Source organism: Streptomyces sp. NPDC058864, assembly GCF_042742985.1.
In the GTDB taxonomy this organism is placed as follows: Bacteria; Actinomycetota; Actinomycetes; order Streptomycetales; family Streptomycetaceae; genus Actinacidiphila.
Map to the genome: position 1 here is coordinate 1 of NZ_JBHYMQ010000065.1, position 50,453 is coordinate 50,453.

General features: G+C 69.5%; 51 protein-coding genes and 1 tRNA gene. 9 read left to right on the forward strand and 43 right to left on the reverse strand.

Annotated elements, in window-relative coordinates:
• Positions 1 to 41 precede the first annotated feature (41 nt).
• From ACFW3D_RS33345 to ACFW3D_RS33355, 3 genes are all read right to left on the reverse strand, one after another.
• Positions 42 to 2,636, reverse strand: coding sequence for an ATP-binding protein (locus tag ACFW3D_RS33345; protein ID WP_500510711.1), 2,595 nt, complete (start codon positions 2,634 to 2,636; stop codon positions 42 to 44).
• 242 nt (positions 2,637 to 2,878) lie between these two features.
• The gene (locus ACFW3D_RS33350; protein ID WP_018563514.1) at positions 2,879 to 3,202 is read right to left on the reverse strand and encodes an STAS domain-containing protein; all 324 of its coding nucleotides are present in this window, start codon (positions 3,200 to 3,202) and stop codon (positions 2,879 to 2,881) included.
• 190 nt (positions 3,203 to 3,392) lie between these two features.
• Positions 3,393 to 4,241, reverse strand: coding sequence for a 3-hydroxyacyl-CoA dehydrogenase family protein (locus ACFW3D_RS33355; protein ID WP_500510713.1), 849 nt, complete (start codon positions 4,239 to 4,241; stop codon positions 3,393 to 3,395).
• 241 nt (positions 4,242 to 4,482) lie between these two features.
• On the opposite strand from ACFW3D_RS33355, the gene ACFW3D_RS33360 reads away from it, so the two are divergent.
• Positions 4,483 to 5,055: a cob(I)yrinic acid a,c-diamide adenosyltransferase gene (locus ACFW3D_RS33360; RefSeq protein ID WP_500510715.1), complete on the forward strand. Its 573-nt coding sequence runs from the start codon at positions 4,483 to 4,485 to the stop codon at positions 5,053 to 5,055.
• Between the two features lie 10 nt (positions 5,056 to 5,065).
• Here ACFW3D_RS33360 and ACFW3D_RS33365 read toward each other — a convergent pair whose 3' ends face one another.
• Positions 5,066 to 5,617, reverse strand: a complete 552-nt coding sequence (locus ACFW3D_RS33365) for a hypothetical protein (RefSeq protein WP_500510718.1) — start codon at positions 5,615 to 5,617, stop codon at positions 5,066 to 5,068.
• Positions 5,618 to 5,752: 135 nt separating this feature from the next.
• Between ACFW3D_RS33365 and ACFW3D_RS33370 the strand changes: the two genes are divergently transcribed.
• Complete coding sequence (locus ACFW3D_RS33370) at positions 5,753 to 6,955, forward strand: sensor histidine kinase (protein ID WP_500510721.1); 1,203 nt, start codon at positions 5,753 to 5,755, stop codon at positions 6,953 to 6,955.
• A complete protein-coding gene (locus ACFW3D_RS33375; RefSeq protein ID WP_500510723.1) occupies positions 6,952 to 7,602 on the forward strand; it encodes a response regulator in 651 nt (216 codons plus the stop codon). The genes ACFW3D_RS33370 and ACFW3D_RS33375 overlap by 4 nt, the downstream gene beginning before the upstream one ends.
• Positions 7,603 to 7,713: 111 nt before the next feature.
• Here the strand turns inward: ACFW3D_RS33375 and ACFW3D_RS33380 are convergent, their stop codons facing one another.
• The 25 genes from ACFW3D_RS33380 to ACFW3D_RS33500 form a co-directional block, all read right to left on the reverse strand.
• The gene (locus ACFW3D_RS33380) at positions 7,714 to 8,160 is read right to left on the reverse strand and encodes a DUF2550 domain-containing protein (protein ID WP_500510726.1); all 447 of its coding nucleotides are present in this window, start codon (positions 8,158 to 8,160) and stop codon (positions 7,714 to 7,716) included.
• Positions 8,161 to 8,259: 99 nt separating this feature from the next.
• Positions 8,260 to 8,640, reverse strand: a complete 381-nt coding sequence (locus ACFW3D_RS33385; protein ID WP_354797621.1) for a F0F1 ATP synthase subunit epsilon — start codon at positions 8,638 to 8,640, stop codon at positions 8,260 to 8,262.
• Positions 8,641 to 8,763: 123 nt separating this feature from the next.
• Positions 8,764 to 10,206, reverse strand: a complete 1,443-nt coding sequence (gene atpD / locus ACFW3D_RS33390; protein WP_500510728.1) for a F0F1 ATP synthase subunit beta — start codon at positions 10,204 to 10,206, stop codon at positions 8,764 to 8,766.
• Positions 10,207 to 10,208: 2 nt separating this feature from the next.
• Positions 10,209 to 11,126 (reverse strand): F0F1 ATP synthase subunit gamma, encoded by a 918-nt coding sequence (locus ACFW3D_RS33395; RefSeq protein ID WP_500510730.1) that lies wholly within the window; start codon positions 11,124 to 11,126, stop codon positions 10,209 to 10,211.
• 2 nt (positions 11,127 to 11,128) lie between these two features.
• Positions 11,129 to 12,700 carry a F0F1 ATP synthase subunit alpha gene (atpA, locus tag ACFW3D_RS33400; protein WP_499602481.1) on the reverse strand — a complete coding sequence of 524 codons (1,572 nt, stop codon included), beginning with the start codon at positions 12,698 to 12,700 and terminating at the stop codon, positions 11,129 to 11,131.
• 89 nt (positions 12,701 to 12,789) lie between these two features.
• A complete protein-coding gene (locus tag ACFW3D_RS33405) occupies positions 12,790 to 13,605 on the reverse strand; it encodes a F0F1 ATP synthase subunit delta (protein WP_500510732.1) in 816 nt (271 codons plus the stop codon).
• Positions 13,602 to 14,147, reverse strand: a complete 546-nt coding sequence (locus tag ACFW3D_RS33410) for a F0F1 ATP synthase subunit B (RefSeq protein WP_499602484.1) — start codon at positions 14,145 to 14,147, stop codon at positions 13,602 to 13,604. The genes ACFW3D_RS33405 and ACFW3D_RS33410 overlap by 4 nt, the downstream gene beginning before the upstream one ends.
• A 44-nt stretch (positions 14,148 to 14,191) precedes the next feature.
• The gene (atpE, locus tag ACFW3D_RS33415) at positions 14,192 to 14,434 is read right to left on the reverse strand and encodes an ATP synthase F0 subunit C (RefSeq protein ID WP_018563527.1); all 243 of its coding nucleotides are present in this window, start codon (positions 14,432 to 14,434) and stop codon (positions 14,192 to 14,194) included.
• Positions 14,435 to 14,512: 78 nt separating this feature from the next.
• The gene (gene atpB / locus ACFW3D_RS33420) at positions 14,513 to 15,343 is read right to left on the reverse strand and encodes a F0F1 ATP synthase subunit A (protein WP_026251816.1); all 831 of its coding nucleotides are present in this window, start codon (positions 15,341 to 15,343) and stop codon (positions 14,513 to 14,515) included.
• Positions 15,344 to 15,553: 210 nt separating this feature from the next.
• Positions 15,554 to 15,967: a Cg1360 family ATP-synthase-associated protein gene (locus ACFW3D_RS33425; RefSeq protein WP_500510734.1), complete on the reverse strand. Its 414-nt coding sequence runs from the start codon at positions 15,965 to 15,967 to the stop codon at positions 15,554 to 15,556.
• Positions 15,968 to 16,222: 255 nt separating this feature from the next.
• On the reverse strand, positions 16,223 to 17,530 hold the full coding sequence (locus tag ACFW3D_RS33430; RefSeq protein ID WP_500510736.1) for an MraY family glycosyltransferase: 1,308 nt from the start codon (positions 17,528 to 17,530) through the stop codon (positions 16,223 to 16,225).
• 118 nt (positions 17,531 to 17,648) lie between these two features.
• A complete protein-coding gene (gene glyA, locus ACFW3D_RS33435) occupies positions 17,649 to 18,950 on the reverse strand; it encodes a serine hydroxymethyltransferase (RefSeq protein WP_500510738.1) in 1,302 nt (433 codons plus the stop codon).
• Between the two features lie 179 nt (positions 18,951 to 19,129).
• Complete coding sequence (locus ACFW3D_RS33440) at positions 19,130 to 19,762, reverse strand: arsenate reductase/protein-tyrosine-phosphatase family protein (protein WP_499602491.1); 633 nt, start codon at positions 19,760 to 19,762, stop codon at positions 19,130 to 19,132.
• Complete coding sequence (locus tag ACFW3D_RS33445; protein ID WP_500325356.1) at positions 19,759 to 20,406, reverse strand: L-threonylcarbamoyladenylate synthase; 648 nt, start codon at positions 20,404 to 20,406, stop codon at positions 19,759 to 19,761. Before ACFW3D_RS33445 ends, ACFW3D_RS33440 begins: the two co-directional genes overlap by 4 nt.
• A 31-nt stretch (positions 20,407 to 20,437) precedes the next feature.
• A complete protein-coding gene (gene prmC / locus ACFW3D_RS33450) occupies positions 20,438 to 21,283 on the reverse strand; it encodes a N5-glutamine methyltransferase family protein (protein WP_499514031.1) in 846 nt (281 codons plus the stop codon).
• Between the two features lie 16 nt (positions 21,284 to 21,299).
• Positions 21,300 to 22,388, reverse strand: a complete 1,089-nt coding sequence (prfA, locus tag ACFW3D_RS33455) for a peptide chain release factor 1 (protein ID WP_500510740.1) — start codon at positions 22,386 to 22,388, stop codon at positions 21,300 to 21,302.
• Between the two features lie 115 nt (positions 22,389 to 22,503).
• The gene (gene rpmE, locus ACFW3D_RS33460; RefSeq protein WP_431965655.1) at positions 22,504 to 22,728 is read right to left on the reverse strand and encodes a 50S ribosomal protein L31; all 225 of its coding nucleotides are present in this window, start codon (positions 22,726 to 22,728) and stop codon (positions 22,504 to 22,506) included.
• Between the two features lie 123 nt (positions 22,729 to 22,851).
• Positions 22,852 to 23,991: an LCP family protein gene (locus ACFW3D_RS33465; protein ID WP_500510742.1), complete on the reverse strand. Its 1,140-nt coding sequence runs from the start codon at positions 23,989 to 23,991 to the stop codon at positions 22,852 to 22,854.
• Positions 23,992 to 24,245: 254 nt separating this feature from the next.
• Positions 24,246 to 26,168 carry a transcription termination factor Rho gene (rho, locus tag ACFW3D_RS33470; protein ID WP_500510745.1) on the reverse strand — a complete coding sequence of 641 codons (1,923 nt, stop codon included), beginning with the start codon at positions 26,166 to 26,168 and terminating at the stop codon, positions 24,246 to 24,248.
• 398 nt (positions 26,169 to 26,566) lie between these two features.
• Entirely contained in the window at positions 26,567 to 27,490 is a 924-nt protein-coding gene (thrB, locus tag ACFW3D_RS33475; protein WP_500510747.1) for a homoserine kinase, read from the reverse strand.
• Positions 27,491 to 27,751: 261 nt separating this feature from the next.
• Complete coding sequence (thrC, locus tag ACFW3D_RS33480) at positions 27,752 to 28,840, reverse strand: threonine synthase (protein ID WP_500510749.1); 1,089 nt, start codon at positions 28,838 to 28,840, stop codon at positions 27,752 to 27,754.
• Between the two features lie 7 nt (positions 28,841 to 28,847).
• Entirely contained in the window at positions 28,848 to 30,194 is a 1,347-nt protein-coding gene (locus ACFW3D_RS33485) for a homoserine dehydrogenase (protein ID WP_500510785.1), read from the reverse strand.
• 129 nt (positions 30,195 to 30,323) lie between these two features.
• Entirely contained in the window at positions 30,324 to 31,715 is a 1,392-nt protein-coding gene (lysA, locus tag ACFW3D_RS33490; RefSeq protein WP_500510751.1) for a diaminopimelate decarboxylase, read from the reverse strand.
• Between the two features lie 19 nt (positions 31,716 to 31,734).
• A complete protein-coding gene (gene nrtL / locus ACFW3D_RS33495) occupies positions 31,735 to 32,712 on the reverse strand; it encodes an ArgS-related anticodon-binding protein NrtL (RefSeq protein ID WP_500510753.1) in 978 nt (325 codons plus the stop codon).
• 116 nt (positions 32,713 to 32,828) lie between these two features.
• Positions 32,829 to 33,254: a response regulator gene (locus tag ACFW3D_RS33500; protein WP_500510787.1), complete on the reverse strand. Its 426-nt coding sequence runs from the start codon at positions 33,252 to 33,254 to the stop codon at positions 32,829 to 32,831.
• A gap of 237 nt (positions 33,255 to 33,491) precedes the next feature.
• Between ACFW3D_RS33500 and ACFW3D_RS33505 the strand changes: the two genes are divergently transcribed.
• Both ACFW3D_RS33505 and ACFW3D_RS33510 read left to right on the forward strand, forming a co-directional pair.
• Positions 33,492 to 33,563: transfer RNA gene (locus tag ACFW3D_RS33505), tRNA-Arg, on the forward strand.
• Positions 33,564 to 33,840: 277 nt separating this feature from the next.
• Positions 33,841 to 34,485, forward strand: coding sequence for a hypothetical protein (locus tag ACFW3D_RS33510; RefSeq protein WP_500510756.1), 645 nt, complete (start codon positions 33,841 to 33,843; stop codon positions 34,483 to 34,485).
• 61 nt (positions 34,486 to 34,546) lie between these two features.
• On the opposite strand, the gene ACFW3D_RS33515 is transcribed toward ACFW3D_RS33510, so the two are convergent.
• The 14 genes from ACFW3D_RS33515 to ACFW3D_RS33580 form a co-directional block, all read right to left on the reverse strand.
• A complete protein-coding gene (locus ACFW3D_RS33515; protein WP_500510758.1) occupies positions 34,547 to 35,920 on the reverse strand; it encodes a tyrosine-type recombinase/integrase in 1,374 nt (457 codons plus the stop codon).
• Positions 35,917 to 36,090, reverse strand: a complete 174-nt coding sequence (locus ACFW3D_RS33520) for a helix-turn-helix transcriptional regulator (RefSeq protein WP_396346225.1) — start codon at positions 36,088 to 36,090, stop codon at positions 35,917 to 35,919. Before ACFW3D_RS33520 ends, ACFW3D_RS33515 begins: the two co-directional genes overlap by 4 nt.
• 20 nt (positions 36,091 to 36,110) lie before the next feature.
• Complete coding sequence (locus ACFW3D_RS33525) at positions 36,111 to 37,565, reverse strand: replication initiator (protein ID WP_500510761.1); 1,455 nt, start codon at positions 37,563 to 37,565, stop codon at positions 36,111 to 36,113.
• On the reverse strand, positions 37,562 to 37,843 hold the full coding sequence (locus tag ACFW3D_RS33530; protein ID WP_396346173.1) for a hypothetical protein: 282 nt from the start codon (positions 37,841 to 37,843) through the stop codon (positions 37,562 to 37,564). Before ACFW3D_RS33530 ends, ACFW3D_RS33525 begins: the two co-directional genes overlap by 4 nt.
• Positions 37,844 to 37,857: 14 nt before the next feature.
• Positions 37,858 to 38,052 (reverse strand): hypothetical protein, encoded by a 195-nt coding sequence (locus ACFW3D_RS33535; protein WP_018563555.1) that lies wholly within the window; start codon positions 38,050 to 38,052, stop codon positions 37,858 to 37,860.
• A 10-nt stretch (positions 38,053 to 38,062) separates the two neighbouring features.
• Positions 38,063 to 38,254, reverse strand: coding sequence for a mobile element transfer protein (locus ACFW3D_RS33540; RefSeq protein ID WP_396346172.1), 192 nt, complete (start codon positions 38,252 to 38,254; stop codon positions 38,063 to 38,065).
• Complete coding sequence (locus ACFW3D_RS33545) at positions 38,254 to 38,439, reverse strand: hypothetical protein (RefSeq protein WP_396346171.1); 186 nt, start codon at positions 38,437 to 38,439, stop codon at positions 38,254 to 38,256. The genes ACFW3D_RS33540 and ACFW3D_RS33545 overlap by 1 nt, the downstream gene beginning before the upstream one ends.
• Before the next feature lie 16 nt (positions 38,440 to 38,455).
• The gene (locus ACFW3D_RS33550) at positions 38,456 to 39,079 is read right to left on the reverse strand and encodes a DUF2637 domain-containing protein (RefSeq protein WP_500510764.1); all 624 of its coding nucleotides are present in this window, start codon (positions 39,077 to 39,079) and stop codon (positions 38,456 to 38,458) included.
• Positions 39,080 to 39,082: 3 nt separating this feature from the next.
• Positions 39,083 to 39,289 (reverse strand): hypothetical protein, encoded by a 207-nt coding sequence (locus ACFW3D_RS33555; RefSeq protein WP_396346169.1) that lies wholly within the window; start codon positions 39,287 to 39,289, stop codon positions 39,083 to 39,085.
• An 81-nt stretch (positions 39,290 to 39,370) separates the two neighbouring features.
• On the reverse strand, positions 39,371 to 40,747 hold the full coding sequence (locus tag ACFW3D_RS33560; RefSeq protein WP_500510767.1) for an FtsK/SpoIIIE domain-containing protein: 1,377 nt from the start codon (positions 40,745 to 40,747) through the stop codon (positions 39,371 to 39,373).
• A 5-nt stretch (positions 40,748 to 40,752) separates the two neighbouring features.
• Positions 40,753 to 41,106, reverse strand: a complete 354-nt coding sequence (locus tag ACFW3D_RS33565) for an SCO3933 family regulatory protein (RefSeq protein ID WP_396346167.1) — start codon at positions 41,104 to 41,106, stop codon at positions 40,753 to 40,755.
• A 137-nt stretch (positions 41,107 to 41,243) separates the two neighbouring features.
• Positions 41,244 to 41,972, reverse strand: a complete 729-nt coding sequence (locus ACFW3D_RS33570) for a GntR family transcriptional regulator (RefSeq protein ID WP_396346166.1) — start codon at positions 41,970 to 41,972, stop codon at positions 41,244 to 41,246.
• A 101-nt stretch (positions 41,973 to 42,073) separates the two neighbouring features.
• Positions 42,074 to 42,520 (reverse strand): ATP-binding protein, encoded by a 447-nt coding sequence (locus tag ACFW3D_RS33575; protein ID WP_500510771.1) that lies wholly within the window; start codon positions 42,518 to 42,520, stop codon positions 42,074 to 42,076.
• A 279-nt stretch (positions 42,521 to 42,799) separates the two neighbouring features.
• Complete coding sequence (locus ACFW3D_RS33580) at positions 42,800 to 43,540, reverse strand: GntR family transcriptional regulator (protein WP_396346164.1); 741 nt, start codon at positions 43,538 to 43,540, stop codon at positions 42,800 to 42,802.
• An 85-nt stretch (positions 43,541 to 43,625) separates the two neighbouring features.
• On the opposite strand from ACFW3D_RS33580, the gene ACFW3D_RS33585 reads away from it, so the two are divergent.
• From ACFW3D_RS33585 to ACFW3D_RS33600, 4 genes are all read left to right on the forward strand, one after another.
• A complete protein-coding gene (locus tag ACFW3D_RS33585; RefSeq protein ID WP_500510774.1) occupies positions 43,626 to 44,711 on the forward strand; it encodes a DUF1152 domain-containing protein in 1,086 nt (361 codons plus the stop codon).
• Positions 44,696 to 45,475, forward strand: coding sequence for a hypothetical protein (locus tag ACFW3D_RS33590; RefSeq protein ID WP_500510776.1), 780 nt, complete (start codon positions 44,696 to 44,698; stop codon positions 45,473 to 45,475). The genes ACFW3D_RS33585 and ACFW3D_RS33590 overlap by 16 nt, the downstream gene beginning before the upstream one ends.
• Positions 45,476 to 46,052: 577 nt before the next feature.
• Complete coding sequence (locus ACFW3D_RS33595) at positions 46,053 to 47,408, forward strand: AAA family ATPase (protein WP_500510778.1); 1,356 nt, start codon at positions 46,053 to 46,055, stop codon at positions 47,406 to 47,408.
• Positions 47,409 to 48,299: 891 nt separating this feature from the next.
• Positions 48,300 to 49,748 (forward strand): hypothetical protein, encoded by a 1,449-nt coding sequence (locus ACFW3D_RS33600; RefSeq protein ID WP_500510781.1) that lies wholly within the window; start codon positions 48,300 to 48,302, stop codon positions 49,746 to 49,748.
• Positions 49,749 to 50,453 lie beyond the last annotated feature (705 nt).

Below are 50,453 nucleotides of genomic sequence, written 5' to 3' on the forward strand. Positions count from 1 at the left end.
GCGGTGGCAGACCACCGCGGCCGCGCCGTGACGGGAGTCGCTCAGGCGATCGTGCCGGAGTCGCCGGGAGCGCCGGGAGCTCCGGGCAGATCGGTACCGGTGGCGGAAGTCTCGGGCGCGCTCGCGCTGGCCGAGGTGCCGCCGTCACCGGTGCTGCCGTCGGCGCCCGTGTCGGTCGGGGTGGGCGTGGGACTCCCCGTGCCGGTCGGCGTCGTCGACGGCGATCCGGACGGACTGCCGCCGGTCGGATCGCCCGTTCCTCCGGTCTGGCCGCCCGTCTGGCTGCCGGTCTGGCCGCCGGTCGTGGTGCCTCCCCCGTGCGTGCTGCCGCCGTGCGAACCACCGCCCGAACCACCGGCGCCGGCCGAGCCACCGCCCGTCGAGGAGCCGCCGCCGGCCCCGCCGCCGGTGCCGTCGGTACCGCCGGAGTCGCCTCCGGACACGGACCCGGTACCGCCACCGGTGCCGGCGGCCGGAGCGCCCGGCGTCGTCACGGCGTCGCTGCCGCTCGCGGAGGGTCTGGGCCGCTGGCTCGAGCCGGGGCTCGGGATGTCCTCGGCAGGGAGGCCGTCGTCCGCGTTGTCCTCCTGGGCCGACTCCACCGGCTTCACGTTCATGGGGGTGTTCTGGTCGCCGCCGGAGGCCGTCGTGCCGAGGGTGACGACGGTGCCGAGCACGGCCGCCAGCAGGGCGCCCGCGCCGGCGGCGACGAGGTTGCGGCGGGAGCCGGTGAGGGCGATCCGGCGCGGGGCGGTGGCCGCCGCGGCCAGGCGCCTGCCGATGATCGTCGTCGGCGCCTCGGACATGTCGGTGCCCGTCGCCGGGGTCTCGATGCCCACGAGGCCCGCGCCGGGCACAGGACCGCCCGCCCGGTCCACGACGAGCGCGAGGGTACGGCGCCCCACCGTGGTGCCCTGGCGGTCCGCGAGGGCGCCGCGCAGGGCTATCGAGGCCTCGAGCTCGCTGCGGGCCCGGTCCAGGTTGCCCAGGCACAGCGCCAGGACGCCGAGTTCGTGGAGGAAGTACGCCTCCTCGCCCACCTCCCCGCCGAGCCGGGCGGCCTCCTGGCCGACGCGCAGCGCGCGCTCCCACGCGCTCCAGTGCATGGCTGCGGCGAGGACGGGCGCCACCGTACGGGCCAGGAGCACCGCGGCGCTCGTGTGTCCGCCGTCGCGGGCCGCGCCCAGGGCGGCCAGGATGGCCTCCGCCTCGGCGGCGACGCGCCGCGGGGTGACCGAGGGGTGCCCGGCCCACCAGGCGTAGTGCTGGGCGGCGGCCAGCGACTGCGGGGAGCCCTCGGCTGCGGCCTCGGCGGCCAGTCCGTCCACGAGGGCCAGTTGCCGGCCCACGCCCGCCGCGAGGCGGTGGTGCGCGGCGACGGGCACGGCGAGACCGACGGCCACGATCTCGCCGAGCGCGGCGTCGCCGTGGGTGTCGCCGACGAGCGCCGGCAGGTGCGACTGGTGCGGGCACTCGCCGCCCAGGGCCACCGCGAAGCGCAGCGCCTCCTGGGCCGAGGTACCGAGGCGGGAGGCGAGCAGGGCGGCGGGCGCGGCGCTCTCGGCGAGCGAGGGCAGCGGCACGTGCGCGGCCGGCACGCCCGGTTCGGCGTCGAAGGGCGCGTCGACCGGGAGTCCGTCCGCGGCCGGCACATCGCCCCACACCGACTCGTCCGCCGCGAGGATCTCCGCCCCCACGGCGTCACGCTGCCGCAGCAGCGCACCGGCCTGGACGAAGCGCAGCGGCAGGCCCTCGGACTCGAACCACAGGTCGGCCGCCCAGGCGGTCTCCTCCTCCTCCAGCGGGCGGCCCGCGGAGAGCTCCAGCAGCTCCAGGCAGGCGACCCGGGTCAGTCCGGGGAGGAAGACCTCCTCGACCAGGGAGTCGGAGGCGGGGGCCGGCACGTCGGGCGTGGCCGACATCACGAAGGCGCACTCGGGCGCCGCCGCGAGCAGTTCCTCCAGGGAGGCGCCGCCGAACTCCAGGTCGTCCAGGACGACGACGGCGCCGACCTCGCGCAGCAGCTCCAGCAGCCGGCTGCGGTCGGGGCGGTAGTCCTCGGTGTCGTAGACGGTGCCGAACAGCTCCTGCAGCAGGTCGCTGGGGGTCCGCCGGTAGCCGGAGATGCGGATCACACCGTCGGGGGCGAGGTCCTCGCAGGCCTGCGCGACCGCTTCGAGCAGCACGCTGCGCCCGGCGCCGGAGGGCCCGGTCACGCGTACCGAGCGGCCCCGGGAGAGCAGCCGCACCAGGCGCTCGCGCTCCTCCTCCCGCTCCAGCAGCGGGAGCTCGGGTGCGCGGGGCCCCGGCGGCACCGACGGCCGGGCGGCGGCGGTGAGCGCCGCGCGCTCCTGTGCCGCGCGCCGTACGGGGCTGGGCAGGTCGCCGGGGGCGAGGGAGCTGACCTCGCTGCCGTCGACGGGGTTGAGGGTCAGCTTGCAGTCGCCCACGACGAGTTCGACGACGCGTGGCGCGTCGCCGTCCGCCGTGCCCGCCCCGACCTCGAGGGCGAGCGGGTCGCGTGGCGGCCGGCCGACGCGCGGGGTCGGCAGGGTGCCGTCCTCCGCGCCGACGGCCGGCTTCGCGTCGGCGAGGTTCGTGGAGTCCTGTTGTGCGCCGTACTCGTCACCGGTCATGTCGGGTCCGTGTGGGTCCATTAGTCTCCGCCCCCATGTGCGTCGCAGCGGGGCCCCACCGGGCCCGCGGTTCCGCCGTTGGACCGGTCCGGCTCCCCTCCTCGGCGTACGGGGTTGAGGCACGCCGGAACCGAACCCTAAACCTTCCCACAGTATGTGCGAAGCCCAGGGCGCCCATGCCGCCCTTGCGTCCGAATCTGTCCGGGGTTGCCGCTTCCGTGGCGGCGCGCCCGGTGGGTGCGCTAGGTCCGCGGCAGTGCTTCTGCCGCGATTCCCCCCTCGATGACCAGGATGCGGTGCAGCCTCGTGGCCACCAGCAGCCGCTGCATCTGCGCGGGCACGCCCCGCAGGACGAGCCGCCGGTCCGCCCGGCCGCAGCGGCGGTGCGCCCCCATGATGACCCCCAGGCCCGTCGCGTCCCACGAGTCGAGTTCGGTCAGGTCGAGCACGAGGTCGCCGTGGCCGCCGTCCACCGCGCTGTGCAGGACCTTGCGGGCGTCCGCCGCGGTGCGGACGTCGAGGCGGCCCCCGACGACCAGCTCGGCGTGATCGCCCCTGATGTGCATTACGCCTCCCCGTGGAGTGAATGGGTGGGAACTGCCGTGGTTCTACGTAACTGACGGTCCGTCGTACGAAGAGGTTGCCGTCTGTGAGCGAACCGATACCGAATTCACCCTTGCGAGTGACAGGAGGGGTCCGAGGGGCCCAGCCCGCCGGTCATCCGCACCGGACCGGGCCCTTTGGATTGACGCTCCGTCAGTACCGGTAGAAGCCCTCGCCGCTCTTGCGGCCGAGCGCGCCCGCGTCCACCATGCGCCGCATGAGCTCCGGCGGGGCGAACTTCTCGTCCTGGGATTCGGTGTAGATGTTGTCGGCGGCGTGCAGCAGGATGTCGACGCCGGTGAGGTCGGCGGTCGCCAGCGGGCCCATCGCGTGGCCGAAACCGAGCTTGCAGGCGACGTCGATGTCCTCGGCCGTGGCGACGCCCGACTCGTAGAGCTTGGTGGCCTCGACGACCAGCGCCGCGATCAGCCGGGTGGTGACGAAGCCGGCGACGTCCCGGTTGACGACGATCGTCGTCTTGCCGATCTCCTCCGCGAAGGCCTTGGCGCGCACCAGGGTCGCGTCGCCGGTCTTGTACCCGCGGACCAGCTCGCACAGCTGCATGAGCGGCACCGGCGAGAAGAAGTGGGTGCCGACCACGCTCTCCGGGCGCTCCGTCACCGCCGCGATCTTGGTGATCGGAATGGCCGAGGTGTTGGAGGCCAGTACCGCGTCCGCCTTGGCGATCTTGTCGAGGGCGCGGAAGATCTCCTGCTTGACCTCGATCTTCTCGAAGACGGCCTCGACGACGATGTCGGCGTCGGCGGCCGCGTCCAGGTCGGTGGTGGTGGTGATGCGCGCGAGCGCGGCGGCCGCGTCCTCGGCGGCGAGCCTGCCCTTGGCGACGAACTTCCCGTAGGACGCCTCGATCCCGCCCTTGCCCCGGGCCAGCGCCTCGTCCGTGATGTCACGCAGGACGACCTCGTAACCCGCCTGTGCGGACACCTGCGCGATGCCGGAGCCCATCAGGCCGGCTCCGATGACGGCGAGCTTCTTCGCCACGGCACACACCAATCTTCTCGATGCTGTTGCCGGGACCTTAACGTCGGTTCACAGCGGAGCGCAGCAGGAAGAGAGGCGGGTCACCCTGTGTCCTTCGTCGCACAGTTGAGGGCCCCGGCGCCCAGTTGCTGCCGCACCGCGTCCAGTTTGACCGGGACCGCCCCGCGAGTCTGCTTCCGTCGCCCCCGCCGCCGGCCCGCCACGGGGCGCGCCCCAGGCGCGGCCTGACTACGCTCGACACATGGTCAATCTGACGCGCATCTACACGCGGACCGGGGACGACGGCACCACCGCCCTCGGCGACATGAGCCGCACCGCCAAGACCGACAGCCGCATCTCGGCCTACGCGGACGCCAACGAGGCGAACGCGGCGATCGGTGTGGCGCTCGCGCTCGGCGCGCTCCCGCAGGACGTCGCGACCGTCCTCGTACGGGTCCAGAACGACCTCTTCGACGTCGGCGCCGACCTCGCGACACCCGTGGTCCAGGACCCCAAGTACCCGCCGCTGCGCGTCGAGCAGTCCTACGTGGACCGGCTGGAGGCGGACTGCGACCGCTTCCTGGAGGAGCTGGAGAAGCTGCGCAGCTTCATCCTGCCGGGCGGCACCCCGGGCGCCGCGCTGCTCCACCAGGCGTGCACGGTCGTCCGCCGCGCCGAGCGTTCCACCTGGACCGCGCTGGAGGAGCACGGCGAGACGATGAACCCGCTCACCGCCACCTACCTCAACCGGCTGTCCGACCTGCTGTTCATCCTGGCCCGTACCGCCAACAAGGAGGTCGGCGACGTGCTGTGGGTACCCGGCGAGAACCGCTGACCGCCCCCGCTCAGGCACGCGGCCGGGCGGCTGGTTCCCGCTTGGGCCACAGCGTGTAGCTCGCCGCGACGACGGCGTGGATCCCGGCCGCCGCCGCCATCCGCACCTGCCACTCCGCCAGGGCCGCCGTGCGTCCGGCGTCCGCGACGAGCAGGACGGCCGACTGCAGCAGGGCGGCGGTGACGGCCGCGGACACCGCGGTACGGCCCAGCAGCCGCCACTCGTGCACGGCCCGGGCCCTGCCGTACTTCGGCGCCGTCGGCGGCTTCGGGCCGCCCGCGAAGCGGTGCGCGAACCGGGCATCGGCCCAGCGGACGACGGAGTGGCCGTAGCCGGCCGAGAAGCCGACGTACGCGGCGGCCAGACCGTGCCGCGCGGCGGCGGTGCCGCCGTCGCGGAGGTCGGCCACGGCGGCGGCCAGCAGCACCAGGTCCACCAGGGGCACGCACACCAGCAGGGCCGCGCCCGCCCGGGGCCGGCGCAGCAGGTAGCGCACCGCGAGCCCGGCGCCGAGCAGCACCCAGAAGGCGATCTCGCACCCGATGATCAGGGTCACCAACATGCCGCAAGGCTCACCCACCGCCGCCGCGGGGCGCGTCGTCGGCGCTGATGAGACCCGGCTGCATCCTTCGGTGTACGTACCGGCTCCGACCCCCGGCCGAGGCGCCCCGTCCGTGCCGCGTGCTGGGATGGGCCCATGACGACCACCGCCGCCCGGCGCCCGCACCGCGACGACGTGCTGATCGCCGTGGCGGGGCTCGCGGGCGGGCTCACGATGTGGGCGTTCGGGCTGTACACCTACTCCGGGAACCATCCGGCGGGCGGCCGCCCCTGGCTGCCGCTGCTCCCGCTGGTGACCATGGCCGGATGCGAACTGCTGCGCAGGACCGCGCCCCGCCTCGCCGTCGTCGTCGGCGTGCTCACCTTCTGCGCGGACTTCGTGATCGGTTCGCTGCTGGTGACCGTGCTGATGTTCACCGACCTCGTGTACGCCGCCGTCCTGTACGGGCCGAAACGGCTGAGCCGGGTGGTTCCGGTCGCGAGCGTGCTCAGCACGGCCGCGCTCACGGCCACCGCCGTGGCGGTGCACCCGGTCGCCGAGTCCCTGCTGATCGGCGTGGTCGGCGCCCTGGTCTCGGTGGCCCCCGCCTCGACGGGGGTGATCGTACGGCGGCACCGCGACGAGGCCGCGCACGAACGGCTGCGCGCGGAGCAGACCGCGCTCCTCTCGGAGCTGGACCGCCGGGAGGCGGTGGGCCGTGAGCGGGCCCGGATGGCCCGCGAACTGCACGACATGGTGGCGGGCCACCTCTCCGCGATCGCCGTCCACTCCACCGCCGCGCTGTCGCTGGACCGCCACGAGGGCCCGGCCCGCGAGGCGCTGGCGGTGATCCGGCAGAACAGCGTGGAGGGCCTGTCCGAGATGCGCCGGCTGATCGGGCTGCTGCGCGACTCGGCGGGCGAGGACGGGGAGCCTGCCCCCGTCCCGCGGCTGGCAGGTCTGGACGCGCTCCTGGAGCAGATGCGCGCGGCGGCCCCGCACTCGGCCTTCGTGCTGCGCGACGAACGCCCCCAGGGCGGCGGTTCGCTGCCCGCACCGGTGGAACTGGCGGCGTACCGGATCGTGCAGGAGTCCTTGACCAACGTCCTCAAGCACGCGTCGCCGGGTGAGGTGCCCGTCATGCTGGAGCAGGACGGCAAGGCGCTGACCGTGACCGTGGCGAGCCCCTGCCGCAGCGGCGGCACGGGGCTCCGGCCCGGGCCCCGGGCCCCCGGCTCCGGCAGCGGCCTGATCGGGATGCGCGAACGCACCGAACTGCTGGGCGGCACCTTCGAGGCGGGCCGGGAGGGCACGACATGGCGGGTACGGGCGGTACTGCCCATGGAGGGGAACGCATGATCCGGGTGGTCGTCGCCGAGGACCAGTCCGCGGTACGGGCAGGGCTGGTGCTGATCCTGCGCTCGGTGCCCGACATCGAGGTGGTCGGCGAGGCCGCCGACGGGGAGGCCGCGGTCCGCGTCGCCCGCGAGCTGCGCCCGGACGTGATCCTCATGGACCTCCAGATGCCCCGGCTGGACGGGGTGTCCGCGACCCGGGAGATCGTCGCGGAGGGCCTGGCCGACGTGCTCGTCCTCACCACGTTCGACCTGGACGATTACGTCTTCGGGGCGCTGCGCGCGGGCGCCGCCGGATTCCTGCTCAAGGACACCGAGGCGGACCAGCTGATCGAGGGCGTACGGCTGGTGGCCCGCGGCGAGGGGATGATCGCGCCCGCGGTGACCCGCCGGCTGATCGGCGAGTTCGCCCGTCCGAGGCCGCGGCCGGCCGCCGACCGTGCCGTCCTCGGCCCGCTGACGCCGCGGGAGCGGGAGGTGCTGGTCTGCGTGGGCGAGGGCCTGTCCAACGCGGAGATCGCGGCGCGGCTGGAGATGGCGGAGGCCACGGCGAAGACGCACGTCAGCCGCATGCTGGCGAAGCTGGAGCTGCGCAGTCGCGTGCAGGCGGCAGTGCTCGCCCAGGAACTGGGACTGCCGGGGCGGCCATAGGAGCGGCCGGACCGGACAGGGCCGTCGGGCGGCAGCCGCCAAGCCACGTTGACCCTCCCCCAGACTTCGTCCGGGGGCACCCCCAGCCAGCGGGGAGCCCCGAACAGCCTGCTAAGCCACGTTGACCCTCTGGCCCGGAGGGGCGGCCTCGAGCCAGGCGAGGAAGCCGGTGAGGGCGTCGTCGCTCATGGCGAGTTCCAGACGGGTTCCGCGGTGCTCGCAGACCAGGATGACGGCGTCGGAGAGGAGCGCCAGCTCCTCCTGGCCCTCCGGGAGGCGGCGGTGCAGCACCTCGATGGCGGAGCGTTCCAGCACCCGGCGCGGCCGGGGGGCGTAGGAGAAGACCCGGAACCACTCGATCCGGTCACCGCTGTAGCGGGCCACGCCGTAGGCCCAGCCCTTGCCGGAGGGTTCGCCGGCACCGGTGGGCGGCATCCGCAGGCTGCAGTCGAACGTACCGCCGGGCCGCTGGATCAGCCGGCGCCGCAGCCCGAAGACGAACAGCCCCAGCAGCGCCACCGCCACCAGGGCCCCGCACACCTGAAAAGCGAGGATCACGCCCACCGACCTCCTCGCTCCGTGTCACGAATGGTGATACTGCAGCCGCGGGACACCCTCACGGGCCTCCCGCGGCTCATGGCCCGGTGGGCCGGGTGCTCAGCGCGACCCGCTGGTGGCGGCGATCAGCCGGACCTCGGCCCGGCGCTCACCGGCGGCGTCGGCGTCGGCCTTCGCACGCTCCAGGGCCCGCTCCGCACGCTGGACGTCGATCTCCTCGGCGAGCTCGGCGATCTCCGCCAGCACCGAGAGCTTGTTGTCCGCGAACGAGATGAAGCCGCCGTGCACCGCCGCGACGACGGTGCCGCCCTCGCCGGTGCGGATCGTCACCGGACCGGACTGGAGCACGCCCAGCAGCGGCTCGTGGTTCGGCATGACGCCGATGTCGCCGGACTCGGTGCGTGCGACGACAAGTGTGGCCGCGCCGGACCAGACTTTGCGGTCCGCTGCGACCAGCTCGACGTGCAGCTCAGCCAAGATGGCTCCTCGGGTCGGCACCCGCCGCCGTCCGGCGGGTGCATAAAACAAAGGATAACGGGGGTGCGGCAAGGGGGCGGACACAGGGTCCGCCCCCTGCCACGGTGAGCCGTCGGGCGACGGGCGTCAGCTGACGCCGAGCTCGCGGGCGTTGCGCTCGAGGTCCTCGATGCCACCGCACATGAAGAACGCCTGCTCAGGGAAGTGGTCGTACTTACCGTCGGCGATGGCGTTGAACGCGGAGATCGACTCGTCCAGCGGGACGTCGGAGCCGTCGATACCGGTGAACTGCTTCGCCGCGTGGGTGTTCTGCGACAGGAAGCGCTCGATGCGGCGGGCGCGGTGGACGGTGAGCTTGTCCTCCTCGCCCAGCTCGTCGATACCGAGGATCGCGATGATGTCCTGGAGGTCCTTGTACTTCTGCAGGATCCCCTTGACGCGCATGGCGCACTCGTAGTGGTCCGCCGCGATGTAGCGGGGGTCCAGGATGCGGGACGTCGAGTCCAGCGGGTCCACCGCCGGGTAGATGCCCTTCTCCGAGATCGGACGGGACAGAACGGTCGTCGCGTCCAGGTGGGCGAAGGTGGTCGCCGGCGCCGGGTCGGTCAGGTCGTCCGCGGGGACGTAGATCGCCTGCATCGAGGTGATCGAGTGACCACGGGTCGAGGTGATGCGCTCCTGGAGGAGGCCCATCTCGTCCGCGAGGTTCGGCTGGTAACCCACCGCGGAGGGCATGCGGCCGAGCAGCGTGGAGACCTCGGAGCCGGCCTGGGTGAAGCGGAAGATGTTGTCGATGAAGAACAGCACGTCCTGCTTCTGCACATCGCGGAAGTACTCCGCCATGGTCAGACCGGCCAGGGCCACGCGCAGACGGGTGCCCGGGGGCTCGTCCATCTGGCCGAAGACCAGCGCGGTCTTGTCGAGAACGCCGGACTCCTCCATCTCCTGGATGAGGTCGTTGCCCTCACGGGTGCGCTCGCCGACGCCGGCGAACACGGAAACGCCCTCGTGCAGCTTCGCCACACGCATGATCATTTCCTGGATGAGGACGGTCTTGCCGACACCGGCGCCACCGAACAGACCGATCTTGCCGCCCTTGACGTACGGGGTCAGCAGGTCGACGACCTTCAGGCCGGTCTCGAACATCTCGGTCTTGGACTCGAGGTCCTCGAACTTCGGGGCCTTGCGGTGGATCGTCCAGCGCTCGCCGACGTTGGCGTTCTCCTCGGGGACGTTCAGCACCTCGCCGAGGGTGTTGAACACCTTGCCCTTGGTGAAGTCGCCGACCGGGACGGTGATGCCCGTGCCCGTGTCGGTCACCACGGCCTGGCGGACCAGACCGTCGGTGGGCTGCATGGAGATGGCGCGGACCAGGCCGTCACCCAGGTGCTGGGCGACCTCGAGGGTCAGCGTCTTCTTCTTGCCGTCCTCGGCCGGGTCGGCGACCTCGACGTGGAGGGCGTTGTAGATCTCCGGCATGGCGTCGACGGGGAACTCCACGTCGACGACCGGGCCGATGACCCGGGCGACGCGGCCCGTGGCAGCGGCCGTCTCAACAGTGGTGGTCATGTTTAGTCACTCCCCGCAGACGCGTCGGCCAGGGCGCTGGAGCCACCGACGATCTCGCTGATTTCCTGGGTGATTTCGGCCTGGCGGGCCTGGTTGGCAAGCCGCGTGAGCGTCTTGATGAGCTCCTCGGCGTTGTCGGTCGCGGACTTCATCGCGCGGCGGCGGGCGGCGTGCTCGGAAGCGGCACCCTGCAGCAGCGCGTTGAAGATCCGGCTCTCGACGTACCGCGGCAGCAGCGCGTCCAGGACGCCCTCCGCCGACGGCTCGAAGTCGTACAGGGGGAGGATCTCCCCCTCCTTGCGCGCCTCGCCACCGGTGGCGTCGTCCAGGGACAGCGGCAGCAGCCGCCTCTCCACCGGCGCCTGCGTCAGCATCGACACGAACTCCGTGAAGACGATGTGCAGTTCGTCGACGCCGCCCTCGGCCGTGTCCTTGAGGACCTGGTCGATCAGCGGGTCGGCCACCGACTTGGCGTCCGCGTACACCGGCTTGTCGGTGAACCCGGTCCACGAACCGGCGATCGGACGCTCGCGGAAGCCGTAGTACGCCACGCCCTTGCGGCCGATGATGTAGTGCACGACCTCCTTGCCCTCCGCGCGCAGCCGCTCGGTGAGCCGGTCGGCAGCCTTGATCGCGTTGGACGAGTAGCCGCCGGCCAGACCGCGGTCGCTCGTGACGAGCAGCACCGCGGCGCGGGTCGGGTTCTCGGCCTCGGTGGTCAGCGGGTGGTTCGTGTTGGAACCGGTCGCGACCGCCGCCACCGCTCGGGTGAGCTCATCGGCGTACGGGGACGATGCCGCGACCTGGCGCTGGGCCTTGACGATCCGGGACGCGGAGATCATCTCCATCGCCTTCGTGATCTTCTTCGTCGCGGTGACTGTCTTGATGCGGCGCTTGTATACCCGAAGCTGGGCGCCCATGCTCAGCCCTCACCCAGCAGCTTGCCGTCCGAGGTCTCGAACTGCTTCTTGAACTCCGCGACCGCGTCGGTCAGGGCCTCGACGGTGTCGTCGCCGAGCTTGCCGGTCTCGGCGATGCTCAGCAGCAGGTCCTTCTTCTCGCGGCGGAGGTAGTCCAGCAGCTCGCGCTCGAAGCGGCGGATGTCCTCTACGGGTACGTCGTCCAGCTTGCCGGTGGTGCCGGCCCAGATGGAGACGACCTGGTCCTCGATCGGGAACGGCGCGTACTGGCCCTGCTTCAGCAGCTCGACCATGCGCTTGCCGCGCTCCAGCTGCGCCTTGGAGGCCGCGTCCAGGTCGGAACCGAAGGCGGCGAACGCCTCCAGCTCGCGGTACTGGGCGAGGTCCACGCGCAGTCGGCCGGCGACCGACTTCATGGCCTTGATCTGCGCCGAGCCACCGACTCGGGAGACCGAGATACCGACGTTCAGCGCCGGGCGCTGGCCCGCGTTGAACAGGTCGGACTCCAGGAAGCACTGGCCGTCGGTGATGGAGATGACGTTGGTCGGGATGAACGCCGACACGTCGTTGGCCTTGGTCTCGACGACCGGCAGACCGGTCATCGAGCCGGCACCCAGCTCGTCGGAGAGCTTGGCGCAACGCTCCAGCAGACGGGAGTGCAGGTAGAAGACGTCACCCGGGTAGGCCTCACGGCCCGGCGGGCGGCGCAGCAGCAGGGAGACGGCGCGGTAGGCGTCGGCCTGCTTGCTCAGGTCGTCGAAGACGATCAGGACGTGCTTGCCCTGGTACATCCAGTGCTGGCCGATGGCCGAGCCGGTGTACGGGGCGAGGTACTTGAAGCCGGCCGGGTCGGACGCCGGAGCCGCGACGATCGTCGTGTACTCCAGGGCGCCTGCCTCCTCCAGCGAGGCGCGCACGCCCGCGATGGTGGAGCCCTTCTGGCCGATGGCGACGTAGATGCAGCGGACCTGCTTCTTCGGGTCGCCGGAACGCCAGTTGTCGCGCTGGTTGATGATCGTGTCGATCGCCAGGGCGGTCTTGCCGGTCTGGCGGTCGCCGATGATCAGCTGGCGCTGACCGCGGCCGATCGGGGTCATCGCGTCGACGGCCTTGAGGCCGGTCTGCATCGGCTCGTGCACGGACTTACGGGCCATGACGCCGGGAGCCTGGAGCTCCAGGGCGCGGCGGCCGTCGGTCTCAATCTCGCCGAGGCCGTCGATCGGGTTGCCGAGCGGGTCGACGACGCGACCCAGGTATCCCTCGCCGACCGCGACGGAGAGCACCTCACCGGTGCGGCGCACCGGCTGGCCCTCCTCGATGCCGCTGAACTCGCCGAGGACGATCGCACCGATCTCGCGCTCCTCGAGGTTGAGGGCGAGACCGAGGGTGCCGTCCTCGAACTTCAGCAACTCGTTCGCCATGGCCGAGGGCAGACCCTCGACCTTCGCGATACCGTCGCCGGCCAGGCTGACCGTTCCGACCTCCTCGCGCGAGGCCGCGTCCGGCTGGTACGACTGGACAAAGTTCTCCAGCGCGTCCCGGATCTCCTCCGGCCGGATCGTGAGCTCCGCCATCTGGGTTCCCTGCTCTCCTTGTTGGGCCCGAAGTATTCGCTACGGCCCAACTCGGGCCGCTGGTACTGCTCTTTGAGTTGGTGGCTGGTTCAGCCGGCCATCCGCCGGCTCGCCTCTTCGAGGCGGTCCGCGATGGTCCCGTCGATGACCTCGTCGCCGACCCGAACCGAGATGCCGCCGCGGACCGCGGGGTCCACGTCCAGGTTCAGGTGCACCTGCCGGCCGTAGATCGTGGCCAGCGCGGCACCGAGGCGCTGCTTCTGCCGGTCGCTCAGCGGTACCGCCGAGACCACGACCGCGACCGTGCGGTCACGGCGCGTCGCCGCCAGCTTGGACAGGGCGTCGATCCCTGCCTCCAGGCTACGGCCTCGCGGCTGGGTCACGAGACGGACCACGATCCGCTCGGTGACCTGGTCGACCCGCCCGTCGAGCAGCGAGTGCAGCAGTGCCGTCTTGGCCTGGGTGCCCGCGGCGCGGTCGGTCAGCGCCGCCCGCAGCTCGCTGCTGCCGGAGACGATGCGGCCGAAGCGGAACAGCTCGTCCTCGACACCGTCGAGGTGACCCGCACGCTCCGCGGCGATCAGGTCGGCGCTGTAGGACAGCTCCTCCAGCGCGTCGGCCAGATCACGCGACTGCGACCAGCGGCTGCGGACCATGCCCGAGACCAGGTCGGACGTCTCGTCGCCGATCTGCCCGCCGAGGACCGCCTGCGCCAGGCCCGCCTTGGCCTCGCCCGGCTGGGCCGGGTCGGTCAAGGCCCGGCGCAGCGAACCCTCGCGGTCGAGCAGCCCCGTGACGGCGGCCAGCTCCTCGGCGAGCTTCGCCGCGTCGACGGACGTGCTGTCCGTCAGTGCGTCGAGGCGCTCGCGCGCGGTGGCCAGTGCCTCGCGGCTCGCTCCGTTCATCGCGCGGCCTCGGCCTTCTCCTCGAGCTCGTCGAGGAAGCGGTCGATCACGCGGCTCTGGCGGGCGGTGTCCTCGAGGGACTCACCGACGATCTTGCCGGCCAGGTCGGTGGCGAGCTTGCCGACGTCCTGGCGCAGGGCGTGCGCGGCGGACCGGCGGTCGGCCTCGATCTGGGCGTGACCGGCCGCGATGATCTCCTCGCGCTGCCGCTGGCCTTCCGCACGCATCTCGGCGATGAGCGCGGCGCCCTGCTCCTGCGCCTCCTGGCGCAGACGAGCGGCCTCGTGGCGGGCCTCGGCGAGCGACTGCTTGTACTCCTCGAGGGTCCGCTGAGCCTCGGCCTGTGCGGCCTCGGCCTTCTCCATGCCGCCCTCGATGGCCTCGCGACGCTCGTCCAGAACCTTGTTGATGTTCGGGAGCAGCTTCTTGGCGAGGAAGAAGAAGACGATGGCGAAGGCGATGAGACCGATGACGAGCTCTGGGATCGGCGGGATGAGGGGGTTCTCCGCCTCCTCGGCCGCCAGCTGTGCCAGGGCGTTCACATCAGTGCCTTCCGTCGAAAGGGGTTGGTCTCGTCAGCCCGGACTCAGGAGGTCGGGTAGACGAACGGCATGACCAGACCGATCAGCGCGAGCGCCTCACAGAAGGCGAAGCCGAGGATCTGGTTGGCGCGGATCAGACCGGCGGCCTCGGGCTGGCGGGCGAGGGCCTGCGTACCGTTGCCGAAGATGATGCCGATGCCGACGCCGGGGCCGATGGCCGCGAGGCCGTAGCCGATGGAGCCCAGGTTGCCGAGGATCTGGGTGGCGGCGAGGTTCACAGCGGACATGCTGTTTCTTCCTTCTCTTTCACGGACCGGTGGGGGTTGGCCACCGGACAATCGGGGGGCTGTGCGTCGTGCGGGTGCTCAGTGGTGCTCGGCGAGCGCGCCCTGGACGTAGGAGCAGGCCAGCAGCACGAAGACGTACGCCTGGACGGCCTGGATGAAGAGCTCGAAGGCGGTCATGACGATGACCATCACGAACGAGACGCTGGCGTAGGCGATGCCGATCCCGTTGAGCAGGTACCAGCTGGCGATGGTGAACAGCAGCAGCAGGACGTGACCCGCGAACATGTTGGCGAACAGTCGCACCGCGTGGGTGAACGGCCGGACGATCACGTTGGAGAGGAACTCCAGGCCGACGACCATCGGCAGCACCGCGCCGAGGTTCTTGTCGTAGCCCGTGATGTTCTTCCAGCCCCCGACGAAGCCGTGCTTCTTGAAGGTCAGCGACATCCACGTGATGTACACGATCGCGGCGAGCGCGGCCGGGTAGCTGATGATCGCCGTCACGGGGAACTGGGCGATCGGGACGATCGACCAGAGGTTCATGATCCAGACGAAGAAGAACAACGCGACCATGAAGGGCACGTACTTCTCGCCGTCCCGCTTGCCGATCGTCTCGTAGACGATGCCGCGGCGGACGAAGTCGTAGCCGGCCTCGGCGACCATCTGCAGCTTGCCCGGGACGATCTTCGGCTTGGCGAAGGCAGCCCAGAAGAAACCGACGATCACGATGCTGCCGAGCAGCGCCAGCAGCATCGTCTTGTTGAAGTAGACGCTGCTGTCCCCGTCGCCGATCAGCGGCTTGAAGAGGAAGGAGTGCAGGCCGGGGGCCGGGAAGCCGCACCCGTCGAAGATGTGGCAGTTCGTCTCGAAGGCGAGCGTCGTTACATCACTCACCGAGAGCTCCTTCAGCGTGGCGCATAGGTACGGCAACCTCTACGTGTCGGCGCGGCGCACGGCCACGGAACGGCACTGGACTGGTCTTACGGATGTGGGGGCGGCGGGTGGGCGCTGAGCCGAAGGGCTGTTGCGAAGGCATGACTGCCACCCGCGCCAGCTCTGCCGCAGTTGAGACCGGACGATAGCAAACGAGCGGAAGTTCGCTTGCACCGGCCCTGCTTTTCACGGTGAAGTTCCGGCGGATCCGGGCTCCACGTACAGCATCTTGGTCTTCATATGAGCACGGGCCTGGGCGGCGATCCACACCAGGGTCGTGCCGAGCAGGGTGAAGGCGAACACCTGGGTGTCGAACAGCGTCGTGTGCTTGAAGACGGCCAGCACGATGGCGAGCAGCAGCAGCTGGACGGTGTAGAGCATCAGGCCCATCGCCTGGAACAGCGTGGGGTAGGAACGGGCGGTGCGCTGAAGCACCGTCAGACCGATTCCCATGAACGCGATCACCACCACCGCGCCGAAGCCCGCACCGATCGCGCCCTTGCCGCCCGCGAGCGCGCTGGAGACAGCGACCGCGATCACCCCCGCGGCGGCGGCGGGCACGGCGCAGTTCAGAAGCGTTCGGACGTCGTTGGACTGCATGGCGGCAGCTCCTCCGGCGAGGTTGGAAGTACAGGGGTCGTCGAGGACGAGGGTAGCCCGGCGTCGAGGACATGCCTCACGCCGGAAGACCATCGCACTAGGGTCTTTCGGCTTGATTCCGGGTTCTCGTGAACGGTATCACAAACTATTTGATGAGGTCTTTACCCGGTTCGTGTGTGACCTGTCACACGGAAGGAGTACTCCTCGCGGTGTCTCCCCCACGCCGCGATACCGGTGTGCTATCGGGCGGCCCGCCTACGAACGGCTGCCCGCGCCGCGGCCGGCGTCCACCAGGGACCGCGCGCTCAGCGCGGTCGCGCCGTTGACGCCGGGAGCCTCCCCTGCGGCGATGGCGGCCGCGGCGGCGGCGTGGGCCGCCTGCGCGGCGTCCGCCTGGGTACGGCGGTAGCGCGGCGGGACGAACGCCTCCGCCCAGCGCGGGGCCCGGGGCCGGAAGCGCGGCATGAGCAGGGCGCTCAGCCCCATGGCGCTCAGCATCACGATGCCCAGGACGATCCACAGGCTGGAGGAGTTGACCGCGAAGGCGACCGCGCCGAAGGCGATCAGCGCGGACCAGAAGTACATGATCCACACGGCCCGGCTGTGCGAGTGGCCGATGTCCAGCAGCCGGTGGTGGAGGTGCCCGCGGTCGGCGGCGAACGGCGACTGACCGTTCCAGGTGCGGCGGACGATGGCCAGCACCAGGTCGGCCGCGGGGATCGCGATGAGCGTCAGCGGCAGCACCAGGGGCATGTAGACCGGCACCATGAAGTGCGTGGTGTCCCGGGTCGAGCCGGTGAGGTTGGTGATGGCGTCGGGGTCGGTCTGGCCGGTGATCGAGATGGCGCCGGAGGCCAGCACCAGGCCGATCAGCATCGAGCCCGAGTCGCCCATGAAGATCCGCGCGGGATGCAGGTTGTGCGGCAGGAAGCCCAGGCACATCCCGATGAGGATGGCGCTGAACAGCGTCGCCGGAGCGGCGGCCTCGATGCCGTAGCCGTACCAGATGCGGTACGCGTACATGAAGAACGCGATCGCGGCGATGCACACCATTCCGGACGCGAGTCCGTCGAGTCCGTCGACGAAGTTCACCGCGTTGATCGTGATCACCACCAGGGCCACGGTCAGCAGCGTCGACTGCACCGGTGTGAGCGCGACGATGCCCTTGCCCGGGATCGGCAGCCACAGCACGGTGAGGCCCTGCAGCACCATCACGCCGGCCGCGATCATCTGCGCGCCCAGCTTGATCAGGGCGTCCACGCCCCACTTGTCGTCCAGCACGCCCAGCAGCCAGATCAGTCCGGCGCCGGAGAGCAGCGCCCTTGGCTCGTTGGAGAGCTCGAAGACGCTCTTGAGGTTGGTCAGGTGGGCCGCCACCAGCAGACCCGCGCACAGGCCGCCGAACATGGCGATGCCACCGAGGCGTGGCGTGGGTTCTCGATGGACGTCACGATCGCGGATCTCGGGCATGGCACCTGCCGCGATGGCGAACTTCCGCACCGGCCCCGTGAGGAGGTAGGTCACGGCTGCTGCCACGCACAGGGTCAAGAGGTACTCGCGCACGGGCACACCCTATTCGCGTCCGGGTGGCGACTGTAAACACAGACGAAGACTCACAGCGGGTACCCAGGGTTGCACATGCCACTCACGGGGGTGGCCCGGCCCCCCTGTGAAGCGCGTCTCAGCCGGGGTACGGGGGGAACCCCTCCACCAGTTCCGCGACCTCGCCGGCCAGTCCCCGCTCCTCCCGCAGCGCCCGCACGATCAGGTCCGCGACCTGCGGCATCTGTTCCTCGCGCATCCCCTGGGTGGTCACCGACGCGGTGCCCAGACGGATTCCGGAACCGGCCGCGCAGGGCTCGGTGTCGTACGGCAGCGTGTACTTGTCCAGCACGATCCCGGCGGCCGCGCACAGGCCGCGGGCGCGCATCCCCGTGACGCCGAGCGCCGACACGTCGGCGGCGATCAGATGGGTGTCCGTGCCGCCGGTGGCGATGCGCAGGCCGTGCGCGGCGAGCGCGCCGGCGAGCGTACGGGCGTTGGCGACGACCTGGTGCGCGTACAGCGCGAACTCCGGCCGCGCCGCCTCGGCCAGGGCCGCCGCCTTCGCCGCGACGGCGTGCATGTGCGGGCCGCCCTGCGAGAAGGGGAAGACCGCCCGGTCGATGCGCTGGGCCAGGTCGGCACCGCACAGGACCAGCCCGCCGCGCGGGCCGCGCAGCGTCTTGTGCGTGGTGGCGCACACCACGTCCGCGTACGGCACCGGGTTGGGGGCGGCGCCGCCGGCGACCAGGCCGAGGGTGTGCGCGGCGTCCACGATCAGGTACGCGCCGACGTCGTCCGCGATTTCCCGGAAGGCGGCGTAGTCGATGTGCCGGGGGTAGGCGATGCCACCGCAGACGATCGCCTTCGGGCGGTGCCGGTGGGCCAGGTCCCGCAACTGCTCGTAGTCGATCAGGCCGCCCTCCTCGAAGGTCTCCCCCCGGGTCACCCCGTAGCCGGCGAAGCGGAACCAGCGGCCGGAGAAGTTGGACTCCGATCCGTGGGTGAGGTGGCCGCCATGGGCCAGCGACATCGCCAGGACGGTGTCCCCGGGGACCAGGAGGGCCGCGTAGGCGGCCAGCACGGCCGAGGAGCCGGAGTAGGGCTGCACGTTCGCGTGCGCGGCTCCGAACAGCCGTGTGGCCCTTTCCACGGCCAGCCGCTCGGCCAGGTCGACCAGCTCGCACCCGGCGTGGTGGCGGTGACCGGGGTAGCCCTCCGCGTACTTGTTGGCGAGCGGCGAGCCGAGCGCCGTCAGGACGGCCGGCGAGGTGAAGTTCTCGCCCGCGATCAACTGCAGGCACGAGGCCTGCCGCTGGGCCTCCCCGAGGAGGATGTCGGCGAGCTCGGGGTCATGGGCGCGCAGCTCGTCGAGGCCGCGGTCCCCGGCCGGGAGCGTGGGGGTGACTATGTGGGGTGAAGACGCTTCCGCGGTGGGCATGGCGGCGCTCCCGGGGGCGGCTGGGAAGGTTCTCACCTGCCACTGTTGCACCCTTCCGGACATTTCGCGCCGCGTTGTGCTCCACCGGGGGCCGGGTTTCCGCCGGGGGCCGCGCCACGGTGCCCCGGCGCCCGCCCCGGGGCCGGGGCACGGCGCGGTGAAACCTTCCGCCCGGACGGTCAGGCGGTGGGCGCCGGAACCCCCGTGAGCGCGGTCATGACGGGGTCCAGCGCGTCGTGTATCTCCTCGCCGATGCTGCGGAAGAACGTCAGCGGGGCGCCGTACGGGTCGTACACCTCGTCCGCGTCGGCGGTGGGCGCCAGCAGCCATCCGCGCAGCGCCGCGGCGGCGCGCACCAGGGAGCGCGCGCGCTCGGTCACGCTGCCCTCCGGCAGCGTCGCCGGGTCTATCGCCTTCACCAGCCGGGTGAACTCCTTGAGCGTGAAGGTGCGCAGCCCCGCCGCGTGCCCCATGGAGATCACCTGGGCGCGGTGGTCGCGGGTCGCGGTCAGGACGAGGTCGGCGTCGATCACGTGGTCGTCGAGCAGTTCGCGCCCGAGGAATCCCGTCGGGTCGGCGGCGTACTCGGCGAGCACCGTCGCGGCGTGCGCCTCCATCGGCGCGCCCTCGTGCCCCCAGGTGCCGGCGCTCTCCACGACGATCCCCGCGGCGCCGTCACCGAGCCGCAGCGTCAGTTCGTGCCGGGTCAGCCGCTCGGCCATCGGCGAGCGGCAGACGTTTCCGGTGCAGACGTGGAGGATGCGGAACGGACGCTCGCCGTGATCCCACTGCCCGGGTATGGGCGGTGTCAATTGCCGACCTCCAGGTCGGGTACGACCTCGCGGAGCTGCTCCGCGCTGATCGCACCCGCCCGCAGCAGGACGGGCACCTTGCCGGTGACGTCCACGATGGAGGACGGCACGGCCGCGGGCGTCGGGCCGCCGTCGAGGTAGATCGCGACGGAGTCGCCCAGCATCTCCTGCGCCGCGTCGCAGTCCTGCGGCGAGGGGTGACCGGTCAGGTTGGCGCTGGAGACGGCCATCGGGCCGGTCTCGGTCAGCAGTTCGATGGCGACCGGGTGCAGCGGCATGCGGACGGCGACGGTGCCGCGGGTGTCCCCCAGGTCCCACTGGAGCGAGGGCTGGTGACGGGCGACGAGGGTCAGCGCGCCCGGCCAGAAGGCGTCGACCAGCTCCCAGGCCTGCTCGCTGAAGTCGGTGACCAGGCCGTGCAGGGTGTTCGGGGAGCCGACCAGCACGGGCGAGGGCATGTTGCGGCCCCGGCCCTTGGCCTCCAGCAGGTCGCCGACGGCCTCGGTGTTGAACGCGTCCGCGCCGATCCCGTAGACGGTGTCGGTGGGCAGCACCACGAGCTCGCCGCGGCGTACGGCGGACGCGGCCTCGCGCAGTCCGGCAACCCGGTCCGTCGCGTCCGAGCAGTCGTAACGCCGTGCCATCAGCAGACCTCCATGACGTGCGGCGCCGTGGTCACGGCGTCGCCTTGCGGGCAGTGGTGAACCGGGGACGGTTGTTGAGGTCGGGGTGGTCGGCGGCGTCCGCCCAGCCGGCCTCCTCCGTGAAGATCCAGGGCACCTGGCCGCCCTGGGTGTCGGCGTGCTCGATGACGACGACGCCGCCGGGCCGCAGCAGCCGGTGCGCGGTGCGCTCGATGCCGCGGATGGTGTCCAGGCCGTCCTCACCTGAGAACAACGCCATCTCGGGGTCGTGGTCGCGGGCCTCCGGCGCCACGTGCTCCCATTCGGTGAGCGGGATGTAGGGCGGGTTGGAGATCACCAGGTCCACCTGGCCGTTGAGGTCCTGGAAGGCCTCCAGGGCGTTCCCCTGCCGCAGGTCGACCTTGCTGCCCTCGACGTTCTTGCGGGCCCACACCAGCGCCTCGTCGGACAGTTCCACCGCGTGCACCCGGCTGCGCGGCACCTCCTGCGCCAGGGCCAGCGCGATGGCGCCCGAACCCGTGCACAGGTCGACGATGAGCGGCTCGGCGACGTCCATGGCGCGCACCGCGTCTATGGCCCACCCGACGACCGACTCGGTCTCCGGTCGGGGCACGAACACCCCGGGACCGACCTGGAGCTCCAGGTAGCGGAAGAACGCGCGGCCCGTGATGTGCTGCAGCGGCTCGCGGGCCTCACGGCGGGCCACGGCCTCCCAGTAGCGCGCGTCGAAGTCGGCGTCGGCGACGGTGTGCAGCGCGCCGCGCTTCACCCCGTGCACGTACGCCGCGAGCTCCTCGGCGTCGAACCGCGGCGAGGGAACGCCGGCGTCGGCCAGCCGCTGGGTCGCCTGGGCGACCTCGGCGAGCAGCAGGTTCACGTTCTCCGCCTCCGGTTCAGCTTCCGTCGCCCGCGGCAGCCAGCTTGGCGGCCGAGTCGGCGTCGACGCAGGCCTGGATCACCGCGTCCAGTTCCCCGTCGAGGACCTGGTCCAAGTTGTACGCCTTGAAGCCGACGCGGTGGTCGGAGATGCGGTTCTCCGGGAAGTTGTACGTACGGATGCGCTCGCTGCGGTCCACGGTGCGCACCTGGCTGCGGCGGGCGTCGGAGGCCTCGCGCTCCGCCTCCTCCTGCGCGGCGGCCAGCAGCCGGGAGCGCAGGATGCGCATCGCCTGCTCCTTGTTCTGCAGCTGGCTCTTCTCGTTCTGGCAGGAGACGACGATGCCGGTGGGCAGGTGGGTGATCCGGACCGCGGAGTCGGTGGTGTTGACCGACTGGCCGCCGGGGCCGGAAGAGCGGTAGACGTCGATGCGCAGGTCGTTCGCGTTGATCTCGACCTCGACCTCCTCGGCCTCCGGCGTGACGAGCACGCCCGCCGCCGAGGTGTGGATGCGGCCCTGCGACTCGGTGGCCGGCACGCGCTGGACGCGGTGCACGCCGCCCTCGTACTTCAGCCGGGCCCAGACGCCCTGGCCGGGCTCGGTGGCGCCGCCTCCGCCCTTGGTCTTCACCGCGACCTGGACGTCCTTGTAGCCGCCGAGGTCGGAGGCGTTGGCGTCGATGATCTCGGTCTTCCAGCCCGCACGCTCGGCGTAGCGCAGGTACATCCGCAGCAGGTCGCCCGCGAACAACGCGGACTCCTCGCCGCCCTCGCCGGCCTTGACCTCGAGGATCACGTCCTTGTCGTCGCTGGGGTCGCGCGGGACGAGCAGCAGCCGCAGCTTCTCGGTGAGCTCCTCGCGCTGCCGCTCCAGGTCCTTCACCTCGGCGGCGAAGTCCGGGTCGTCCGCGGCGAGTTCGCGGGCGGTCCCGATGTCCTCGCCCGTCTGCTTCCAGCCGCGGTAGGTGCCGATGATGGGGGTCAGCTCGGCATAGCGCTTGTTGAGCCTGCGCGCGTTGGCCTGGTCCGCGAAGACCGCCGGGTCGGCAAGCTTCTTCTCGAGGTCGGCGTACTCGCCGATCAGTTCCTCGACCGCCTCGAACATCAGGATCCCTGCTCGTGAAAAGGGGTGAACGCCGGTGTGCCAGCCTGGGACGACAAAGCGCCGGTCCGGCCGCCGGAGGATATCCGGGCAGCCGCGGACCGGCGCTTTCGGGTCGCTACTTCTTGGCGGACCCGGCCGCCTTGCCGAAGCGGGCCTCGAAGCGGGCCACGCGGCCACCGGTGTCGAGGATCTTCTGCTTGCCCGTGTAGAACGGGTGGCACGCGGAGCACACGTCGGCGCGGATGACGCCCTCGGTGACGGTGCTACGGGTGGTGAACGAGTTGCCGCAGGTGCAGCTGACCTGCGTCTCCACGTACTCCGGGTGGATGTCGCGCTTCAAGGGATTCTCCTAGTGTTCGGGAGGGTCCCGGGTCGTGCTGCGGGCTTGCGTCACGTGAACCGGGGCCGACGTACCAGTCTGCCAGCACTGGCCGCATCTCCCCAAACCGGGTGCCCGGGTGATCTATTCCGATCCCCCGGCGGGCGGCTGCGACGAGCTCCTGACCACACCGTTCGTGTCGACGTCGTCACCCGCCGAGCCCTTGGTGGCGGACCGGGGGATCGGCCTGTCGGCCCGCAGCGCCGCCCAGACCTGCTCCGCCTGGTCGGCGATCGGCAGGACGCGGTTGGGATCGGCGGGGTCGTACCGCACCGGCATGGTGACCATGCCGATGTCCTTGGAGCCCAGACCCTTCAGGCTCTCCCCGAGGCCGACCAGCTTCTTGACGGACGCCAGCTCCGAGTCGGTGGTGATGGCGCCGGTGGCGGTGTCGGCGATCTCGTAGAGCCGGGTCGGCGAGCTCAGCAGCCCGATGCCGTTCACCCGGTCCACCAGGGCCTTCAGGAAGGCCTGCTGCAGCCTTATCCGGCCCAGGTCGCTGCCGTCCCCCACCCCGTGCCGGGTGCGGACCAGGCCGAGGGCCTGCTTGCCGTCGAGGTGGTGGGTGCCGGCCGGCAGGTGCAGATGGCTGCGGTTGTCGCTAATGGCCTGGCTGGTGGTGACGGTGACCCCGCCGAGGGCGTCGATGAGGTGCTGGAAGCCGGCGAAGTCGACCTCGATGTAGTGGTCCATGCGGATGCCGGTCATCGTCTCGGCCGTCTTGACCGCGCAGGCCGGGCCGCCGATCGCGTACGCCTCGTTGAACATCTCGCCCCGGCGGGGAGGGGCGGTGCCGCCGCCGGGCTCGGCGCAGGCCGGGCGGTCGACGAGGGTGTCGCGGGGGATGCTGACCACGCTCGCCCTGTCGTGCCCCTGGTAGACGTGGACGATCATCGCGGTGTCGGAGCGGGCGGTGCCGTCGTCCGTGCCGCCGCCGGCCTTCTGGTTGCTGCCCGAACGGGAGTCGGAGCCGAGGACCAGGATGTCCATCGAGCCGTTGTCGACGTCGGCCGGCCGGTCCCGCCCGAGGAGGGCGTTGATGTCGATGCCCCTGATGTTGCCGTTGAGCTTGAGGTAGAGGCATCCGACGGCGGTGGTGGTCAGCAGCAGGAACGTCGCCACGACCCATGCGGTGATCCGCAGGGCCCGCCGGCGGGGGCTGCGCAGGCTCGGGCTGCGAAGGCGTCGCCGGGCGGCTCGTCCGTCGTCCGCGTGCTCGGGCATCGGCTCCTCTTGTCCTGATTCGACTCCTTATGATCGGGATACCCCGTCCGGTGATCAGCCACGCGAGGGGTGCCCGCACAGGGCAATGACAGCGGGTCCGGGGCCGCCCCGCCTCGGGACGCGCCGGACCCGCCGCAGGTGAGAGCCATCCGGTCGGTGCCGTGGCGGGGCACGGACGGCCGCGGACGACGGGAGGCCGGTCCCGTCACCGAAGTGACCGGACCGGCCTCCTGGGCCGTGCCGACGCCGTGGCGTCAGTCGTTGTTGCCGCCCGGGGTGGTCTTGGCGATCTGCATCAGGAACTCGGCGTTGGACTTGGTCTGCTTCATCTTGTCCAGCAGCAGCTCGATCGCCTGCTGCGAGTCGAGCGCGTGCAGCACCCGGCGCAGCTTCCAGACGATGTTCAGCTCGTCCGGAGCCAGCAGGATCTCCTCCTTGCGGGTACCGGACGGGTCGACGTCCACCGCCGGGAAGATCCGCTTGTCGGCGAGCTTCCGGTCGAGCTTGAGCTCCATGTTGCCGGTGCCCTTGAACTCCTCGAAGATCACCTCGTCCATGCGCGAGCCGGTCTCGACCAGCGCGGTGGCCAGGATGGTCAGCGAGCCGCCGTCCTCGATGTTGCGCGCGGCACCGAAGAAGCGCTTCGGCGGGTACAGCGCGGTCGAGTCGACACCACCGGACAGGATGCGGCCGGAGGCGGGCGCCGCGAGGTTGTACGCGCGGCCCAGACGGGTGATGGAGTCCAGCAGGACGACGACGTCGTGGCCCAGCTCCACCAGTCGCTTGGCGCGCTCGATGGCGAGCTCGGCGACCGTGGTGTGGTCCTCGGCGGGACGGTCGAAGGTCGAGGAGATGACCTCGCCCTTGACCGACCGCTGCATGTCGGTGACCTCTTCCGGACGCTCGTCGACGAGGACGACCATCAGGTGGCACTCGGGGTTGTTGCGGGTGATCGCGTTGGCGATGGCCTGCATGATGATCGTCTTACCGGTCTTCGGCGGGGCCACGATCAGGCCGCGCTGGCCCTTTCCGATCGGGGCGACCAGGTCGATGATCCGGGTGATCAGCTGGCCGGGCTCGTTCTCCAGCCGCAGCCGCTCCTGCGGGTAGAGCGGGGTGAGCTTGCCGAACTCCGGGCGGCCGCGGCCGCTCTCGGGCGCCATGCCGTTGACGGAGTCCAGGCGGACCAGCGCGTTGAACTTCTCGCGGCGCTCGCCGTCCTTCGGCTGCCGGACGGCACCCGTGACGTGGTCGCCCTTGCGCAGGCCGTTCTTGCGGACCTGGGCGAGCGAGACGTACACGTCGTTCGGGCCGGGCAGGTAGCCGGAGGTCCGGATGAACGCGTAGTTGTCGAGGATGTCCAGGATGCCGGCGACCGGGATCAGCACGTCGTCGTCGGCGACCTGCGGCTCGCCCGCGAAGTCGTCGCGGCGGTTGCCGCCGCGGCCACGGCGGTCGCGGTAACGGCCCCTGCGGCGGCGGCCGCCGCTCTCGTCGTCGTAGTCGTCCTGGCCACCCTGGGGGCCGCCGCCCTGCTGCTGGCCCTGGCCGCCGCCCTGCTGCTGGCGCTGCTGGCCGCCGTCCTCGCCGCCCTTGCGGCGGTCGCGCTGCCGGTCCCGCTGACGGTCACGGCGGCTCTCGCGGCGGTCGTCGCCGCCCTTGCCCTCACCGGACTTGCCCTCGGCGCTGTCCACGGCGGCCTCGGCACGGCCCTCGGCGGACTGCTCGGACCTGGCGGACTCCGCCTTGCCCTTGGCCGCGGGCGCGGCCTTCTCGCCGGCCGGCTGGCCGGGGATCTCGATCTGCTTCGGCTGCTGCTCGGCGCCCTGGTTGCCGGCCTCGGCGGATTCACCCGTACGGGTGCGCGAGGTGGCCCGGCGCTTCGGCTTCTCGGCGGCGGGCGCGCCCTCGGCGGCGGAGGCCTTGGCACCGCCGCCGGACTGCGCGGCCTTGATGGTCTCGATGAGCTGGCTCTTGCGCATCCGCGCGGTGCCCTTGATGCCGAGACCGGAGGCGAGCTGCTGCAGCTCGGCCAGGACCATGCCCTCAAGACCGGTACCCGCGCGGCGGCGCCGCGCGGCGGGGGCAGTGGCAGCACCGGTGGCAGGCGCGGCAGCATCGGACGCGGCGACAGGGCTGTCTGCGCGTACGCCCATCAGATCGGTGGTGTCGCTCACGAAGGGTCCTTCCCTGGAGCGGACGTCGGCCTGTCTGGCTCGGCGACCGGTCGTGCTGTCCGGATCCGGTCCTTATCACTTGCGCCGGACCCGGGGCGGTGGTCCGCCTGATGGCGGAGGAAATGATGTGGAACAAAAAAACACAGTTACCGGCGAGGCGAGAGTTCACTCTCGGGTGAAATGTCACCCGCGCCGTCTCCGGAGCGTGCTCGGCACTGCCCAGGCAGGCTGCCTATGCGGTGTGGGAGGCTCCCGGAAGATTGGGCGGTCCCGATGCGGGACACAAGGCACCGGGACAACAGGTACAACAGGCGGGTTCCTGAGTCCACGGGTGCAGCAATGAGATTAACACTACCGGATCCAACAAACATTCCCCCTCTCTACGACCGGCAATCGTGTCACTGCCCCACTGCAAGAGGCAGCACACTCGCCCCCGCCGCGTCGAGGGCCAGGCGGTTCGCCGCCCATCCCTCGCCCGCCAGCCGGGAGACCTTGTCGGCGGTGTCCTCGTCCGCCAGCGCCAGCACCGTGGGTCCCGCACCCGAGATGACAGCGGGGACGCCCTCGGCGCGCAGTCGGTTCACCAGTGCCGTGCTCTCCGGCATCGCGGGCGCCCGGTACTCCTGGTGCAACCGGTCCTCGGTGGCGGGGAGCAGCAGGTCGGGGCGCCGGGTGAGGGCCTCGACGAGCAGCGCGGCGCGTCCCGCGTTGACCGCGGCGTCCACGTGCGGGACGGTGCGCGGCAGCAACCCCCGGGCGGTCTCGGTCAGCACCGGCCTGCCGGGTACGAAGACCACCGGCACGACCGACTCGGAGGGGTCCATCCGGACCGCGTGGGCGGCCCCGCCCTCGGTCCAGGCCAGCGTGAAGCCGCCGAGCAGACAGGCGGCGACGTTGTCCGGGTGGCCCTCGATCTCGTTGGCCAGCTCCAGCAGCGCGGCGTCGTCGAGCTTGTCCTGCCCGCCTATCGTCACCGCGCGCGCGGCCATGATGCCGGCGCAGATGGCGGCGGAGGAGGAGCCCAGACCGCGGCCGTGCGGGATGCGGTTGGCGCACACCACCTCCAGGCCGCGCGGCTGTCCGCCGAGCAGGTCGAAGGCGGTCCGCAGGGCGCGTACGACCAGGTGGTTCTCGTCGCGGGAGAGCGAGTCGGCGCCTTCGCCGGCGATGTCGACGTGCAGACCGGAGTCGGCCACCCGGACCACGACGTCGTCGTAGAGTCCGAGCGCCAGGCCGAAGGCGTCGAAGCCCGGTCCGAGGTTGGCGCTGGTCGCGGGGACGCGCACTCGGACGGCGGCGGCGCGGAAGGCTGGTCCGGCCATCGTTCGATGACTCTCCTTGGTTCAAGGGCGTATCCGCCTCGCGATGCCGCGGCATCGTTGCCGTACGGCGGCGAGGACTTGGGGGACCGTACCAAGGGGATCCCGCGAGGAGGATGCCAATGGCATGGGCCAGAACGGCGTGCGGCGGCGCCGGTGTGAGGTCAGCCTATCGAAGGAAGGTTCTCCTGCGACATAGGGCGCACGGACAGCGCGTGATGCGTGTCGCGTGCGAATCCGTGCGCCCCTGCTGTGCCTCGGGGGTCAGAGCAGCCCGAGCCGCTCCGCCGCCGCGTCCGCGTCCACCGGAACGGTGACGGGCTGCGGCGCGCCGGCCACCGCCCAGTCGGGGTCCTTCAGGCCGTTGCCGGTGACCGTGCAGACGATCCGCTGGCCCGGGTCGACCTGGCCCTGCTCGGCGGCCTTCAGCAGCCCGGCGACGCTCGCGGCGGAGGCCGGCTCGACGAAGACGCCCTCCTGCGCGGCGAGCAGCCGGTAGGCCGCCAGGATCTGACGGTCCGTCACCGAGTCGATCAGGCCGCCGGATTCGTCCCGCGCCTCCTCGGCGAACTGCCAGGACGCCGGGTTGCCGATGCGGATCGCGGTGGCGATCGTCTGCGGCGCCCGCACCGGGTGGCCCAGCACGATCGGCGCGGCGCCGGAGGCCTGGAAACCCCACATGCGCGGATTGCGCGTCGACACGCCGTCCGCGGAGTATTCGCGGTAGCCCTTCCAGTACGCCGTGATGTTCCCGGCGTTGCCGACCGGCAGCACATGGACGTCCGGCGCGTCACCGAGCGCGTCCACGATCTCGAAGGCGGCGGTCTTCTGGCCCTCGATGCGGACCGGGTTCACCGAATTGACCAGCGCCACCGGATACTTGTCGGACAGGCCGCGGGCGAGGTCCAGGCAGTCGTCGAAGTTGCCGTCGACCTGCAGGATCCGCGCCCCGTGCACCAGCGCCTGGCCCATCTTGCCGAGCGCGATCTTGCCCTGCGGCACCAGGACGGCGCACACCATCCCGGCCCGCACCGCGTAGGCGGCGGCCGAGGCGGAGGTGTTGCCGGTGGAGGCGCAGATGACCGCCTGCGCGCCCTCCTCCTTGGCCTTGGAGATCGCCATGGTCATGCCGCGGTCCTTGAAGGAGCCGGTGGGGTTGGCGCCCTCCACCTTCAGGAACACGTCACAGCCCGTGCGCTCGGACAGCACCTGGGCGGGGACCAGCGGGGTGCCGCCCTCCAGCAGCGTGACCACGGGGGTCGCCGGGCCGACCGGGAGGCGGTCCCGGTACTCCTCGATGAGGCCGCGCCACTGGTGGGTGGCCGGCACACGGCCGGCGGAGACTGCGTTCATCGCTGGGTTACTCCCCTTCCACACGCATGATGCTGGCGACGCCCCGGACGGTGTCGAGCTTGCGCAGCGCCTCGACGGTCGCCCCGAGCGCCGCGTCCGGCGCCCGGTGAGTGACCACGACGAGCGACGCCTCCCCGCCCTCCCGTCGCCCGCCACCGCCCTGTTCGGCGGCGACCCCGTCGCCGCCGCCCTGATTCCTGCCCTGCTGCCGCACCGTGTCGATCGACACCTGGTGCTCCGCGAAGACCGTGGCCACCTGGGCCAGGACACCCGGTTTGTCCGCCACGTCCAGGCTGATGTGGTAGCGCGTCACCACGTCGCCCATCGGGCTCACGGTGAGCTGCGCGTACGCGGACTCCCCCGGCCCGGTGGTGCTCGCCAGCTTGTTGCGGCAGGTCGCCACCAGGTCACCGAGCACCGCCGAGGCCGTCGGCGAGCCGCCCGCCCCGGGGCCGTAGAACATCAGCTGACCGGCGGCCGCGGCCTCCACGAAGACCGCGTTGTACGCCTCGCGCACGCTGGCCAGCGGGTGGGTCAGCGGGATCATCGCCGGATGGACGCGGGCGGTGACCGAACGCCCGTCGGCGCTGCGCTCGCAGATCGCGAGCAGCTTCACCGTGCAGCCCATCCGCTGGGCCGAGGCGATGTCGGCCGCGGTGACCTCGGTGATCCCCTCGCGGTGCACGTCGCCGATGGTCACCCGGGTGTGGAAGGCGATACCTGCCAGGATCGCGGCCTTGGCGGCGGCGTCGAAGCCCTCGACGTCGGCGGTCGGATCGGCCTCGGCGTAGCCCAGGGCGGTGGCCTCGTCCAGCGCCTCGGAGTAGCCGGCGCCGGTGGTGTCCATCTTGTCGAGGATGAAGTTGGTCGTGCCGTTGACGATCCCCAGCACCCGGTTGACCTTGTCGCCGGCCAGCGACTCGCGCAGCGGGCGGATCAGCGGGATGGCGCCGGCGACCGCGGCCTCGTAGTAGAGGTCCACCTCGTGCTCGACGGCCGCGGCGTGCAGCGCGGCACCGTCCGCGGCGAGCAGCGCCTTGTTGGCGGACACGACGCTCGCGCCGTGCTCGAAGGCGGTGGTGATCAGGGAGCGGGCCGGCTCGATGCCGCCGATCACCTCGACGACCACGTCGATGTCCCCGCGTTTGACCAGGGCGGTCGCGTCCGTGGTGAGCAGTTCCGCGGGCACGCCGGCGCGCACCCGGTTGGGCCGACGCACGGCGATCCCGGCGAGCTCCACGGGTGCGCCGATCCGCGCGGCGAGGTCGTCCGCGTGCGTCGTCATGATGCGCGCCACCTCTGAGCCGACCACACCACAGCCCAGCAGCGCCACCTTCAGCGGACGCGTACGCATCATCCGACCTCGCTTCGCGGTTTCAGCTCTTTCAAGCCTCTTGGACGGTCCCAGTCTCACGCACCGGACGGAAGTTTCCACGTGCTGTCCGGATCGCGAGACCGGTCTTCTTCTATGTGAGATTCCACGTCAGCCGACGTCGAGACGCAGGAGATCTTCTTCCGTCTCGCGCCGGACGATCACCCGGGCCTCGCCCTCCTTGACAGCGACCACCGGGGGGCGCAGGGCGTGGTTGTAGTTGCTGGCCATCGAGCGGCAGTACGCCCCCGTCGCCGGCACCGCCAGCAGGTCGCCGGGTGCCAGGTCGGCGGGGAGGAAGGCGTCGCGCACCACGATGTCGCCCGACTCGCAGTGCTTGCCGACGACCCGGGTCAGCATCGGCTCGGCGTCGCTCGACCGCGAGACCAGGGCCACGCTGTACTCGGCGTCGTACAGCGCGGTGCGGATGTTGTCCGACATCCCGCCGTCCACGCTCACGTACGTCCGCAGGCCCTCCAGCGGCTTGATCGTGCCCACCTCGTACAGGGTGAACGCCGTCGGGCCCACGATCGCCCGGCCCGGCTCGACCGACAGCCGCGGCACGGCGAGCTCCGCCCCCCGGCACTCGCGGGAGACGATCTCGCCCAGCGACTTGGCGATCTCGTGCGGCTCGCGCGGGTCGTCGTCCGGGGTGTACGCGATGCCGAGGCCGCCGCCGAGGTCGATCTCGGGCAGCTCGACCCCGTGCTCGTCACGGATCTGGCGCAGCAGCCCGATCACGCGGTGCGCCGCCACCTCGAAGCCGGAGGTGTCGAAGATCTGCGAGCCGATGTGCGAGTGGATGCCGACCAGTTCGAGCGAGTCCAGGCGCAGCACCCGGCGCACCGCCTCGGCCGCGTCCCCGCCGGTGAGGGAGAAGCCGAACTTCTGGTCCTCGTGCGCGGTGGCGATGAACTCGTGGGTGTGCGCCTCGACGCCGACGGTGACGCGGATCTGCACCCGCTGCCGCCTGCCCGCCTTCCGGGCGGCGTCCGCCACCCGGACGATCTCCTGGAACGAGTCCACCACGATCCGCCCCACCCCGGCCTCGACGGCCTGGCGGATCTCCGCGGTGGTCTTGTTGTTGCCGTGCAGCGCGATCCGGTCGGCCGGCATCCCCGCCGACAGCGCCACGGCCAGTTCGCCGCCGGAGCACACGTCGAGGTTGAGGCCCTCCTCGTGCAGCCAGCGCACCACGGCGCGGGACAGGAAGGCCTTGCCCGCGTAGAAGACGTCGGCGTCCGCCCCGAAGGCCTCGCGCCAGGCACGGCAGCGGGCCCGGAAGTCGGCCTCGTCCAGGATGTAGGCGGGGGTGCCGAACTCCTCCGCGAGGCCGCGGACGTCCAGGCCGCCCACGGTGGCGACGCCCTCGGCGTCCCGGGTGACGGTACGGGCCCAGACCCGGGGGTCCAGGGCGTTCAGGTCGGCGGGCGGCGCCGCGTAGTGGCCCTCGGGGAGGACGTCGGCGTAACGGGGCCCGGCGGGGTGTGCGGAACGGCTCATCGTCGTGTGCTCTCTGCTCTCACAGGTGTCGGGGGGCGCTGATGCCGAGCAGGGTCAGGCCGTTGGCGAGCACGGTCCCGGCGGCGTCGGCGAGCGCCAGACGGGCCCCGTGAACGGCCGAGGGTTTCTCCTCGCCCTTCGGCAGCGCCGGGCACTCGTCGTGGAAGCGGAGGAAGGCGTCGGCGGTGCGCTCCAGCAGCCGCGCCACCCGGTCGGGCGCGCCGTGCCGGGCCGCGGCCTCCACGGTACGGGGGAAGTCGGCGATCAGGCCGAGCAGTTCGGCCTCCGCGGGGTCCCGGTGGCCGGATGCGGCCCCAGGCTCCAGACCCAGGTCGTGGGCGCCGCGGAGCAGGGCCCGGCTGCGGGCGTGAGCGTACCGGACCAGGAACAGGGGGTTGCCCTCGCGCTGCACCAGGTGCGTCGCGGGGTCGGTGCGGGGGGCGTCCTCGGCGGGCGGACGCAGCAGGGCCCAGGCGGTGGCGTCGGCGCCGAGGGTGCGGAGCAGTTCGTCCGCCGTCGCGCGCACGGGGTGCGGCCGGCGGGCGGGCGGCTCGATGCCGGTGACCGCGTGGAGCCGGCGGAGGGCGGCGGCGTAGGTGTCGGCGCGGGCGTCGCCGGTGGGTGCGGGTTCGGGGAGGGCCCGGTGCTCCCCGACGCCGTAGCGGTGGCCCTGTTCGCGTACGAGATCGACGAGGGCCTCATGGGACTCGCCCTGGAGGGTGATGTTGAGGAAACCGGGTGCGGCGACGTCCACCCGGGCGATGCCGGGGGCGGCAGCGAGCCGGCGGCCGATGACGTCGGCGACGGCGAGCGGCGCGACGCCGGTCAGGGGGGCCAGTTGCAGGGCCACGTTGGTGGCGTAGTCCCCGCACCCGGGGCGCGGCGGCCTGCGTACGACGACCCGCTCGGGCACCGGGCCCGCGAGGCTGAGCTCGTCGGCCTCCACGGCGCGACGGACCGTGGCGAGCACGGTGCGGGAGAGCTCAGCGGGGGTCACAAGCGCAAGCGTAGGCGAGGAGGGGGGTGCGGACGCGAACGGGTTTCACCCTTTGGGCACCCCTGATCACCCCTGGTCATCGCGGTCCACCGGCGGCCACCCGCGAGCACCCGCGGTCAGGCGGTGCCCGGGGTGCCGGCGGGGGTGCCTTCCTGCGGAGCTTCGACGCCGACGAGCCGCCGTACGACACGGATCAGCTCGCCGGGCTCGAAGGGCTTGCTGAGGAAGGCGTCCACGCCGGCGGCGATGGCGCGCTCGACCTCGGCCTGGGTGCAGGCGCTGACGACGACGATCCGCACGTCACGGGTGCGGGGATCGGAGCGGAGGCGGGCCGCCGTCCTTATCCCGTCGAGGCGGGGCATGACGACGTCCAGGGTGACGACATCGGGGCGCACCTGCTGCACGACGTCCAGGCACTCGGCACCATCGGCCGCGGTCACGACCTCGAAGCCCTCCAGCTCGAGGTTGACCCTGATCAGCTGCCGGATGACCTTGTTGTCGTCGACGACAAGCACCCGGCCGGACACGCCCGGCACATTCAGAGCCTAGGCGCGCCGGATCGGATGCGTCCGCGTTTTCCCCATTCCTTCCCCGACCGGGGGACCCGGCACGGGTGCGCCGGACACACCCCGCCGCCATGGGCTATGCCACGGGCACGCGGCTCGGGGCACGCCCGGCACCCCCTCCCCACCCGCAACCCGCTTCCCCGGAAACCCTGTACACGGACACCCCTTCCAGGCTGGTAAGGTTTCACCCGTCGCCGCCACGGCGGACGACACGCCCCCGTAGCTCAGGGGATAGAGCAACGGCCTCCGGAGCCGTGTGCGCAGGTTCGAATCCTGCCGGGGGCACCTCGCACGAGGTGCCGAAAGACCCCGCCACCAGCCAAGACGCTGAGTGCGGGGTCTTTGCGTATGCGCAGCCGTATGCCGCCGAAAGTGGGCGTGGGACGGGGCCTGTGGACTATCCGTGGACGGGATCTTGAGGCATTTCCGCAGGTAATGACACTCATCCAGGGTCGAGTAGCCCTGAGCGCCGCTACCCTCGCCTCGGGTTGGATCATGCCGCAAGGCGGCCTGAGCATGCTGTCGTGCCGGCGCCGTCAGGTATGGGCGAACGAATTAACGGGTGGGGGATCTCGTGGATGTGACCACGCTTGCCGTCGCACTCATCAGCGTCGGAGGAACGCTCGGCGGAACTCTGGGTGGCGCTGTACTCAGCCAGCGTGCCAGCCGGGAGCAAATCGAGCGTACTGAGCGCGAACAGGAGCGGAAGCGCCAGGAGCAAGCTCTGCAAGCTAAACGCGATCTCTACGCCGCTCTGAACACGACGGCTCGCGCCTACCGCGTAGCAGCCCGAGACGCCGTTCGAGCATCCGAGCGTGGTGAAAGCGTCGACCCGGCAGCTCTCGACGCCGCCAAGGAGGCCTGGGCCGACCAGTACTCTCAAGCACAGATGGTGCTCGCTAAGGACGTCCTGGGCGTAGCGTCGAAGCTCAACAGGGCGCTCGGAGTCGGGTACTCAGTCGTCAAGCAGTTGCCGAGCAGCGCCGACCGCGACGGGGCCTATGAGCGGGCGAAGGCATGGTTCAGCGGCCCGCTCTCCGATGGCGTACACCTGCTAAAGGTCACCCTGCGACATGACCTCGGCGTCGAGGCCGACCCTCACTTCGAGCAGACTCGTGCGCAGATGCTCAGTGTCCTCGACAGCGAGCGGAGAAAGCTTCAGCACCTACTCGCCGCCGAGCCAGCTCAGGCCACCGAGTCACGTTGATGGACAGAACAAGGGGCCCCTGGACAACTTGCCAGGGGCCCCAGATGTGATCAGGCGGGTGTCACTCGTACTCGCGTAACAGGTCCTCGATCCGGCGGTTGGCGACCTCCTGCCGCCCGTCGATGCACTTGGCATACCGGCTCAGCAGGACCTCCACGCTGTTGCCTGCCCGTTCGGCGACCTCGGTGGCGTCCACCCCGGCGTTCAGCCACGTAGACAGCGCCGAGTGCCGCAGGTCGTACGGACGCCGGGCCAGGGGCGATGCGGTCACGGCCGGCGGTAGCGCAAGCAGGCGAGCCTCCTGCCAGGCCCGATAGTAGGAGGACGAGGAGACCACTCCCCCACCCTCACTGAAGAACAGCCGTCCGTCGTCGGCCGTGCCGAACGTGTCCACGTGTTCCCGGAAGATCGCCACGAGCTGCGGAGGGATCGGAACCCGCCGCACGTCCTCGGCCGGCCGGTTCTTCAGCCCGCGATCGTCATGGCTCTCCCCCGAATCGGTCCACAGCTTCCCGACACTCGGGCGCGTTCGGTGCAGCAGGGCGGAGCCCCATCCGGTGGCGGGCAGGGTGAGATCAGTCTCGGCAAGCCCGACCGCTTCTGCGGGGCGCAAGCCCCCGAAGTACATCGCCGCGAACAGGCCGACCAGACGTCGACCACGGGCACGCCGGTAGCCGCCGACATAGGACACGGCGCACAGCAGGGAGCGGGCCTGGTGAGGGTTGGCGACAACCCGAGGGTCTACTTCGCTGGAAACCTTGGGCTTTTGCCACCGCACGCCGGCGAGCGGATTCTCAGAGAACTCGCCCAGGTCGACCGCGTAATGCATGGCGTTGACGAGGGTCCGGCGCTTCCGACGTACGGTTTCGGCAGCTGCGGCAGTTCCGTCGAGCTTGAGCTTGAGGGAGTCGAGTACGGCGCGTCCGGTCACGGGGTCACCGAGATCAGCGAGGGGGCGCGAAGCTTTGACAACCCAGTGAAGGACATTTCCTATGTCCTGTGGGATTTCCCGATCTTTCGGCCCCGGCAGGACGAATGCCCAATTGCGAAGGGCCTTGCGCAACACCTCCGCGGGCGGTCGGCCAGGACGCTCGTCGAGGAGTGCCACGGTCACCGATGCCAGGGATTCATTGATGCTGACGCGAGTGTTCGGCGCTGCGTGCGGCCACTTCATGGCCAGGTACTTGAGCGCGAATTCGTACCAGGTCAGTGAGGCCTTCTTCTCCGCCATCGACTCAGGGAGGCCGCTCTCGACGTCGAACTCCTCACCGTCGTGCGAGGCCCGCAGCAGTTTGGAGCGGTAGTGATCGGCGAGGCCCTTCGTCCTGAAAGTCTCGGAGAACACCTGGCCGGCCACCGACCAGCGCACGTCGTATGACGGTGTCTTGTAGGGCCGCTTACGGACGCCCCAGATTTTGACCTGCAGAGACTTCATGCCGCGGTCTCCTCCAATTGCCTAAGCCAGGCAACGAAGTCGCTGCGCCACACGCGCAGCTCGCCATTCGGCAGCTTGAAGGCGTCCGGGCCGTGGCCCAGTTCGCGCCAGCGATAGAAGGTGCGTCGGGACACCCCGCCGAGCTCGGCGAGGATCTGCGGGACGGTCATCAGCTCGTCGCGGCTGCCAGTCACGGTGTGGGTTCTCCTTCCGATCCAAGGGCGGGTGCGAGTGAGGCCACGAGCCAGGCCTCGCCCGGGGTCAGGCCGGTGCCGGCGAAGACCCAGTGGGAAAGGACGAGCGTCGTCTCCTCGTGACGGTCGATGCCGAGCGCGATCAGGGCTTCGGTGCGGCGCCATTCGGCACGGGCGTTGCGCAGGGCGCCGAGGGTGGTTGAGTAGCGGCGGGACTTGGTGGAGAAGTGGCCGCGGAAACCGAGCATGTGGGCCCAGGCACGCAGCCGGAGCTCTTCGAGTTCGGGGCGTGCGCCAAGGGCCCAGGCGGTGCGGATCATGCGGCGTGCGTGTTCGGAGATCCGTAGATGCCCGAGCTCGGCCAGCAGTCTCAGCGGGCGGTCGAGGGTGCCGGTGGCGGTCTCGGCGCCTTTGGTGGCGTACTTGGCGATGTAGGCCGCGACCGCGCGCTCGGTCAGCTCTGTGCCACCGTCGAAGTCCGCGCTGCGGATGGTGCGGACGTCGAGTTGGCGGCCGAAGGCGAAGGTGTGCGCGCGGCCGTCGATCACCGGTCCGTCGACGGAGACCACAGCGGCCGCGGCGTGGATCGCGTCGGCCAGTAGCTCGGGGGTGGCCCAGGCCGGGGGCAGTGTGGAGCCGCCCTCCGGGCCGTCGAGGCGCATGACCGCGTGGAAGTGGACGGCGCCGCGCTTCTGGTACTCGGCCACCTTGGCGAAGGACAGCCGCGCGTGGTCGCGGAAGCCGCGTTGGGTCAGTCCGGCGCGCTTGGCGACCTCCCGGCGGAGGTAGATGGAGAAGCGCCGCCATAAGGCTCCCGCGTGCGCGTTCCACAGCACGGCTGCCTCGTAGTCGTAGGTGTCCGGGTCGAGCGGTGTACCGAGGACGTCGTCCTCCTGGTGGTGGAGCAGGCCGCATCGGCAGGGGCGCACTTCTCCGCGGCTGTCGGTGGGCCGGTTGTGGACAGGCCCGAAGCCAGGCGCGGTGAAGGTGGCGAACACCCGGGGGTGCGTGGCCACGTGCTCGGGGGTTCCCTTGCCGCCGCGCAGGCCTGCGGTGATCAGGTGGTAGGTGTCGCGGCGGTAGGTCTCCGCACAGGCGGTGCATCGGGTGGCCCGACGGTTCTTGCACGGCACAAGGAGTCGGCCGGCAGGGAGCGTCGTCGAGTCGATGTGGTGCAGGAGGGGTCCGATCTCGCCGGTGGCCGGGTCGACTCGATGTTCCGTTCGGTAGCCGTCGAGTCGTACCGGTCGTGCGCAGCCGCCGAGCCCGGAGAGCTGTCGGGCGAGCGCGGGGAGGGTGCCGAGGGAGGCGAGTTGCCCGAGCTCGGCTACCGGGGGTGGTGCGGGGCGGGTGATGATGTCCTCTGTCCTTTCGACTTCGGTCGTGAGGGGCTGGGCCTGCCGGGGCGGTCGGATGCTTGGCGGCGTGTTGCCGCACCGGCGGGCCGTCATCGCTCGGTGGTTGCGTTGAACAGGGAGCGCAGGACGAGGGCAGCGATGGCCACGGCCACGGCGGTGAGGGCGACAGTGGCCAGCAGGGCGGTCAGGACGACGCCGACGACGACCAAGGCCACGACGAGGCCGGCCCCGGCACTCACGTAGGGCGTGACGGCGCGGGCAGGCGCCGGGGTCACCGCGTGGGCTGCCGAGTGACGGCAGGAGCAGGCCTGCGCCTGGTCGTCCCGGACCGCCGGGGTGTCGGGCATGGCGGGGAGCTTTGGGCGGAGCATGGGTGGTTCTCCTCTCAGTCGTGAGTGCCGTTGACGATCTCGACCCCGGAGCGGGTGCCGGAGTCGATGGCGGGGGCCAGGAAGGTGTCGGCGAGGTAGAAGCCGAAGAGGGCGATCACTACGGCGACCCACATGCGGACTCCGAGGAACTTGATCGCAGCCCAGGCGATGACGCCCAGGACGGCGACGAGCGGCAGGGTAACGGTCACGGGTACCTCCTCAGCGAGCCGAGCAGCGGTGGGTGCGGGCGGCGAGCTCGGCGGCGGCGCGGCTGTCGTAGTCGGTGGAAAAGCCACAGCGCGGGACGATGCAGGCGGCGGTGTGCTTGGTGCGGCCGCGTCCGTCGAAGTAGGTGGCGACCTGCACGGGGCCGATTCGGCGGACGTTGCGGAAGCGGCGATCGGCGGGCATCAGGAGGCCTCCTGGTGGCTGGTGAAGTCGTGGACGTGCTCGGTCAGCCAGCGGCGGATCTCGGCTCCCTCGGCGTCGTCGGCGGCGAGGATGACCGGCTCGGCAACGAGCACGGCTTCGGTGAACTGGTTCTGTCGGACGAGTTCTGCGGCGCGCTTGAGGGCGCGCAGGGTGGTCGGGCGCAAAGGTGATTGCTCCAGGTCAGGCGAGTTGGGCGGCGATGGCTTCGGCGAGCGGGGCGGCGACGCCGAGCCGAGCGCGGAGTGTGGTCGCATCGATGGCGGTTCCGGTCCGGGCCCGGTGGTCGTCGGCGATCTTGCGGGCGTGCTGGACGAGGGCGGGCGGAATCTCCGCCTGCGGCCGGGCGGGAGAGTTTGCAGGGGGTGCGGGCAGTTCGGCCCGTCGTTCGGGCAGCGGCTCGGCGTCCGCGTCGTCGTGCGGTTCGTCGGCGGTGGAGGGCATCGGCGCCGTGTGGGCGAGCAGCGTGCCGCCGAGGAAGGCGACCGCCGGCCAGCCCGCGACGAGGATGCGCAGCCAGGCCGGTACGTCGGCCAGGTCGAGCAGTCCCGCGGTGGCGACATTGGCGCCCAGTGAGGCGACCAGGGCGATCAGGAACCAGCACCAGCCGGCCGCCCGGGAGCTCCCGGATCGCAACCGCCGCCAGGCCGCCACCAAGAGGAGGTCGACGGAGATGGGATAGGCCCAGGCCTTCCAGCCGTCCTGCCCGGCCGCCGCGGCGATGTCGTGCAGGTGGGCGAAGGACAGCGCGGCAGCGATGACCGCCTGAATCAGCACCGCATCGACTCGGGCCGGAAGGGCACGCATGGGCTACTCGCCCCGCAGCCGGTCGGCGTAGGCACGGGCCTCGGCAGCGATCTCCGCCTTTGCGGCGTCGCCTGGGGACTCGGCGGCGATGCGCTCCAGCAAGTCGGCCTTGCGCGACATCAACTCGGACAGGTCACCGGCACCGAACTTGCGGTAGGCGACCAGGTCGGCGACGAAGGCGGAGACCTCGGATACGGAGGGACGGGACACAGGTTCTCCTTCCGAACTCAGGGCGTGGCTGGGTAGGGACGTGGCGCGAATTGCTCGCGCCGGCGGAGGGTTGAGGATCAGCTACTCGGTCGCCGGACGATGCAGAGGGGCCGCCGCCGGGAGCTTTTGCAGTGCAGCGGTGGGCACGTCAGGGCGGAGCGGCGCGAGCGCGGGCACGTCCGGTGCGAGATCGGCCGTCTCGCGGCAGATGGCAGCCGCTTCAGCGAGCGACAGGTAGGGGGTGCGGATGCGGGACCAGCCGCCGGAGGTGTCACCGACGACGGCGAGCCCGGGGCGTTCCGCGGCGATGGCACACGCGGCCTCGACAGCCTCGGGGGCGATGTCGCCGAGCGCCATCTTCGCGGAGGCCTCATCGTTGACCCGATGGCACACGCGGCCGGTGAGCTGGGCCCGGAGCATGGTGGCGCCCTTGCCCAGTTCGGCGCCGAAGCGCTGGCCGCACACTTCCAGGTAGATGCCTGCGGCGCGGCCGAGTTGGGCGAGCCGGATGAGATGCGTGACCATCTCGTCGCGCCGTTCCTCGTCCTTGCGGGTCGCGACAAGGAACAGTTCGGCCACCTCGTCGATGAACAGCACGATCGGGGGCGGGCGCCTGTCCTCGGGGAGGCCCCAGATGTCCGAGGTGATCTCCTCGCCCGACGTGCCGGGGGCAATTCCTTGCCGGGCTTTGATCAGGTCGTAGCGGTCCTCCATCTCCCGGACGAGCGCCGGCAGGAGTTCCGCCGCCTGCGCCGGATCGGTCGCCAGAGCCGAGAGCCGAGCGGCGAAGGGCGCTAACTCCACTCCGCGCTTGCAGTCGATCCCCACGAGGACGACGGGCTGTCGGGCCAGTCCTGTGAAGAGATTCCGGAGGAACATGGACTTGCCCGACAGGGTCGCGCCGAGGACGAGTTGGTGCGGCACGACGCGGTAGTCACGGACGCAGGCGGTTGCGTCCTCCCGTAGTGCCACCGGGATCTTGAGGAGGTCGGCGCCCGTCTTCCGGGGCATCCGCACTTTCCGCAGCACGTCGTAGCCGACCAGCCGCAGTTCGACGACGCCAGGCTTGATGTCCCGGACGTGGACCGCATGGACGCCCCAGGCGTGGCGCAGTCGCTCGGTGGAGGCGGCCACGTCTGCCGGCTCCTGTCCCGGGGCCAGGCGAAGCCGCATGCGGAAGCCTGTCGATGTCGGCCGAACCAGCCCGCGGCGCGGCGGCACAGGACGGACCTCTCGACGAGTGGTCGCCCTGATGGCCAGAGCCCGCCAGCGGGACGGCTCGACCGTCAGGCCGCATGCCTCCATGGTGGAGGAATACGAGGCCAGCAGCCGGGCCACCGATAACGGCAGCCCGACCGTGGACCAGTACGCCGCCGGATGCGCGTGCCGGGCGTAGGCCGCGCCAACTACCGCAGCGAGCGGCCCACCCACCTCCACGAGCGTCAGCAGGTCGGACACTGGTGTCAGGCCTCCTGTCCGGCCATCACGAACACGCCGGGCGCCACGGCGAGAGCCCGGTAGGCGATGCCATGGCGGCTCTGCCCGTTGAAGACGCTCTCCCACGGACGGGCCACCAGGCCGGGCAGCGCAACCGGCGAGCCCACAGCCAGCCCCTCGGTCACCCCGCTCTCCGGCACGGTGACCTGGATCAGCGAGGACTCCCCCTCGTCGATGTAAACGACGCCCACGGTCATCAGGACCTCGCCGCTTACGGCGTCCTTTGCGATCTCGCCGGTCTGCCGGTCCCGGACTTTGGGCGAAGGTGCCTCGGTCAGCAGGATCGTCGCCGCCGAGGTCTCGACACGGATCACACGCACAACAGATCTCCCTTGTCGGGTCACATCAACCCACCACCTGACAGGTTGACTTAGCAAGTTCGAAACTAGGGACGCCAGGTTGACCTGTCAAGTGGAGTTGTAGGGCCGCAAGACCTCAACCGACGCCTAGTCGCAGGTCAGTTGACCCGATAGGTGTCTTCAAGTTCCTGCCGGTCGGCGGGAAGCAGAACATCGACGATCTGCAACGCCCTCCCGGAGGCATCACGCGCCACCACCAGGACGCCAAGTACGGGGTCCCCCGCGGTCAGCCTCAGCAGGCCCGCATCCTCGCCGCCCGCAAGACGCGCCGAGACGCGCTCGGTGACGTGATCGAAGCGCACCTTTTTGCGCGCTTCGAGATGCGCTCGCGGGCTCTCAGCCAGAAGTTCGGAGCTGCCGAGCTCAGTCCCCTCGACCAGGCCGGCCGGGAAGTAGGAAGAAGCAAGCTCCACGGGCTCACCGTCCTCCTCGACCAGAAGGCGGCGCACGAGCGCTTTGGCTCCCTGCGGCAGGCCGAGCAAGGACGCCACTCGGCGCGGTACCTGGACTTCCCCCACCTCGACGAGGCGCCCCGGAATCCGCGACTCGTCCCGCTCCAAGGCTTCACGGCCTCGGCGGTCACGCTGCTCGACGACCTCCGGACGGCCACGCACGATCGTCCCGAAACCCTGCCGGGACTCCAGCCAGCCGTCCCGCTTGAGCAGTTCGAGGGCCCGAACAACAGTCGGCCGCGACATCCCGAATGCTTGCACGAGCTGGTTCTCGCTCGGCACCAGCGATCCCGGCGGGTAGGTGCCGTCCTCGATCCGACCTTGGATCGTCTGCGCGAGCCGCACGTACTTTGGTGCAGCCACTTCGTACGCCACGGGCGCCGCCTAGTCGGGATCGGTCAAGTTAACTGGTCAACCAGCGTACCCAGCTGGCTGACACGCACGCTAGCTGGCTGACGAGCCGGACCGCAGCCCACTCACGACGGCCAGGCGTCGGCCATCTCGAACGACACGACCGTCCCGCCGAAGCGGCTCGGGCTGGCACGCCAGGAGTCCGACAAGGCATCGACCAGACCCAGCCCACGCCCATGGGCTTCATTGGCCGCCGGGTACCGCAGCCGGACGCTCGCCGGGAAGCCCGGGTTGTGCACGTCAACCCGCAGGGACTTCCCGTCCCGTCGCCACTCCACCCGCACGAGCCATTCCTCCTCGGCCCGCCCGTAGAGGATCGCATTCGTCACCAACTCCGAGATCATCAACACACAGTCGTCGACCGAACAGGCCACTTCATGCTTGGTGATGAAGTGCCTGAACCAGCGACGAGCCCGGCGCACCGACTCAGGCAGCGGGTACAGCGTCATCGAGCCGAGCACTTCGCCGTCGTCAGCGCCGTGGTCACGACGCCCCTTGCTGATGCCATCCATCCGCGGTTACTCCTTGCCGGTCCCATCGCAGTCAAGGCAGCGCCGCTTGGAGACGGCGCGGGGGCGCCCGTTGGCGACGGATAACGCCAACGAGGTCCGGGAGCTGATCAACTTCCAGCCCCGACCGCGGCACCCCCGGCAGGCAGACCTCCGGTTCCCTAACGGCCTTTCACCGCACACACCGCGCCCCTTCCTTCGAAGTGGCATTAGCCACTTCGTGGATAGTGGCATTAGCCATTTGGGTCAGGCAAGGGGTTCGGGGTACTTGCCCCGAAGCGATCAGGTCAGTGGGTAACCCTGCTCGAACGCCCAACGGTTGGGCGGGTAGGTGGCCTCAGCGAACTCCAACGGCCGGTCCTGCAGGTCATAGACCACGTGGTGCACGATAAGGACAGCCGATCCAGCCTCCAGGCCGAGGTCCGCCGTCTCCTCCTCCGTCGCGGTGCGGGCACTCATGCGGTCCTCCGCATAGCTCCCCTGGCGCCCCGTCATCTGCTCCACGTACAGAAGCGTGCCCTCCTGGATACGCTCGGGGTCCATGAGCCTGGGGGCCCGCTGAGCCACGTCCGGCGCGAACCACGACGTCGACAGGGTGATAGGCCCAGTCTGGTTGCTGGTCACCCGCCGGCGATGCACAGCCCGACGCTCCTTCGCCAAGCCCAGAGCATCAGCAACGTAATCCGGCGCATCAAGCCATCCCGCAGACGTGATCACCGCATACTCGCCAGCCGTATAGATCTTTCCAGTCTGCCGTGCCCGACCGTAGAGCTCCCGGGCCCGCCGGTTGACCTCCACGCCGCGCACGTACGTCCCCGACCCCTGCCTCTTCTCCACAAGGCCCTGATTGCTCAGCGCCTCCAGCGAGCGGGCAGCTGTCGGCCTCGACACGTTCCAGTCCGTCGCCAACTGCCGTTCCGAAGGGACCTCGTCCCCCGGCCTGAGGTCACCGCGCAAGATCTGATCGCGGATGTGGTGCGCGATCTGGAGGTACTTCGGCTGAGCCTCCTCGATCTGCGGCATCACAGCCTCCCATCCCCTTCAAGTGGCTATTACCTCTGGCCACTATAGGGTGAGTGGCCAATACCTGAACCCGTACGCTGGCCACGTGACGCGGTTGATCGTGGCAGCCGGAGGAGGGGGCGACGCTGTCGCCGCCGCAATGTTGGACGCCGCCCTGTACGGCGCCGAGGACCCGGCGGTGATCCTTACCTACGCCTGGGACCGCCTGATCGTCGACCCGTTGCCGGGGCCCCGCAGTCCGGCCGACTTCAACGGCCTGCGCCAGCTGACGCCAAACGTGTACGCCGTCCCCGCAGATGCCGAGCCTGTCGCTCCCGCCGGCTCCACACTCCCCCGCTTGGCCGCCGAACTGCCGCACACCCTGGCACTAATCGACCCTCGCCGCAGCGCCGTTGGCCTGGCCCAGCAACTCGAAGAACTCATAGCCGAGCTCTCCCCCGAGTCCGTCAACCTCTTGGACGTGGGCGGCGACATCCTCGCTCGCGGCGACGAGCCCACTCTCAAGAGCCCTCTTGCGGACGCCCTCACTCTCGCTGCCTGCGCACAGCTCAAGACCCCTGTGCGCCTCCTGATCGCTGGACCCGGCCTAGACGGAGAACTTCCGGCCGGGGACCTCATCGAAGCTCTCGGGTCGATCGCCCACACCCTCACAGCAGAGGACGTGGAGCCCATCTCGTCCATTCTGGAATGGCACCCCTCCGAAGCCACCGCGATGCTCGGCGCCGCGGCGCGAGGGGTGCGCGGCCTGTGCGAAATCCGGGACGCCGGCCGCCCGGTCCCGCTGACGGACGCAGGCCCGACTGTCCACGAGGCTGACCTCGACAACGCGCTGCATCGCAACATGCTGTCCCGTGCCCTCGTATCAACGAGCAGTCTCGAAGAGGCCGAGCAGCACAGTCGTGAGATCTGTGGTTTCTCCGAGATCGATTACGAGCGGAACAAGGCCCTGTGGCTCGCCGAGCAGCGTGCCGTGCCCTTGGACCCCAACAACATCCTCGGCGAGCTCAGCCGCTTTGAAGCAGAGGCCCGTAGCCGCGGGATCACCCACACGACGTTCCGCAGGTTGACGGAATCCCTCGGTCTCCCCGGATCGCAGCGTCAAGAGCTCCGCGCACTCCTCATCCAGACACACCCAGACCAGTACGCAGCGCCCCTGTGGCAGATCTCGTGACGGGCGAAGAGTCTTTCCCCTCGGTTGACTTGCCCACGCCCGAGAGCGTCTTGGTGGACACCGATTGGGCCTCCCTGTGGCACGCCTACGGGCCGGCCGCAGATGTACCCGCTCAGCTGCCCGCGCTGTTCAGCGACGATCGAAACGCCAGAGAAGCGGCGCTGCAGTTCCTGTTCGGCACCGTGCACCACCAGGGCACTCTCTACGAGGCAACCGTGCCGGCAGCACTGTACGTGGCATCCATCCTGCGAGACCCACGCACGAACCTCGCTACCGATCAGCGGATCCCATTGCGTGCCGAGCTGCTTGCGTGGATTGCCTCAGTAGGACGAACAGCTTCGGACGACCTAGAAGACTCACGCCGAGAGAACGGATTCCCGCTCGACGACTACCCGCAGGCAGTCGGCATCCGCAAGAAGCGACCGCTCTTGTTCACAACCGCTTTCGACTTCACAGTGGACCCCGACCGCCGCATTCGCGAGGCAGCCATCGTCGCGTGCATCCCGTTGGTGGACGATCCCCAGCTGCAGCACCACCGAACCGCCTTGGTCCCCCTGGTTCGGCAGGTCCTCGGCACCAGCGAACTCTGGCAATACCGCGAACGAGCCATCGACGCCCTCGACGCATGGGGCGAAGACTCCTCAGGGCTCGAAGGTCAGCAGAACCCCTTCGAATTCTGCGACAGCGACCTGCCACTCGGCACGTCAGTGTGGACTGCGGGCCCTTGGTCCAGCACAAGCGATGCAGACCGTCCGCCGTTTTGACGGGGCCCCGCTGACCATGATCAGGGACGCCATCACTCGCTGAGTTACAACCTTCTCCACGGGTTCAAGGCGCTCCCGCCGCGCAGAGCGCGGCGGCGCGCGGCCCGGCGCCCCGGGCCGACGCTCCAGTCTTCGCCCCGCTCTGGCCCGGCCGCCGGCCGCCCGCCAACGGCGAGGGGTTGTCGAAGTGAAACCCTCTGTGGCTGGGGCGGTCGGCTCCGCGGCTTTACGCAGCCACCATGGGGCGAGCCTCGAAGATCGGGGCCCACATCGGGCCTTAGCGGGCAGGTCCACAGACCGCCCGAGTCGCCGCAAGCTTACGGGCCCCGATCTCTCGCCCCATGGCAGCTCCAGCCCAAAGCCGCTCCCACCGACCTCCGATACAAGGCTGAGTACTCAAATCTCATCCGCTCGGCCGAGTGTGACGGCAGCGTGCCGAGGTCTGACGCGCGCACGCCTTGATCCCGAAGACGGCTGAGTCGATTGCGCCTTGCTGTTGACTCAACCGGTATAGCATCGCGTGCACCACTCGATCTGACACCGGACCCTTACAACCCATCTCACCAATCGAGGGATCGTGGCAGCAAAAGAAGTCAAAAGGCGCTTCACCAATAAGCCCCCAGACCTAGTGTTTCGGGTCGGCGGCTATAAATCACTACGGGAGACCATCTCGATCCCGATTAAGCCATTGACGCTGATCGGGGGCGCCAACAGTTCAGGAAAGTCTAGCTTCATGCAGGCGATTCTACTGCTGAAGCAAACCATCGAAGCTCAATTCGACCCCGGCCCCCTACTGCTGGATGGCCCGAACGTCGCGATCACCTCCACCACTCAAATGTTCTCCAGGGGGAAATCGCGGCAAGACACTGCAAAAAGCATGCTGATCGGGATGTCGACCCGGCGAACCAGCGTAGACCTAACCTTCACCAAGGGAGGGAAGGGTTTGAAGCTGGAAACCATGGAGATCGAGCAATCCGGTAAGCGCATAAAGCTTGACGAGAACACGCAGGGAGGGAAAGACTTTATCGAGCAACTACCCGCATTCAGGAAGGACCTCAGGTCCATCCTTGAATCCCGAGAAGAGGTTTCCTTCTTCGTTCGAAGGAATCGCAGCTTCTACGATGTCGTAATCAAGATGCAAGATTTCTCCGGAACTGCCGGGATTCCTTACGATCCGGTGAACACTTTCCGAAGGATCGCGCTGGAGACCATTCATGTCCCAGGTCTTCGAGGCAACCCCGAGAGGGTCTACCCGAGCTCTGCCGTGGGTACCGCATTCCCAGGGAAGTTCGAGAAATATGTTGCCAGTCTGATCAATGACTGGCAAACATCCAAGGCAGAAAAGTCTCAACGCTTGAAGTCTCTAAACCAGGATCTCGAAGCACTTGGTTTGACATGGAAGGTGATGGCACGACCTGTAAACGATACAAGCGTCGAACTACTGGTTGGACGTATGCCACATGCGCAGCAAGGTGGGGCACTGGATGTCGTGAACATCGCTGACGTGGGCTTCGGCGTCTCACAGACTCTACCTGTGCTCGTGGCCCTTTCGGTCGCACGCCCAGGTCAAATTGTCTATCTCGAACAGCCCGAGATTCACCTGCACCCAAAGGCTCAGACCGCATTGGCTAAGATTCTCGTCAGGCACGCAGTCCGCGGTGTGCTAGTCGTCGCCGAAACACACAGCTCCCTCCTGATTAAGGCGGTCCAAACATCCTTGGCGCGCAGTGAAATCAAGCCCTCAGATGCAGCTTTGCACTGGTTCGGAAGGTCCCCGGATAGCGGCGTCACAACGGTTAAGACAGCAGATCTTGACGAGCTGGGACGCTTCGGAGATTGGCCAATCGACTTTGACGACATCGCACTCGAAGCGGAGATGGAATATCTGAACGCGGTCGAAGAGCGCATCGAAGCCGACGACGAGCACGAATAAAAGCGGGGGGAACGTGAACGACAGCGTGGTAGTAGATGCTTGTGTAGGCAAAGAAGCAAGCCAAACGAACCTGCCGCGATCTCGAAATTCAAGAAACACCCTAAACGAGATCCTGAAGCAGAAAATACACGTAAAGTTCACCCCCGAAGTGGAGCGCGAGTGGAACAAGCACGCCTCCAACTTCTCCGTCAAATGGCGATACCAAATGGTAACTAGGCGGCTGATACGAAAAGGCAAGGATAAGCCGAGCAATCTACTCCGTAAGAAGATCGCAGAAATTCTCCCCGACCCTCACGACGTAGCGGCACTACTGAAAGATGTGCACCTTTTGGAAATCGCATTGAATGACGGATCGGGAGTCATATCCAGCGATGACCGATCCGGGCGCCTTGCGAAACTTGTGGCAGACTCGTATGCACCTCTGGAACGAGTTCAATGGATAAGCCCCCATAAACCAGAGGACGCTTGCCTGAAATGGATCACAGGAAAGCTAGCTGATGCAGATGTTGGAAGGCTCAGGAGTCATGATTGCGACTAATCAAACGCCCGCTCTGTAGGCCGCTGGCATCTCCCGCTGCAACAAGGCTACGGACGGTCACAGGGGGAAGGAGCCAAGGGGCGGCTGTTGAGCCAGCTCTCGCCGGGCCGTACGGGACCTCGGCCCGGACCTACAGGACAACTATCGGTTGTTCAAACACCGCAGCCGCCTGCCGCCTCGTGGCCTCACGTTTGTTCGGCCCGCATCTCCCCGGCTGAGACCGGGCAAGCGGAACTGTCATCGACGTGGGCCCACGGCGCCGGCGCACCCGCTTCCAGGGCATGCGGTCTTGTGCCAGCCTGACTTGGCATCTACGGTCGAACGCAAGTAGTGCTACGCACCTTGGGGGAAGCGTGCATCTTGACTTCGGTGCCTTAGTGCGCGAACTGGGGACTCCGGCCAAGCTCATTGTCCGCTCAACACCGGAATTGGCGGAAGAGGTCGAGAAAGAAGCTCGAGATCGCGTTGGACCAAAACGCGGCGCTTCCAATCTTTACCGGAAGCCGGTGTACGCAATTCCAGCCGACTTATTCATGGGGATTGAATCCAGCCCAGCGGAAGTATTGCGCGAATTAGGGCTGGCCACAACGTTTGTCACCGCTTCACCTTTCGCCGACATAGCACGTCACTGGGCGCACGTACGCTACTGCGCCACTCTAAAGAGCAATCAAAAGCAAGTTCTTTCCCTGACTCAGGCGGGCTCCGATATAGTCCACCATCACAAGGTGGCGCAGTCAGAGCAACTGGGTGTTGGCTTGGCTCTTGTGGTGGCCAAAAGGATTCTTGAGCGAAAATATCCCGGATGGATATTTTCGAGCGTTGACGTGGACGTCGCGCTTGCAGCTGGCTTCCTTGATGGGGTCGGCCTCGTCCGACAGAAAAATAAAACAACGATGCGACCTGATTATTTCTTGGTCGGCCGTCGTGCCGGAACTTCGCGTTCAGGGTGCAAGGTGTACGTATTGGAGTGTAAAGGAACCCACGGTAATGCCTATCACTCCAGGAAGCAGTTAGCCACAGCTTCTCTTCAAGTAGGCTCCATTGAAGTGGGGGCCAGAACCCTTCCCAGCCTGATCATTGCCTCTCGCTTGTCGACTGCAGGCGTCTCTATTGACGTGCTCGACCCGCCCGGGGACGAGGATCTATGGGAGGGGCAACCTGAAGAACTCGATGCGCTACTGTCCGAGGATCCTGGCCCTCAGCAGTGGGCGTCAGGCAAACCCACCTTCGAGCAATTTCATGCCCGACAGCGAGAGCTTCTCGGCGCTGAAACATTTGAGGCCAGCGACGTAGATTTGCGGTCCGCGCGCACGGCGTACGAGGCAAGCGTGCAAGAACTCCCTGTTATCTTTCAGGTGCCCGAGGATGGCAAGAGGTGGCTATTTCGCATCTTAGCGAGAAACGCGGCTCACTCCGTCCTGCGCTTCGCGGGCGACAATACATCTGCATCCCAATTCACCTCACCGAGGACCGCAGACTTTCAGCGCCTACCCTTGGACGATCCAGCACCGGAGTGGCAGAGCTTCACTGTCAGCTCCGAATCCAGGATTGATTCACACCGGTTCGTTGGCGTCAAGTACTCCATGCCACTCCCCGATGGCGCTTCGCTTGAAATCTTCCGAGGGGTAGAAAAGGGGATGTATGAAAATCTTCGTGAGGGAAGAATTAGCGCCTACCTGCGGAGAGCTCACCGACTTCGCGACGCATGGGCGCCGGCCACCAGCGGAGCGACTACGAGCGACCCATATCAGGCTGTCTCGGTCGGTAATGACGGTACCGGGCTGCGAATCCGTGTGGTCTAACGGACTTGCCCTTCCGGTCTGATGTTGCATCAAACGCCTGCTGTGGCTAAGAGACTGAACCCCCAATGTGCGACGGAATACGACCATTCCGGCCTAACAAGGGATGCCCGCATCTTCTGAACGCCTGCTTCGCTGCCGCGGTTGACATCACCGGATGACATCAACGCCAGTGCAATACTGCGGAGCGGGGCGACCAAAGACCGACGACTGGCCGCCCGTGCAGGCGTCTTCTGCCAGTCTGTAATGAGCCTGGCCCGAACTTACAAGGCGGTGGTCCTGCGTGTGGGAGCTCATGGTTCCCGCGCAGGCGGTCGCGTACGGGCCGCCGGGCGGTGTCGGGTCGTTATGGTCGTTATGTAGGGCGGAGTCCGGCATCACACGGCTCAGCCCCTTCAGCTACCGATCAGGCGGGGATCCAGTCGGGCCACCACGGCGGGATGTTGCTGGGGGGACAGCGCCCGGAATCGCTGAAAGAACCGCCGAGGGTCCCCTCTGTCTTGAAGTACCACCAAGCCATGAAGGTCAGCGTCGTCACGACGAGCACCATCGACACACACACCCGTAGTCCGGTAGGCGCACGGAGGGTCAGCAACCAGGCGACACCGTGCAGGGTCACGTCCGTTGGAGTGGTGTATCGACGGCCACTCGGTGATCTCTTCTTTGAGGCTATGCGGTGAGTTCGGTGGGCAGGACGGTGCCGTGGGT

Excerpts from the sequence above, each read along its gene's own strand:
- ACFW3D_RS33345 (WP_500510711.1), bottom strand. The coding sequence starts at position 2,636 with ATGACCGGTGACGAGTACGGCGCACAACAGGACTCCACGAACCTCGCC.
- ACFW3D_RS33350 (WP_018563514.1), bottom strand. The coding sequence starts at position 3,202 with ATGCACATCAGGGGCGATCACGCCGAGCTGGTCGTCGGGGGCCGCCTC.
- ACFW3D_RS33360 (WP_500510715.1), top strand. The coding sequence starts at position 4,483 with ATGGTCAATCTGACGCGCATCTACACGCGGACCGGGGACGACGGCACC.
- ACFW3D_RS33365 (WP_500510718.1), bottom strand. The coding sequence starts at position 5,617 with ATGTTGGTGACCCTGATCATCGGGTGCGAGATCGCCTTCTGGGTGCTG.
- ACFW3D_RS33370 (WP_500510721.1), top strand. The coding sequence starts at position 5,753 with ATGACGACCACCGCCGCCCGGCGCCCGCACCGCGACGACGTGCTGATC.
- ACFW3D_RS33375 (WP_500510723.1), top strand. The coding sequence starts at position 6,952 with ATGATCCGGGTGGTCGTCGCCGAGGACCAGTCCGCGGTACGGGCAGGG.
- atpD (WP_500510728.1), bottom strand. The coding sequence starts at position 10,206 with ATGACCACCACTGTTGAGACGGCCGCTGCCACGGGCCGCGTCGCCCGG.
- ACFW3D_RS33395 (WP_500510730.1), bottom strand. The coding sequence starts at position 11,126 with ATGGGCGCCCAGCTTCGGGTATACAAGCGCCGCATCAAGACAGTCACC.
- atpA (WP_499602481.1), bottom strand. The coding sequence starts at position 12,700 with ATGGCGGAGCTCACGATCCGGCCGGAGGAGATCCGGGACGCGCTGGAG.
- ACFW3D_RS33405 (WP_500510732.1), bottom strand. The coding sequence starts at position 13,605 with ATGAACGGAGCGAGCCGCGAGGCACTGGCCACCGCGCGCGAGCGCCTC.
- atpE (WP_018563527.1), bottom strand. The coding sequence starts at position 14,434 with ATGTCCGCTGTGAACCTCGCCGCCACCCAGATCCTCGGCAACCTGGGC.
- ACFW3D_RS33425 (WP_500510734.1), bottom strand. The coding sequence starts at position 15,967 with ATGCAGTCCAACGACGTCCGAACGCTTCTGAACTGCGCCGTGCCCGCC.
- glyA (WP_500510738.1), bottom strand. The coding sequence starts at position 18,950 with ATGCCCACCGCGGAAGCGTCTTCACCCCACATAGTCACCCCCACGCTC.
- ACFW3D_RS33445 (WP_500325356.1), bottom strand. The coding sequence starts at position 20,406 with ATGGCACGGCGTTACGACTGCTCGGACGCGACGGACCGGGTTGCCGGA.
- prfA (WP_500510740.1), bottom strand. The coding sequence starts at position 22,388 with ATGTTCGAGGCGGTCGAGGAACTGATCGGCGAGTACGCCGACCTCGAG.
- ACFW3D_RS33465 (WP_500510742.1), bottom strand. The coding sequence starts at position 23,991 with ATGCCCGAGCACGCGGACGACGGACGAGCCGCCCGGCGACGCCTTCGC.
- thrB (WP_500510747.1), bottom strand. The coding sequence starts at position 27,490 with ATGGCCGGACCAGCCTTCCGCGCCGCCGCCGTCCGAGTGCGCGTCCCC.
- thrC (WP_500510749.1), bottom strand. The coding sequence starts at position 28,840 with ATGAACGCAGTCTCCGCCGGCCGTGTGCCGGCCACCCACCAGTGGCGC.
- ACFW3D_RS33485 (WP_500510785.1), bottom strand. The coding sequence starts at position 30,194 with ATGCGTACGCGTCCGCTGAAGGTGGCGCTGCTGGGCTGTGGTGTGGTC.
- lysA (WP_500510751.1), bottom strand. The coding sequence starts at position 31,715 with ATGAGCCGTTCCGCACACCCCGCCGGGCCCCGTTACGCCGACGTCCTC.
- ACFW3D_RS33515 (WP_500510758.1), bottom strand. The coding sequence starts at position 35,920 with ATGAAGTCTCTGCAGGTCAAAATCTGGGGCGTCCGTAAGCGGCCCTAC.
- ACFW3D_RS33520 (WP_396346225.1), bottom strand. The coding sequence starts at position 36,090 with ATGACCGTCCCGCAGATCCTCGCCGAGCTCGGCGGGGTGTCCCGACGC.
- ACFW3D_RS33525 (WP_500510761.1), bottom strand. The coding sequence starts at position 37,565 with ATGACGGCCCGCCGGTGCGGCAACACGCCGCCAAGCATCCGACCGCCC.
- ACFW3D_RS33530 (WP_396346173.1), bottom strand. The coding sequence starts at position 37,843 with ATGCTCCGCCCAAAGCTCCCCGCCATGCCCGACACCCCGGCGGTCCGG.
- ACFW3D_RS33540 (WP_396346172.1), bottom strand. The coding sequence starts at position 38,254 with ATGCCCGCCGATCGCCGCTTCCGCAACGTCCGCCGAATCGGCCCCGTG.
- ACFW3D_RS33550 (WP_500510764.1), bottom strand. The coding sequence starts at position 39,079 with ATGCGTGCCCTTCCGGCCCGAGTCGATGCGGTGCTGATTCAGGCGGTC.
- ACFW3D_RS33575 (WP_500510771.1), bottom strand. The coding sequence starts at position 42,520 with ATGGATGGCATCAGCAAGGGGCGTCGTGACCACGGCGCTGACGACGGC.
- ACFW3D_RS33580 (WP_396346164.1), bottom strand. The coding sequence starts at position 43,540 with ATGCCGCAGATCGAGGAGGCTCAGCCGAAGTACCTCCAGATCGCGCAC.